Annotated in this window: 50 protein-coding genes and 1 riboswitch; of the genes, 24 read left to right on the top strand and 26 right to left on the bottom strand. The window is 57.9% G+C overall.

Features of this window, described 5'->3' with window-relative positions; genetic code table 11:
- Positions 1-406: TolC family protein (locus tag GHO41_RS11310; RefSeq protein WP_178126498.1), on the top strand; the 406-nt coding region annotated here is incomplete at its 5' end.
- Positions 407-481: 75 nt separating this feature from the next.
- Here GHO41_RS11310 and GHO41_RS11315 read toward each other — a convergent pair.
- Positions 482-1,219 carry a CbtA family protein gene (locus GHO41_RS11315; protein ID WP_153433613.1) on the bottom strand — a complete coding sequence of 246 codons (738 nt, stop codon included), beginning with the start codon at positions 1,217-1,219 and terminating at the stop codon, positions 482-484.
- Between the two features lie 15 nt (positions 1,220-1,234).
- Positions 1,235-1,447 carry a CbtB-domain containing protein gene (locus GHO41_RS11320; protein WP_153433614.1) on the bottom strand — a complete coding sequence of 71 codons (213 nt, stop codon included), beginning with the start codon at positions 1,445-1,447 and terminating at the stop codon, positions 1,235-1,237.
- Between the two features lie 27 nt (positions 1,448-1,474).
- Positions 1,475-1,582: riboswitch (cobalamin riboswitch) on the bottom strand.
- 242 nt (positions 1,583-1,824) lie between these two features.
- Between GHO41_RS11320 and GHO41_RS11325 the strand changes: the two genes are divergently transcribed.
- Complete coding sequence (locus tag GHO41_RS11325) at positions 1,825-2,283, top strand: transposase (RefSeq protein WP_153433615.1); 459 nt, start codon at positions 1,825-1,827, stop codon at positions 2,281-2,283.
- A 33-nt stretch (positions 2,284-2,316) separates the two neighbouring features.
- On the opposite strand, the gene GHO41_RS11330 is transcribed toward GHO41_RS11325, so the two are convergent.
- The 7 genes from GHO41_RS11330 to GHO41_RS11360 all read right to left on the bottom strand — a co-directional run bounded on the left by GHO41_RS11330 (position 2,317) and on the right by GHO41_RS11360 (position 9,704).
- Complete coding sequence (locus tag GHO41_RS11330; RefSeq protein ID WP_153433616.1) at positions 2,317-3,633, bottom strand: MFS transporter; 1,317 nt, start codon at positions 3,631-3,633, stop codon at positions 2,317-2,319.
- A 49-nt stretch (positions 3,634-3,682) separates the two neighbouring features.
- Positions 3,683-4,909: an L-fucose:H+ symporter permease gene (gene fucP, locus GHO41_RS11335; protein ID WP_123749881.1), complete on the bottom strand. Its 1,227-nt coding sequence runs from the start codon at positions 4,907-4,909 to the stop codon at positions 3,683-3,685.
- A gap of 111 nt (positions 4,910-5,020) precedes the next feature.
- Positions 5,021-5,797: an SDR family oxidoreductase gene (locus GHO41_RS11340; protein ID WP_153433617.1), complete on the bottom strand. Its 777-nt coding sequence runs from the start codon at positions 5,795-5,797 to the stop codon at positions 5,021-5,023.
- Complete coding sequence (locus GHO41_RS11345) at positions 5,794-6,657, bottom strand: amidohydrolase (RefSeq protein ID WP_048370686.1); 864 nt, start codon at positions 6,655-6,657, stop codon at positions 5,794-5,796. Before GHO41_RS11345 ends, GHO41_RS11340 begins: the two co-directional genes overlap by 4 nt.
- Positions 6,658-6,690: 33 nt before the next feature.
- Positions 6,691-7,968, bottom strand: coding sequence for an L-fuconate dehydratase (locus GHO41_RS11350; protein ID WP_048370685.1), 1,278 nt, complete (start codon positions 7,966-7,968; stop codon positions 6,691-6,693).
- 13 nt (positions 7,969-7,981) lie between these two features.
- Positions 7,982-8,830, bottom strand: a complete 849-nt coding sequence (locus GHO41_RS11355; RefSeq protein ID WP_048370683.1) for a fumarylacetoacetate hydrolase family protein — start codon at positions 8,828-8,830, stop codon at positions 7,982-7,984.
- Between the two features lie 133 nt (positions 8,831-8,963).
- On the bottom strand, positions 8,964-9,704 hold the full coding sequence (locus GHO41_RS11360) for an SDR family oxidoreductase (protein WP_048370679.1): 741 nt from the start codon (positions 9,702-9,704) through the stop codon (positions 8,964-8,966).
- 268 nt (positions 9,705-9,972) lie between these two features.
- On the opposite strand from GHO41_RS11360, the gene GHO41_RS11365 reads away from it, so the two are divergent.
- Positions 9,973-10,734 (top strand): FadR/GntR family transcriptional regulator, encoded by a 762-nt coding sequence (locus tag GHO41_RS11365; RefSeq protein WP_153433618.1) that lies wholly within the window; start codon positions 9,973-9,975, stop codon positions 10,732-10,734.
- Here GHO41_RS11365 and GHO41_RS11370 read toward each other — a convergent pair.
- Positions 10,728-10,994, bottom strand: coding sequence for a hypothetical protein (locus GHO41_RS11370; RefSeq protein WP_153330121.1), 267 nt, complete (start codon positions 10,992-10,994; stop codon positions 10,728-10,730). The two genes, GHO41_RS11365 and GHO41_RS11370, sit on opposite strands and share 7 nt — an antisense overlap.
- A gap of 272 nt (positions 10,995-11,266) precedes the next feature.
- Here GHO41_RS11370 and GHO41_RS11375 point away from each other — a divergent pair, with 272 nt between their 5' ends.
- Positions 11,267-12,610: an MFS transporter gene (locus tag GHO41_RS11375; RefSeq protein ID WP_153433619.1), complete on the top strand. Its 1,344-nt coding sequence runs from the start codon at positions 11,267-11,269 to the stop codon at positions 12,608-12,610.
- Between the two features lie 94 nt (positions 12,611-12,704).
- Here GHO41_RS11375 and GHO41_RS11380 read toward each other — a convergent pair whose 3' ends face one another.
- The 4 genes from GHO41_RS11380 to flgA form a co-directional block, all read right to left on the bottom strand.
- The gene (locus GHO41_RS11380; protein WP_153330132.1) at positions 12,705-13,397 is read right to left on the bottom strand and encodes a flagellar brake protein; all 693 of its coding nucleotides are present in this window, start codon (positions 13,395-13,397) and stop codon (positions 12,705-12,707) included.
- A gap of 135 nt (positions 13,398-13,532) precedes the next feature.
- A complete protein-coding gene (locus GHO41_RS11385; RefSeq protein WP_048370672.1) occupies positions 13,533-14,000 on the bottom strand; it encodes a flagella synthesis protein FlgN in 468 nt (155 codons plus the stop codon).
- A 49-nt stretch (positions 14,001-14,049) separates the two neighbouring features.
- Positions 14,050-14,379 (bottom strand): flagellar biosynthesis anti-sigma factor FlgM, encoded by a 330-nt coding sequence (gene flgM, locus GHO41_RS11390; RefSeq protein ID WP_048389533.1) that lies wholly within the window; start codon positions 14,377-14,379, stop codon positions 14,050-14,052.
- Positions 14,380-14,520: 141 nt separating this feature from the next.
- On the bottom strand, positions 14,521-15,291 hold the full coding sequence (gene flgA / locus GHO41_RS11395; RefSeq protein ID WP_178126499.1) for a flagellar basal body P-ring formation chaperone FlgA: 771 nt from the start codon (positions 15,289-15,291) through the stop codon (positions 14,521-14,523).
- A 75-nt stretch (positions 15,292-15,366) separates the two neighbouring features.
- Between flgA and GHO41_RS11400 the strand changes: the two genes are divergently transcribed.
- The 6 genes from GHO41_RS11400 (at position 15,367) to flgE (ending at position 20,384) form a co-directional block, all read left to right on the top strand.
- Positions 15,367-16,299: a chemotaxis protein CheV gene (locus GHO41_RS11400; protein WP_153433620.1), complete on the top strand. Its 933-nt coding sequence runs from the start codon at positions 15,367-15,369 to the stop codon at positions 16,297-16,299.
- Between the two features lie 45 nt (positions 16,300-16,344).
- Entirely contained in the window at positions 16,345-17,172 is an 828-nt protein-coding gene (gene cheR, locus GHO41_RS11405) for a protein-glutamate O-methyltransferase CheR (protein ID WP_048370666.1), read from the top strand.
- A 277-nt stretch (positions 17,173-17,449) separates the two neighbouring features.
- Positions 17,450-17,857: a flagellar basal body rod protein FlgB gene (flgB, locus tag GHO41_RS11410; protein ID WP_048370664.1), complete on the top strand. Its 408-nt coding sequence runs from the start codon at positions 17,450-17,452 to the stop codon at positions 17,855-17,857.
- A 3-nt stretch (positions 17,858-17,860) separates the two neighbouring features.
- The gene (flgC, locus tag GHO41_RS11415; protein ID WP_048370663.1) at positions 17,861-18,304 is read left to right on the top strand and encodes a flagellar basal body rod protein FlgC; all 444 of its coding nucleotides are present in this window, start codon (positions 17,861-17,863) and stop codon (positions 18,302-18,304) included.
- A gap of 15 nt (positions 18,305-18,319) precedes the next feature.
- Positions 18,320-19,045 (top strand): flagellar hook assembly protein FlgD, encoded by a 726-nt coding sequence (flgD, locus tag GHO41_RS11420; RefSeq protein WP_123749889.1) that lies wholly within the window; start codon positions 18,320-18,322, stop codon positions 19,043-19,045.
- Between the two features lie 10 nt (positions 19,046-19,055).
- A complete protein-coding gene (flgE, locus tag GHO41_RS11425; RefSeq protein WP_153433621.1) occupies positions 19,056-20,384 on the top strand; it encodes a flagellar hook protein FlgE in 1,329 nt (442 codons plus the stop codon).
- 72 nt (positions 20,385-20,456) lie between these two features.
- Here the strand turns inward: flgE and GHO41_RS11430 are convergent, their stop codons facing one another.
- The 4 genes from GHO41_RS11430 to codB all read right to left on the bottom strand — a co-directional run bounded on the left by GHO41_RS11430 (position 20,457) and on the right by codB (position 25,318).
- Positions 20,457-21,482: a hypothetical protein gene (locus tag GHO41_RS11430; protein ID WP_153433622.1), complete on the bottom strand. Its 1,026-nt coding sequence runs from the start codon at positions 21,480-21,482 to the stop codon at positions 20,457-20,459.
- A 127-nt stretch (positions 21,483-21,609) separates the two neighbouring features.
- Positions 21,610-22,851: a cytosine deaminase gene (codA, locus tag GHO41_RS11435; protein WP_153391093.1), complete on the bottom strand. Its 1,242-nt coding sequence runs from the start codon at positions 22,849-22,851 to the stop codon at positions 21,610-21,612.
- Positions 22,848-24,071, bottom strand: a complete 1,224-nt coding sequence (locus tag GHO41_RS11440; RefSeq protein ID WP_153433623.1) for a PucR family transcriptional regulator — start codon at positions 24,069-24,071, stop codon at positions 22,848-22,850. The genes codA and GHO41_RS11440 overlap by 4 nt, the downstream gene beginning before the upstream one ends.
- Positions 24,068-25,318: a cytosine permease gene (gene codB, locus GHO41_RS11445; RefSeq protein WP_048370653.1), complete on the bottom strand. Its 1,251-nt coding sequence runs from the start codon at positions 25,316-25,318 to the stop codon at positions 24,068-24,070. Before codB ends, GHO41_RS11440 begins: the two co-directional genes overlap by 4 nt.
- 636 nt (positions 25,319-25,954) lie before the next feature.
- Between codB and GHO41_RS11450 the strand changes: the two genes are divergently transcribed.
- The 6 genes from GHO41_RS11450 to GHO41_RS11475 all read left to right on the top strand — a co-directional run bounded on the left by GHO41_RS11450 (position 25,955) and on the right by GHO41_RS11475 (position 31,122).
- The gene (locus GHO41_RS11450) at positions 25,955-26,224 is read left to right on the top strand and encodes a hypothetical protein (protein ID WP_048370650.1); all 270 of its coding nucleotides are present in this window, start codon (positions 25,955-25,957) and stop codon (positions 26,222-26,224) included.
- 502 nt (positions 26,225-26,726) lie between these two features.
- Positions 26,727-27,626 (top strand): FkbM family methyltransferase, encoded by a 900-nt coding sequence (locus tag GHO41_RS11455; protein ID WP_178126500.1) that lies wholly within the window; start codon positions 26,727-26,729, stop codon positions 27,624-27,626.
- Positions 27,627-27,654: 28 nt separating this feature from the next.
- Positions 27,655-28,254: an ATP-dependent Clp protease proteolytic subunit gene (locus tag GHO41_RS11460; RefSeq protein WP_153391096.1), complete on the top strand. Its 600-nt coding sequence runs from the start codon at positions 27,655-27,657 to the stop codon at positions 28,252-28,254.
- Entirely contained in the window at positions 28,238-29,164 is a 927-nt protein-coding gene (locus GHO41_RS11465; protein ID WP_153329516.1) for an acetamidase/formamidase family protein, read from the top strand. The genes GHO41_RS11460 and GHO41_RS11465 overlap by 17 nt, the downstream gene beginning before the upstream one ends.
- 13 nt (positions 29,165-29,177) lie before the next feature.
- Positions 29,178-30,188, top strand: coding sequence for an HEXXH motif-containing putative peptide modification protein (locus GHO41_RS11470; RefSeq protein WP_153433625.1), 1,011 nt, complete (start codon positions 29,178-29,180; stop codon positions 30,186-30,188).
- Positions 30,178-31,122, top strand: a complete 945-nt coding sequence (locus GHO41_RS11475; protein WP_153433626.1) for a hypothetical protein — start codon at positions 30,178-30,180, stop codon at positions 31,120-31,122. Before GHO41_RS11470 ends, GHO41_RS11475 begins: the two co-directional genes overlap by 11 nt.
- Positions 31,123-31,228: 106 nt before the next feature.
- Here GHO41_RS11475 and GHO41_RS11480 read toward each other — a convergent pair whose 3' ends face one another.
- A complete protein-coding gene (locus GHO41_RS11480; RefSeq protein ID WP_048370638.1) occupies positions 31,229-34,102 on the bottom strand; it encodes a ribonucleoside-diphosphate reductase subunit alpha in 2,874 nt (957 codons plus the stop codon).
- A 697-nt stretch (positions 34,103-34,799) separates the two neighbouring features.
- Complete coding sequence (gene bglX, locus GHO41_RS11485) at positions 34,800-37,091, bottom strand: beta-glucosidase BglX (RefSeq protein ID WP_153433627.1); 2,292 nt, start codon at positions 37,089-37,091, stop codon at positions 34,800-34,802.
- Positions 37,092-37,355: 264 nt separating this feature from the next.
- On the opposite strand from bglX, the gene GHO41_RS11490 reads away from it, so the two are divergent.
- From GHO41_RS11490 to GHO41_RS11500, 3 genes are all read left to right on the top strand, one after another.
- Entirely contained in the window at positions 37,356-37,964 is a 609-nt protein-coding gene (locus GHO41_RS11490) for a LemA family protein (RefSeq protein WP_048370634.1), read from the top strand.
- Positions 37,965-38,077: 113 nt separating this feature from the next.
- Complete coding sequence (locus GHO41_RS30555; RefSeq protein WP_048370632.1) at positions 38,078-38,821, top strand: YgcG family protein; 744 nt, start codon at positions 38,078-38,080, stop codon at positions 38,819-38,821.
- Positions 38,822-38,848: 27 nt separating this feature from the next.
- A complete protein-coding gene (locus GHO41_RS11500; RefSeq protein WP_048370631.1) occupies positions 38,849-39,463 on the top strand; it encodes a TPM domain-containing protein in 615 nt (204 codons plus the stop codon).
- A gap of 30 nt (positions 39,464-39,493) precedes the next feature.
- Here GHO41_RS11500 and GHO41_RS11505 read toward each other — a convergent pair whose 3' ends face one another.
- A complete protein-coding gene (locus tag GHO41_RS11505) occupies positions 39,494-44,245 on the bottom strand; it encodes a dermonecrotic toxin domain-containing protein (protein WP_153433628.1) in 4,752 nt (1,583 codons plus the stop codon).
- A gap of 221 nt (positions 44,246-44,466) precedes the next feature.
- Between GHO41_RS11505 and GHO41_RS11510 the strand changes: the two genes are divergently transcribed.
- The 3 genes from GHO41_RS11510 (at position 44,467) to GHO41_RS11520 (ending at position 46,710) form a co-directional block, all read left to right on the top strand.
- The gene (locus GHO41_RS11510) at positions 44,467-45,684 is read left to right on the top strand and encodes an SAM-dependent methyltransferase (protein ID WP_153329526.1); all 1,218 of its coding nucleotides are present in this window, start codon (positions 44,467-44,469) and stop codon (positions 45,682-45,684) included.
- Positions 45,685-45,801: 117 nt separating this feature from the next.
- Complete coding sequence (locus GHO41_RS11515; RefSeq protein ID WP_048370625.1) at positions 45,802-46,383, top strand: DJ-1/PfpI family protein; 582 nt, start codon at positions 45,802-45,804, stop codon at positions 46,381-46,383.
- Between the two features lie 15 nt (positions 46,384-46,398).
- The gene (locus GHO41_RS11520) at positions 46,399-46,710 is read left to right on the top strand and encodes a ribbon-helix-helix domain-containing protein (protein ID WP_048370622.1); all 312 of its coding nucleotides are present in this window, start codon (positions 46,399-46,401) and stop codon (positions 46,708-46,710) included.
- A gap of 136 nt (positions 46,711-46,846) precedes the next feature.
- Here the strand turns inward: GHO41_RS11520 and GHO41_RS11525 are convergent, their stop codons facing one another.
- From GHO41_RS11525 to GHO41_RS11540, 4 genes are all read right to left on the bottom strand, one after another.
- The gene (locus tag GHO41_RS11525; RefSeq protein WP_153329528.1) at positions 46,847-49,399 is read right to left on the bottom strand and encodes a TonB-dependent receptor; all 2,553 of its coding nucleotides are present in this window, start codon (positions 49,397-49,399) and stop codon (positions 46,847-46,849) included.
- 120 nt (positions 49,400-49,519) lie between these two features.
- Positions 49,520-50,470 carry a FecR domain-containing protein gene (locus tag GHO41_RS11530; protein ID WP_153329530.1) on the bottom strand — a complete coding sequence of 317 codons (951 nt, stop codon included), beginning with the start codon at positions 50,468-50,470 and terminating at the stop codon, positions 49,520-49,522.
- A complete protein-coding gene (locus GHO41_RS11535; RefSeq protein ID WP_048370618.1) occupies positions 50,467-51,006 on the bottom strand; it encodes an RNA polymerase sigma factor in 540 nt (179 codons plus the stop codon). The genes GHO41_RS11530 and GHO41_RS11535 overlap by 4 nt, the downstream gene beginning before the upstream one ends.
- Before the next feature lie 175 nt (positions 51,007-51,181).
- A complete protein-coding gene (locus tag GHO41_RS11540) occupies positions 51,182-52,207 on the bottom strand; it encodes a DUF4917 family protein (protein ID WP_153329532.1) in 1,026 nt (341 codons plus the stop codon).
- Positions 52,208-52,356: 149 nt separating this feature from the next.
- On the opposite strand from GHO41_RS11540, the gene yiaY reads away from it, so the two are divergent.
- Entirely contained in the window at positions 52,357-53,505 is a 1,149-nt protein-coding gene (yiaY, locus tag GHO41_RS11545; RefSeq protein ID WP_048391502.1) for an L-threonine dehydrogenase, read from the top strand.
- Positions 53,506-53,690: 185 nt separating this feature from the next.
- On the opposite strand, the gene GHO41_RS11550 is transcribed toward yiaY, so the two are convergent.
- On the bottom strand, positions 53,691-55,214 hold the full coding sequence (locus GHO41_RS11550) for a fumarate hydratase (RefSeq protein ID WP_048391500.1): 1,524 nt from the start codon (positions 55,212-55,214) through the stop codon (positions 53,691-53,693).
- A 305-nt stretch (positions 55,215-55,519) separates the two neighbouring features.
- Between GHO41_RS11550 and GHO41_RS11555 the strand changes: the two genes are divergently transcribed.
- Positions 55,520-55,746, top strand: a 227-nt coding sequence (locus GHO41_RS11555) for a 2Fe-2S iron-sulfur cluster-binding protein (protein ID WP_371928900.1), incomplete at its 3' end; no start/stop codon positions are given.

The raw sequence follows: 55,746 nt of genomic DNA on the forward strand, positions 1-55,746 counted from the left end.
GAACCGCATCTGGACCCTGGGCCCGGCATTGGCCGCGACCCTGTTTGACGGCGGCGCCCGCGAAGCGGCAGTGCAACAGGCGCAAGCCAGCTACGACCAGGACGCGGCGACCTACCGGGGCACCGTGTTGTCGGCCTTGCAGAACGTCGAAGACAACCTGTCGGCGATCAACCATTTGCACGTGCAGGCGGATACCTACCAGCAGATCTACACGCGCAATCAGCAACTGTTCGGCAGCCAGCAGGCGCAGCTAAAAGCCGGCACCGTCAGCCAGCAGAACGTCCTGACCCAGCAATTGATCTTGTTGCAGACCGAACAGAACCTGCGCGACACCCAGGGGCAATTGAGCCAGGGCAGCGTGGCGTTGATCCAGAGTTTGGGCGGGGGGTGGGCAATAACCCCGTAGGAGCTGCCGCAGGCTGCGATCTTTTGATCTTTTAAAAGATCGCAGCCGTCGTTCCTCGGCAGCTCCTACAGGGCGTTACGCTTTGTAAGGCTTGTTGGGCAGCAGCAAACGTTCGGCGACGACGCCGAAGATCAGGCCCAGTGCGGTCCACAGTACCGCCTGGATGCCCAACGAGGCGACGCGGAACTTCCACAGCAGCAGGGCCGAGAAACCTTCCGGTGCTTCATTGAACGTCGGGAACAAAAAGCCCGCGATCGAGACAATCACCAGGTACAGCACCACGCCTTTGATCACGCCGTTCCACAGACCGGAGCTGGCGATGAATTTACGGCCTGCACTGACGGCAATGATCGCGGCGGCCAGCGACACCAGCAGCATCAGGAAGAACAACTGCGTGCGCTTGCCGATGGTGTCCGGGTTGCCCACCGCTGGCGGGTTGGCCGGATACACCAGCCCCGGCACCAGATACAGCACCACAAAGGCGGCCAGCGCCAGCAAAGCGGCCAGACCACGCGGGCCGACGTTACCGACACGGCCCAGTGAATAGGCGAACACCAGGGCAAAAATGCCGCCCAGCGACACGCTGTACACCAGCACTCCGGTCAACAGACCGAAGGTGCTTTGCACTTCGCGGCTGACCAGCTCGGGTTCTTCTTCCTCGGCGTCACCGTGGGAGTGGGAATGGGACATGCCTTCTTCGAAGGCGATAGCGCGATCAATCTCGGGTTCGCCGAACACCTTGGCAAAGCTGAAGGCCAGCAGGCCGGCCAACAGACCGACAAGCATGCCCCTGACGAGTAAACGACCAGTCATGTGAAACCCCTCGGATCAGTGGCAGGGAAAGCCCAGCAGGTGGCGACCGTCGTGTACGAACTCGTGCACGTACATGCCCTTGAAGACGGCGGTGGCGCCTTGTTCAGCGCCGACGAAATAAATCGCCAGCAACAGCAACAGGCCACTGAAAATCGCCCACGGCAGTACATCGCGCAGGGGAATGGCAGGAATGGAGAGGTCAGAGTGAGTAGCAGCGTTAGAAACCATGATTACCTCTGGGATTACGCGTCCCGGCAAGAGTGCAAAGGCAAAGGAAGATCTGGCTCTCGGCAAGGTGCCGACTACAGTGGCGCGACCGCGTCGGATTCGGACCGACTTCTTTCCTTCGTAACATACTGAAACAACGCTGGCAGTGTACGCGCTTGGCCCGGGAAATACCCAGAGGAACCTTGTAACTCTAGTGGGAGCGGGCTTGCTCGCGATTCAGGCGACGCGGTGAACCTGCACTACCGCGTTGCTGCCATCGCGAGCAAGCCCGCTCCCACAGGGTGTTCGCAATACTGACATATGCGGTTAAACGATGACGGAAGGTGCTGTGCATTCAGTGACTAGCCTTTGGGTCTGCCGACTCATCGAGACGTTCTATGCCCTCGTTTCCTGCTTCCCACCGCCTGCGTCATGGTCGGTTCAGCGAGCCAAACCGCATCTACCTGCTGACGGCCAATACGCTCAATCGGGAACCTGTTTTCCTTGACTGGCGCGTCGGCAGGCTGGTTGTAGAGCAGTTGCGGAGCGCGCAAGAGCAAGGTTTCGTTGATTCGCTGGCATGGGTGGTAATGCCAGATCATTTTCACTGGCTGGTAGTGCTTCAGCGCAGCTCACTTGACCAATTGATGTGCCGTACCAAGTCGTTGAGTACAAGAGCTATCAATCAGGCCACCGGTCGAACAGGCAGTCGATGGCAGCAGGGCTACCATGACCATGCTTTACGCAATGAAGAGGACTTGAAGCGTGTGGCCCGTTATGTCATTGCCAACCCCTTGCGTGCAGGGCTGGTCAAGAGAGTGGGAGATTACCCTTTATGGGATGCCATATGGCTATGACCCCGTTCAAGCGTGCTCCCACCTCAGTGGTTGTCAGGCGGATGGTGCCACTCGGGCTGGGTCAATGCGTTTACCCGGCTCACGGCCTTTTCTGGCTGAGCGCAACAACATCAAGGTACCCAGCAACGCCATGGCCGCGAGGAAGTACATGCCGGCATGGGTGCTGTCGAATTGCTGTTCGGCCCAGGTTTTAACCGTGGGTGCCAGGAAGCCGCCGAGGTTGCCCAGAGCGCCAATCACGGCGATCCCGCTGGCCGCGGCGGCGCCACTCAGAAAGCGCGTCGGCAAGGTCCAGAACAGCGGTTGCACGGTGATGAAACCGGCGGCCGCCAGGCAGAACGCGAGGATGACCAGCGGCAGGCTGGCGCTCAAGGTCGAACCGACCATGCCGACCGCAGCCAAGGCCAGCATCAGCGCGGCAAAGCGGGTTTGCAGGCCTTTGCGGTCGGCGTAGCGGGTGACCGCGTAGAGCACGATCACGGTGGCGATCCACGGGATGGACGTCAGCAGGCCGACTTTCAAACCGATGCCAGTGCCAAGCAGTTCAGCGATGCGCGTCGGCAGGTAAAACAGCACGCCGTACACGCTGACCTGGATGGTGAAGTAGATCAGGGTGAAGTACAGCACCGTCGGGTTGATCAGCGCCGAGCGCCAGGACGACGGCCCTGTATCGGCTTTGAGCAGATGTTCTTTTTCCAGTTCGTGCTCGACTGCGGCTTTTTCTTGCTCGGTCAGCCATTTGGCGGTGCGCGGTTTGTCCGTGAGGTAGAACAGCGCAAACACGCCGATGACCGAGGCGGCGAGGCCTTCGGTGACGAACATCCATTGCCAGCCGGTCAGGCCAAATTGCGCGCTTTCCAGCAGCCAGCCCGACACCGGGCCGCCGACCATCAACGACACCGGCACGCCGAAGTAGTAAATGCCGTAGGCGGCGCCGCGCTTGTTCTGCGGGAACCAGTAGGTCAGGTACAGCACCACGCCCGGCGACAGGCCCGCTTCGGCCACGCCGAGCAAAAAGCGCAGGATGTAGAAGCTGGTTTCGTTGTGGGCAAACATCATGGCGGCCGACACCAGGCCCCAGGTGATCATGATCCGGCTTAGCCAGATGCGTGCGCCGACTTTGTGCAGCATGAGGTTGCTGGGCACTTCGAACACGGCGTAGCCGATAAAGAAAATCCCCGCGCCCAAGGCAAACGCGGCGTTGCTCAGGCCGGTGTCTGCCTGCAGGGCATGTTTGGCAAAGCCAATGTTGGAACGGTCAATAATCGCCATGGCGAACATCAAGGCGACAAAGGGCAGGATGCGCCAGCGAATCTTGCTGAGCGCCTGATTCAACACAGGATTGGACATGGGTGGCTCCGATTATTTTTTTTGTGGAGTTCAACAACAGGGACAGCGATTAACGGGCTCTCAAGGCGGAGCGGGCATAGGCCGCAACGATGACAAAACAGCCCATTGGCAACAGGTACGCCACGGCGGTGGAGGAGTGGTCAGCGACCAGGCCCATCACGTAGGGCAGCAGGGCCCCGCCAACAATGGCCATGATCATGAACGAGCTGCCGCGCTTGGTATGCGCGCCGAGGTTTTTCACGCCCATGGCGAACAGGGTCGGGAACATGATCGACATAAAGAAGAAGGTCGCCACCAGCGCTACCACCGACACGCCTTCAATTCCCAGCACCACCACCGCGCACAGCGCCACGTTGATCAGTGCGTAAATCATTAACAGGCGCTGGGCATTGACGCGGCCCATCAGCCAGGTGCTGAAGAAGCGCCCAAACATGAAGCTGAGCATGGCCACCGAAAGCAGATACGCCGCTTGCTGGCTGCCCATCTGCGCCCAGTGCTCGGTAACGTAGTTGATAAAAAACGCCCCGACGCCGACTTGCGCGCCGACGTAAAAGAACTGGGTGATGACCCCGGTGACAAACTCGCGGTGTTGCCACAGGCCTTTATCACTCAGTTGCTGGGCCTGAACTTCTTGCTCGCGCAGGTCCGGCAGCGGGGTGCGGGCGATCAGCACGGCGACCAGCAGCACCAGCGAGGCAATCACCAGATACGTCATTTGCAGCGACTGGGTGGTGTCAGTGCTGTTGGCACCACTGAAGAACAGCGCACCGCCAATCAAGGGGCCAAAAAACTGCCCGAGGCCATTGAACGACTGCGCCAGGTTCAAGCGCCGCTCAGCCCCTGCGGGTGAGCCAAGCACCGTGGCATACGGGTTGGCAGCGGTTTCGAGGCAGCCCAGGCCGCAGGCAATCACAAACAGCGCGAACAAAAAGAACTGAAAGCTTTGCGCGGCCGCGGCGGGCATGAACAGCAGGGCGCCGCAGGCATACAGGCACAGGCCGAGCAGAATGCCCGCCTTGTAGCCGTACTTGTCCATCAAGAAGCCGGCGGGCAGGGCGATCAGAAAATACGCGCCGAAGTACGCGCTTTGCAGCAAGCCGGACTGGGCCTTGCTGACGTGCAGGGTTTCCTGGAAGTGCTTGTTGAGCACATCCAGCAAGCCATACGACAACCCCCAGAGAAAGAACAGGCAGGTCACCAGAATCAGTGCCCAGCGGTAAGACGTCACCGCTTTGGTAAAGGGCGGCGCGGCGACGTTCGAGTGCTTGAGTGACATGACGCATCTCCTTCTTATTGTTGTTAAAACCCTGTAGGAGCGAGCTTTTAGACGATCAAAAGATCGCGAGACAAGCTCGCTCCTACAGGGGGCAGGTGAGGCGGATACGGCTCATGTCAGTGCCCGGTCCAGGTGGGTGTAGCCGCCGTCGACCACCAGCCATTGCCCGGTGGTGTGGGAGGCGCGGGGGGATAACAGGAACAGCACGCTGTCGGCGATTTCTTCTGAAGTAGTCATGCGCTGGCCGAGGGGGATTTTCTCGACGATGCTCGCCAGCTTGGCGTGCGGGTCGTCGAAGCTGTTGATCCAGCGCTCGTACAGCGGGGTCATGACTTCGGCCGGGATGACCGCGTTAACCCGTACGCCATCGGCCAGCAACGAGGTGGCCCACTCGCGGGTCAGCGACAGTTGCGCGCCTTTGGCGGCGGTGTAGCCGCTGGTGCCGCCCTGGCCGGTGAGGGCGGTTTTGGAGCTGATATTGACGATGGACCCACGGCTGGCCTTGAGCGCGTCGACGCACAGGTGGGTCATGAGGTAGGAGTGGATGAGGTTTTTTTCCAGCGACTCGACAAAGGCCGAGCGCCCGGCGTCCAGGCCCACGCTGTCATTGACACCGGCATTGTTGACCAGCCCGTCGATGCGCCCGAAGCGGTGCAGTACGCTGGCGACGGCGGCGCGGCAGGCGTCTTCGTCGCGCAGTTCGACCTGTATAAACAGGCTTTGTGCGCCGCGTTGATCCAGTTGTCGGGCCAGTTCATCTGACAGCGGGCTGTGGCCGAAAATCACCGGGATCGCGCCTTCATCGGCCAGCCCCAGAGAAATCGCGGCACCAATGCCGGAGCCGCCGCCGGTGACGATAAAGACCTTGTCTTGCAGATGCAGATTCATCGTGTCACTCCTTCAAGCCCGTAGATGGAGCAGGCGTTGGCGCCCCAAATCGCCGCTTGTTCAGCGGCGCTCAAGTGCTGCAACACGCTGTCGACCAGGGTGTGGGTGGTGCGGTAATCGCTGGCCAGCAGGCACACCGGCCAGTCGGAACCGAACATCAAGCGTTCAGGGCCAAACAGGTGCAGTGCGGTGTCCAGGTACGGGGTCAGTTGCTCGGGCTGCCAGTGCTGCCAATCGGCCTCGGTCGCCAGCCCCGACAATTTGCAACTGACATGCGCCAATGCGGCCAGCGGCGCCAGTTGCTCGGCCCATTGGCGCAGGTTGTTGGCCTGCACGTTTGGCTTGGCGAGGTGGTCGAGCACCAGGTGATGCTGGTCATGGCGCTGGCACAACTGCGTTGCGGCGCTCAGGTCGCAGGCCTTGATCAGCACTTCATAGACCTTGCCTTGGCGCTGTAACGTCGCCAGGCCACGGTTGAAATCGGCCCGTTGCATGAACTCGGCAGGCGCGGGTTCGTCTTGCAACTGATGACGAAACCCGCGCAGCACCGAGGCCTGCGCCCAGCGTTCCAGCGAGTGTTCAAGGTCGGCGGCGCACAGGTCGACCCAGCCCACCACGGCGCGAATCCACGGGTATTGCCCGGCCAACTGCAACAGCCAGTCCGTCTCGCTTTCGCAGGCGCGGGCTTGCACGGCAATGCAGCCGTCGAGCCCGGCCTGATCGAGCAAGGGGCGCAGGTCGTCGGGCATAAAGTCGCGGCGCAGGCCGGGCATGTCGTGGCTGATCCACGGGTAACCGGCTGCGTCATATCGCCAGAAGTGCTGATGCGCATCCAGGCGTGGTGGCTGTGTGGACGACATTGTTGTTGTACTCCGTCCCTTCAAAACGCTGGTTTAGCCCCGGTAGCGGTACTGCTCGCGGGAGGCGGCTTTCATCTGGATCGAGAAGCCCGGCGCCTGTGGCGGCATGTAGGCGGCGTCGCGGATCACGCAGGGGTCTTCGAAGTGTTCGTGCAGGTGGTCAACAAACTCCACCACGCGGCCTTCATGGGTGGCGGCGATGCACAGGTAGTCGATCATCGACAGGTGCTGCACGTACTCGCACAGGCCCACGCCACCGGCATGCGGGCAGACCGGCAAGTTGTATTTGGCGGCCATCAGCATGACGGCCAGCACTTCGTTGACCCCGCCCAGGCGGCAGGCGTCGATCTGCACCACGTCGATCGCTTCGCGCATGATCAGTTGCTTGAAGACGATGCGGTTCTGGCACATTTCGCCGGTGGCGACCTTGACCGGGCTGACGCCCAGGCGGATTTTGCGGTGGCCTTCGACGTCGTCCGGGCTGGTCGGTTCTTCGATAAACCACGGCTGGGCGAACGACAGTTCACGTACCCAGTCAATGGCCGCGTCGACTTCCCAGACCTGGTTGGCGTCGATCATCAGCTTGCGGTCCGGACCGATCACTTCGCGGGCAATGCGCACGCGGCGGATATCGTCTTGCAGGTCGTGGCCGACTTTTAATTTGATGTGCGAGAAGCCCGCGTCGACGGCTTCCTGGCACAAGCGGCGCAGCTTCTCGTCGGCGTACCCCAGCCAACCGGCCGAGGTGGTGTAGCACGGGTAACCTTTAGCTTCGAGCAGGGCCAAACGCTCGGCTTTGCCGTGGGCGCGTTCGCGCAGCAGGGTCAGGGCTTCGTCGGGGGTGATGCAGTCGGTGATGTAACGAAAATCAATGCAACGCACCAGTTGCTCGGGGCTCATGTCGGCCACCAGACGCCACACCGGCTTGCCTTCGGCCTTGGCCCAGAGGTCCCAGGCGGCATTGACCACCGCGCCGGTGGCCAAGTGGATGGCGCCCTTGTCCGGGCCGATCCAGCGCAGCTGGCTGTCGCTGGTCACGTAGCGCCAGAAGCGGCCCATGTCTTCGGCGATCCACTCAAGCTTGAGGCCGACCATCAGGCCCGCGAGGGCCTTGATCGAGGCGCAGCAGATCTCGTTGCCACGGCCGATGGTGAAGGTCAGGCCGTGGCCTTCGAGGTTCGGGGTGTCGGTTTCGAGGATGACGTAGGCCGCGGAGTAATCCGGGTCCGGGTTCATCGCGTCCGAGCCGTCCAGCGATTGCGAAGTGGGGAAGCGAATGTCTTCAACCCGTACAGCAGTAATGGTAGTCATGGCGTTCTCCGGCTTATTCGGCGTCGACGGTGCGTTGGTTTTGTTCACCCAGGCCGCTGATGCCCAGGCGGATGTGCTGGCCCGCACGCAGGTACACAGGGTCTGGTTTGATGCCCAGGCCAACGCCGGGCGGGGTGCCGGTAGATATCACGTCGCCGGGTTGCAGGCTCATGAACTGGCTGAGGTAGCTGACGATTTTAGGGATCTGGAAAATCATCGTGCGCGTGTTGCCGTTCTGGTAGCGCTTGCCGTCGACTTCCAGCCACAGGTCGAGCTGGTGCGGGTCGGCGATTTCATCGCGGGTCACCAGCCATGGGCCGAGCGGGCCGAAGGTGTCGCAGCCTTTGCCTTTGTCCCAGGTGCCGCCCAGTTCCAGCTGGAACTCGCGCTCGGACACATCGTTGATCACGCAATAGCCGGCCACGTGTTCCAGCGCGTCGCTTTCGCTGATGTAGCGGCCGCCTTTGCCGATGACCACACCCAGCTCGACCTCCCAGTCGGTCTTGCGGGAATTACGCGGGATTTCGACGTTGTCGTTCGGGCCGACGATGGCGCTGGTCCACTTGTTGAACACCACCGGCTCAGCGGGAATGGCCGCACCGGTTTCAGCGGCGTGGTCGGCGTAGTTGAGGCCGATGCAGATGAACTTGCCGACCTGGCCGACGCATGCGCCGATCCGTGGCGAGCCTTGGACGAGCGGCAGGGTGGCCGGATCGATGTCTTGCAGGCGGGCAATGCTTTGCGGGCTGAGGGTGTCGCCTGCGATATCCGTGACCACTGCGGACAAGTCACGCAGGTCACCGTTGTTATCGAGCAGAGCGGGACGTTCCTGGCCTTTTTCGCCGTAGCGCAGCAGTTTCATAAAGAGTCCTCGAAATAGGTAATCACATGTGTGGGAGCGGGCTTGCTCGCGATTGCCTCAGCGCAATGCTTCAGACAAACCGAGTCGCCAGCATCGCGAGCAAGCCCGCTCCCACACAGTCAAAAAAGGGCTGTCAGTTGCTCCAGCCGCCATCAATGATTTGTGCAGTGCCGGTGGTGAAGCCGCTGGCGCTTGAGCCCAGGTACAGGGCCAATTGGGCGATTTCTTCGGCGGTGCCGATGCGGCCCATGGGTTGGCGCGCGGCGAAGGCGGCATACACCTCGTCCACGCTGCGGCCTTCGCGTTCCGCTTGCTCGCGGATGCGCTGGCGCAGGGAAGGGGAGTCAACGGTGCCGGGGCAGATGGCGTTGCAGCGGATGTTCTGGCTGACAAAGTCCGCGGCGACAGAACGGGTCAGGCCGATGACCGCACCTTTGCTGGCGCAGTAAGCAAAGCGGTTTGGCACGCCTTTTACGCTGGAGGCCACTGAGGCCATGTTGATGATCGAGCCGCCGCCGTTGCTGAGCATGCCCGGCAAAAAGGCGCGGATCATGCGGTACATGGCGGTGACGTTGAGGTCGAGGGCGAAGTTCCAGTCTTTTTCGCTGCACTCTAGGATGTTGCCGCTGTGCACCACGCCTGCGCAGTTGAACAGCACATCCAGCGGGCCAAGCTCGTTGGCCAGGCGCTCAATGGCGGCGGCATCGGTGACGTCCAGAACAATTTTGTGAGCGCCTGTAAGAGCCTCAAGGGCGCCAGCATTGATGTCGGCGGCGAAGACTTCGGCGCCAGCGGCGAGGTATGCCTGGACACTGGCGTGGCCAATACCTTGGGCTGCGGCCGTGATCAGCACGCGTTTGCCGGAAAGATCCATGGGTACTCCGTAACGATGTGATTGTTTTTATTGTTGGCCTGAACCCTTCGCCATTGTCTCTTTTGGACTAATGGTCAGGCCATTGCGGGCGTAGCAACTGGCAAAACGACGCAGCGGCGGGATACGTTTTTAGCTATGATCGCTGTACGTTATCCATCCAATGGTCAGGCCATTGAACCTTTTTTAGCATGCACCTCACGCTTCAACAAGTGACTTTTTTTTCAAAAAGCGCTCGCGAGCCGTTGCACAGACCAGAGCCAATTTCACGATGCCATTCCAAGTTATTGATAACCAAAGACTTTATCGGCAGATCGCCGATCAGTTGCGGGCCTTGATCGACAGCGGTGAATTCCCGCCGGGCAGTCGGCTACCCGCCGAACGCGAATTGGCCAAGTTATTGGGCGTGAGCCGGGCATCGGTGCGTGAAGCAATGATTGCCCTGGAAGTGATCGGCCTGGTGGACGTGCGCGTCGGCAACGGTGTGTTGGTGTGTGAGCCGCCGGTGCAGGCGGTGTCCAATGAGCCGGTGATGGCCCAAGCTACCCGCGACCAATGGCGCGAGCTGGACCCGGAGCTGGGCATTGCCGTGGATTTCAGTGCCGAGATCCCGCCGTTCGCCTTGCTCCAGGCGCGGCGCTTGATCGAGCCTGAAGCGGCGGCGTTGGCGGCCGTGAACGCCAGCGATGAAGAACTCGCCGGGATCCGCGAAGCGTTTGAGCGCAATGTGCAAGACAACCGCGAGGGTTCGCACACGCACCCCGGCGACCGCTTGTTTCATATCCGCATTGCCCAGGCGTCGGACAACCCGGCCTACGCATTGATGATTCAGCACTTGCTGGGGCACAGCTACGGCAGCATGTTCCAGCGCCTGCAAAGTCACTACACCTCAGATGACATGCCGCACCGCTCGGAGGACGAGCACCGGCGCGTGCTTCAGGCACTGGAGCAACATGACCCGGATGCGGCGCGTCAGGCCATGGCTGAGCATCTGAATGAAGTGATCCGCATCTTTAGCCGCAACGCTCAGTAAGGCTCAACTTCCAGCCAGGACTCGGTGACGCGGCGGTCGAGCTCTTCAAAATCGGCCATGCCGATCACGCGGGTGGTGTTGAGGCCGCGCAGGTAGCCTTTAAGCTCATGGGCCATGGCATGCAACTTCTCGGCGTCGGCAGGTTCAGCATGCAACGCGTGTTCGTACAAGGTCAGGTAGTCGTCTACACGGTCGCGGTACTCAGGCAGTACCGCTTCACGGATCAGGTCGAAGGTTCGCAATTTTTGATTTTTATTCAAGTGGCACCCTTTGTCGGTTGAGGGGCTGCTGTTTTGGTAGATCGCGCCTTGAATGTATCTCACGTCCGGGGGTGGTATCCAGAGGTGGGTAACGGGGAGGTGCTGGAGGGTTTGAGAAACGGGTTGCGCTGCAACCCTTCTTAGCCTGCGGCAGCGACTACTTGTTTTTTTGAAGGTGTACTGCGTATTTTGGTGGCTTGGGCTTAGTCGTTCAGGTCGCCACTGCCTGTTTGAATCCATGGACCATGCACAAGGAGCCGTACGGAAAGCCAATGCGCCAAATCTGGAAGTCGTTTCGAGCGTTGTATTTTGCCTCGCTGATGATGTTGATCGGCTCAGGTTTGTTGAGCACCTACCTGGCGTTGCGCCTGGCTGCCGATGACGTCGACGGTTTATGGGTCGGTGCCTTGATGGCGGCCAACTATTTTGGTCTGGTGCTGGGCGGCAAGCTTGGGCACCGGCTGATTGCCCGCGTGGGGCATATCCGGGCGTACGCCACCTGTGCCGGGATCGTCGGTGCGGCGGTGTTGTGTCACGGTTTGACCGACTGGCTGCCGATCTGGCTGCTGCTGCGTCTGATCGTCGGCCTGGGCATGATGTGCCAGTACATGGTCATCGAGAGTTGGCTTAACGAGCAGGCCGACGCCAAACAGCGCGGCGTGGTGTTCAGCCTGTACATGATCGCCTCGTACCTGGGGCTGGTGCTCGGGCAACTGATTCTGGTGGTTCACCCGCAACTGGGCCTTGAACTGCTGATGCTCGTAGCCATGTGTTTTGCCTTGTGTCTGGTGCCGGTGGCCATGACCCGTCGCATCCACCCGGCGCCGTTGCGGCCCGCGCCCATGGACCCTAAATTCTTTATCAAGCGGGTGCCGCAATCGCTGATCGCAGTGATGGGCGCAGGCCTGTTGATTGGTGCGTTCTACGGTTTGGCGCCGCTTTACGCCTCGCAGCAAGGGTTGTCTACCGAGCTGGTCGGTTGGTACATGGGCTGCTGTATTTTTGCCGGGTTGCTGGCGCAATGGCCGCTGGGCTGGTTGTCGGACCGCTATGACCGGCCACTGCTGATTCGCGTGTTTGCGCTGTTGCTGTGTGCGGCGGCGTTGCCGCTGGCGATCTTCCCGCAGGTGCCTGTCGAGGTGCTGTTCGTGGCGGGGTTCTTGAGCGCATTGCTGCAGTTTTGCATTTACCCGCTGGCCGTGGCCTTCGCCAACGACCACATCGAAAGCGAGCGCCGGGTGTCGCTGACCGCGATGCTTCTGGTCACCTACGGCATTGGCGCCAGCGTCGGCCCGCTGGTAGCCGGTGTGCTGATGAAAGTGCTGGGCAGCCATATGCTGTATGCGTTTTTCAGCTTCACCAGCTTGATTCTGGTGTGGCGCATTCGCCCGAACGCGGTCACCAATTTGCACCAGGTCGACGACGCACCGCTGCAACACGTTGCCATGCCTGACAGCATGTCCACCTCGCCCTTGGCCGCAGCGCTTGACCCGCGGGTCGATGAGCAGGTGGTGCAGGAGCAAATGGTGGACGGGGTCGAGCCTGAGAGTGAGCCAGAAATTGAGCCTGAAGTAGCCCCGGAATTTGGCGGCCCCGAGGCTGACCCAAAACCGTAAACACCCGTAGGAGCTGCCGCAGGCTGCGATCTTTTGATGTTAAAGATCAAAAGATCGCAGCCTGCGGCAGCTCCTACGCGGTTAATCTCGACACTCAGTAAAAATCGTCATCCTTGTCGAACCGGCGGGCATCGCGCTGCAACTGGTAAACAAAACGCTCGACCTGGCGCTGAACCGCGCCGCTGATGTTGTGAAAGCGCATGCCGGCAAAGGTGATGTTCAGGCGCTCTTCGAAGTACAGATGGCGCAACTCGACCGGGGTGGTCATGTGGCCAAAGGGCAGGGCGGCGCTGAAGCGTTCGTACACCTGGCCCAGCTGGATGAGCTCGCTGATATCGCCCTCAAAACGCAATTTGCAGCCGGTGGCTGACACGTCCAGCAATTTGCCCTTGATCGCTTTGCCGAGCTTGTCGCCCGCCACGTTGACGTCCACCAGGTGCGCCAGTTTCAGGGCGGCGCGGAACGCATTACGGCGCTGGTGGTAGATCACTTCTTTGGGCAACGCGCCGTGATAGCAACGGTGCGGGCCGCTGTCGTCGATGCTCAGCGGGGTGTTGCATTCCCAGGCAATGCGCACGCCGTCGTGGAAACCTTCGACCCGAAAAGGAATGCCCGCCGCCAGAAAACGCTCGCCGTCCCGTGGGACCATTTCGTCCAGGGTCATGAGCTGGTTGTCACGGTCTACGTCCACCATGTAGCTCTGAAAACGTTGGGTACGGTCGTTGAAGGTGATGATCAGCGGGTCATGGCTCTCTTGCAGCATCCGCAAATTTGAGGCGATCTCCATCGGCGTCGTCAGCACCTTGGGCGGTTGCGGAGCATCTTGGGCATCTAGCACGGGTCGTCAATCTCCAGACAAAAAACGGCAACACGCAAAAAAAGGGCATTCTGCCATCATGCTGCGGGTGTAGATAGTGCAGGCTCAGGCCTGGCTGTAAGCGCGGTGTTTGTTGAGGAGCGAGGTGGTGCCGCGCGCGTCATACAGCGAGGGCGTTTCGCCGCCGTGGAGGATGCGCAGTTGGTTGGCGGTGATCGCCTGTTGGGTCTGGATCGACTGGCCATTCGCCTGGTTGGCGGCGTGGCACTGAGCCAGCAACTGGTTCAGCAACTCGCTTTGGCTGAGCAATTGATCGCCTACGCTGGAGTGGCTGGCAAGGCTTTCGAGGCCGCTGCGATTGGTCGGCAAGCCGAGGCTGGCAAGGATTTCGCTGCGTTTGCGGCCATGCTGCTCAAGCAAGATAACCAATGAATGCTTGCGCGCCAGAATGTTTTCCAGCAGCACCATGTCGCGCCCCTTGAGGGCGACCGATTCGTCCTGCAACAGGCCCAGCAGTTGCTCGGCAGGTGCCAGGTCGTCATTGATCAGTTGCAGCAGATTCTCGTCGTGCATGTCGGGCTCTAGGAATTAGGCGTCCAAAAGCCTGGCACCGGCCCTGGGCCTAGCGCTCGGCTTCGATATTCAGCAGTTTGCTGGCGACCTTGTTGCTGTCGACGGTGTAACTGCCCTCGGCAATGGCTTGTTTCAACGCGGCCACACGTTCTTTGTTGACCACTGGCTGATCGCGCAGCGAGTCGCTGACTTTCTGCAGCTGTTGAGCTTGCGGGCTCAGGTGCACAGATTCACCGCTCGCGGCTTCGGTGCCGGTGTTTTCAGCGGTTTTGGCTGCAGGGGCCGCTTGCGTGGCGCTGCCTGCTTCCTGGTTGGCGTTGCTGCGCGTGCTGCCGGGCAGGGGCGGGGCGCTGTTGAGACGACTAAAGTCGATAACCATAACGAAAAAACCTCTGGGTATTTGGACGCTTGCCTTGTTTTCGGCCAAACCCGAGAAAACTTTAGGCCCGATTAATCATAGCTTCACACAACGCTGTACTGATCTGCGTCAACGCCGGCTGAGAGAAACACGCCAAACGCTCTACAACGCAACTTCAACCTGACCAGGCGCCGTCACGCGGGCCTTGATGATCCGGTTTGAATTCAGGTTTTTAACCCGGATCTGCTCGCTGAGGCCACCATCGGACAGCGCTTCGCCGGGCATTTTGACACTTAATGTGCCACTGCGGGCACTGATAATCACGTGGTCACCCTTGCGCACTGTCGCGGCCTGCTCCAGGTGCGTGAGTGTCAGCACCTGGTCGGAGACCACCGGGCGCAGCAGTTTTTGCCCCACCGCCAACTCCACGGCGGTGAGATACCCCTGGCTGATCAGGCCGACATCGCGCTCGCGCAAGGTCACATCACCATAGTCGATAATCGCCCCGCGCTTGAGTGGATGCGTGACCGTGACCACATCTCGGAATAACTTGACCTGTGCCGGTACAAAGATGGTCCACGGCGAGCTACCTTCACAACGTACCCTGACCGTCACGCGGCCCATGGGCTGGGCAGGGCTTTCGAGGGTGGCTGTCAAATCCTTGTCGCAATGCGCCAGGCGCACGCGCGGGTCCAATTGATTGACCTGGATCTCGTAGCGGCCCTCAATTTGCCCCGTGGCCAAATAGTCTTCGACGGTAAACTCAAGAAACCCCTGGGTCACGCCGATAAGCTGGTCAGGTGAGGTAAACGTGTCGGCACCGGCTGGTGTGCCTACACTCAGCAGGCACCCGGCCGCGAGCAGGCGCAGTGCGCAGCGACGCAAGGGCTGAAAGCGTGATCGGTGGCAGGTTTTTGTCGTTTTCGGCTTCATGGCGGATAAATAGCAAAGCCCGTGCCGTTTACCGGGCAGCGTGTCGCAACTTAACGATTTTTAAAGGAGCTGAGTATGGCTGGGGTGATGGATGCGGTTAACCAGCGCACTCAACTGGTCGGGCAAAACCGCCTGGAGCTGTTGCTGTTTCGTCTGGGTGGGCCGCAGCTCTACGGGATCAACGTGTTCAAAGTCCGCGAGGTGCTGCAATGCCCCAAGCTGACGGTGATGCCCAAATCCCACCCGGTGGTGTGCGGCGTGGCCAGCATTCGCGGCGCAACCATCCCGATTCTCGATCTGGCGATGGCCACCGGTGCGGGGGCTCTGAGAGACCATAGCAATCCGTTTGTGATCATCACCGAATACAACACCAAGACTCAGGGGTTTTTGGTGGGTGCAGTGGAACGCATCGTCAACATGAACTGGGAGGCCATACATCCGCCACCCAAGGGCACCGGGCGTGACCATTATTTGACAGCTGTGACTCAACTGGACGATCAGTTAGTCGAAATCATCGACGTTGAAAAAGTGCTGGCTGAAGTGTCGCCCTCACCGGAAACCATCTCTCACGGTGTGGTGGACGTCGAGACCCAGGAAAAAGCCCTGTCGCTGCGGGTGCTGACCGTGGATGATTCGTCGGTGGCGCGCAAACAGGTTGCCCGTTGCCTGCAATCGGTCGGAGTTGAGGTGGTTTCACTCAATGACGGGCGCCAGGCGCTGGAGTACCTGCGCGCGATGGTCGAGCAAGGCAAAGACCCGGCGCACGAGTTTTTAATGATGATTTCGGACATCGAAATGCCCGAAATGGACGGCTACACCCTGACCGCCGAGATCCGTAACGATCCGCGGATGAAAGACTTGCACATCATTCTGCATACGTCGTTGTCCGGTGTTTTCAATCAGGCGATGGTCAAGAAAGTCGGCGCGGATGACTTTTTGGCCAAGTTCCGCCCTGATGACCTGGCATCCCGGGTTGTCGACCGGATCAAGGCAGCAGATCACAGCTAGGGGCGATGCCCGTGGCGATCAATAGGTTTTTAGAGGCACGATCACTTGTCGACGGCTAATTTGGATTTTGAACAATTCCGGGTCTTCCTGGAAAAAGCCTGTGGCATTTTGCTCGGTGAAAACAAGCAATACCTGGTCTCCAGCCGTCTTAACAAACTGATGGAGCAGCAGGGGATCAAAACCCTGGGCGAGCTGATTCAGCGCATCCAGAGCCAGCCACGCAGCGGCTTGCGCGAGCAGGTGGTCGATGCCATGACCACCAACGAAACCCTGTGGTTTCGCGACACCTACCCCTTTGAAGTGCTGAAAAACAAAGTCCTGCCCGAGCTGATCAAGGCCCATACGGGCCAGCGCCTGCGCATCTGGTCGGCGGCATGCTCGTCGGGGCAGGAGCCGTACTCGCTGTCGATGGCGATTGATGAGTTCGAGCGCAGCAACCTGGGGCAACTGAAGGCGGGTGTGCAGATCGTCGCCACCGAGCTGTCCAGTTCTATGCTCAACATCTGCAAAAGCGGCGAATACGACAGCTTGGCCATCGGCCGCGGCTTGTCGCAAGAGCGTTTGCAGCGTTACTTCGAGCCTAAAGGCCCGGGCCGCTGGGTGATCAAGGCGCCGATCAAAAGTCGGGTCGAGTTCCGCCCTTTCAACCTGCTGGACAGCTACGCCGGATTCGGCAAATTCGACGTCGTGTTCTGCCGCAACGTATTGATCTACTTCTCGGCCGACGTGAAAAAAGACATCCTGCTGCGCATCCACAGCACCCTGAAACCGGGTGGTTACCTGTTTTTAGGTGCCTCCGAAGCGCTGAACGGCTTGCCGGACCACTACCAGATGGTCCAGTGCAGCCCAGGCATCATCTACCAGGCGAAATAAACGCTGCCCCTGTAGGAGCGAGCTTGCCTCGCGATCTTTTGATCTTTTAAAAGATCGCGAGGCAAGCTCGCTCCTACAGGGTGTTGTGCCGTTCTCTGGACGGCAGAAAAGCGGCAGGCAGCGGAAATCCGTTGCCGCTTTTGGGCCGTTGCCGCTTTCCATCCCCCCCGCAAACCCTTGAAACACGGCCCTGCGCAAACTGGCACGGGGTTTGCTGTGTTCATGTCATGCAATGCCTGAAGTACACGCTCAGGCCAGTCCACACAGGTTTCCCGACATGAGCATCAGCTTCGATAAAGCGCTCGGTATCCATGAGCAAGCCCTGGGCTTTCGCGCCAAGCGCGCGGAAGTGCTGGCGAACAACATCGCCAACGCCGACACCCCGAACTACAAGGCTCGGGATCTGGATTTCGCGTCTGTGCTCGCCGCACAAAACGATAAAAACCAGAACGGCACCTTTGCCTTGAACATGACCAACAGCCGTCATATCGAAGCGCAAGGCCTGAGCAGTGGCGACGAATCGCTGCAGTACCGCACGCCGATGCAGCCTTCCATCGACCAGAACACCGTGGACGCTCAGCTCGAACAGTCGAATTACGCCGAAAACGCGGTCAACTTTCAGGCCAGCTTTACGCTGCTCAACAGCAAATTCAAAGGGCTGATGTCGGCCCTGCGTGGAGAGTAAGTCATGTCCCTAGCCAGTGTTTTCAACATTGCCGGCAGCGGCATGAGCGCTCAGACCACCCGCCTGAACACCGTCGCCAGTAACATCGCCAACGCCGAAACCGTGTCGTCGAGCATCGATCAGACCTACCGCGCCCGGCACCCGGTGTTCGCCACCATGTTCCAGGGCGCGCAGGGCGGTAACGGCGACTCGCTATTCAACAATCAGGACGCTGCCGGTCAGGGCGTGCAGGTGTTGGGCGTGGTCGAAGACCAGAGCGAACTGCAAGCACGTTATGAACCCAACCATCCGGCTGCCGACGCCAAAGGGTACGTGTACTACCCCAATGTCAACGTGGTTGAAGAAATGGCCGACATGATTTCTGCCAGCCGTTCGTTCCAGACCAACGCAGAAATGATGAACACCGCCAAAACCATGATGCAGAAGGTCCTGACCCTCGGTCAGTGATAAGGGGCGACACTCATGAGCGTGACCGATAGCACCAGTGGTTTGACCCTCAATCAGATCCTCGCCAACTCTGCCCGGACCACCACCACCGACACCAGCGTGGGCGCGGCATCCCGGGCGGTAACCGGCAACCAGTCGCTGGGCAAGGACGCGTTCTTGCAACTGCTGGTAACCCAACTGAAAAACCAGAACCCGCTCGACCCGCAGGACAACACCGCGTTCGTCGCGCAGTTGGCCCAGTTCAGCAGCCTGGAAGGCATCACCACCCTCAACGATACCGTGACCTCGTTGTCGGGCGGCTTGCAGTCTTCGCAAGCGTTGCAAGCGTCGTCGCTGGTGGGTCGCTCGGTGATCGTGCAAACCGGAGAAGCCTATGTCGACCCGTCGAGCGGCAAGCCGTTCAACGGCACTGTGGTGGTCAAAGACGCGGACTCGCGGCCGACCATCACCATCAAGGATGCCGACGGCGAAGTGGTCAGAACCATCGACATGGGTGTGCAGAAGGCCGGCAATGTCGACTTCACCTGGGACGGCAAAGACGCCAACGGCGAGCTGCTGGAGAAGGGCTCTTACACCTTCAGCGCCTCGACCAAAACTGACGCCGGTACAACGGCGTTGACCACCTACCTGCCAGCCACGGTCAACAGCGTGACCCTGAGCAAGACCGGTGGCGAAATCATGCTCAACCTCGCCGGGCTGGGCAGCATTGGTATATCAAAAGTCCAGACGATAGGCCTTTAAGGAGAGACATATGTCATTCAATATCGGCCTTAGCGGCCTGTATGCAGCCAACAAACAACTCGACGTGACCGGCAACAACATTGCCAACGTTGCCACCACGGGCTTCAAGTCTTCGCGTGCCGAATTCGCGGACGTGTACTCGGCCAGCAAGCTGGGCGTGGGCAGCAAGACCATCGGCAGCGGCGTCAACCTGGCCAACGTGTCGCAAAACTTTGGCCAGGGTGCGGTCAACAACACCGGCAACCTGCTGGACATGGGCATTGAAGGCAGCGGCTTCTTCGTGCTGAGCGACAACGGCGCTCTGAGCTACACCCGTGCCGGTACGTTCAAGGCCGACAAAGACGGCTACGTGACCAACACCAATGGCACGGCGCGCCTGCAGGGCTACGGCGTTGACGCTAACGGTGTGATCAACACCAGCGTGTTGACCGACCTGCGCATCGACACCTCGAACCTGGCGCCTAAAGCCAGCAGCAAAGTGGAATCGACGATCAACCTGAACTCCACGTCGGACGTGATCAATCAGACCACCACGCCGTTCGACCCGAATGAAACGTCGTCCTACAGCAAAAAATTCAGCACCACCATTTACGATACCCAGGGCAACCCGCACCCGATGGATCAGTACATGGTCAAGACCGGTTCCAACACCTGGAACACCTACACCCTGATTGACGGCCGCAACCCCGATGGCAGCGTGGCCACCGGCGAAAACGCCAAAGCGCCCGTGCCCTCGACTATGAGCTTTGATTCCAGCGGCGGCTTGGTCAGTGTGACCACGCCTAATCCGGTGGCCGGTGGGGACCCGATCGTCAGCAGCACGCTGACCATCAGTAACTGGATGCCGGGCGCGACCGTGAACGGTGCGTGGGTGTCCAATGGCGCGGGGGCCAACGAGAAGGGGATTGCCATCAACATGGCCAATACCACTCAGTACAATACCGACACCGCCCGCAACCCGCCTACCCAGGACGGCTACGCGACCGGCCACATCAACAACCTGACCATTGATGGTTCGGGCGTGATGTTCGCCAACTTCAGCAACAACCAGAGCCGTGCCATTGGCCAGATCTCCTTGGCCAGTTTTACCAACGAGCAGGGCTTGCAACCGGTAGGCGGCACCGCCTGGAAAGAAACCTACGCCTCGGGACAGGCCGGTTTTGACGTGCCGAAAACCGGCACGTTGGGCGCCATTGCCTCTAACTCGCTGGAAGACTCCAACGTCAACCTGACCAACGAGCTGGTCGACTTGATCAAGGCGCAGAGCAACTACCAGGCCAACGCCAAAACCATCTCGACCCAAAGCACCATCATGCAGACCATCATCCAGATGACCTGATAACCGCCGAACCTGTAGGAGCGAGCTTGCCTCGCAATCTTTTAAAAGATCAAAAGATCGCGAGGCAAGGTTTTAGTTAAGCAACGCCCTGAACTCGGCCTGCTGCGCCGGGGCGATGCAGATCTTGATCAAATGCTCGATTTTCCGGGCGGTTGCGTGCTTTTGCCGCAGCAACTCAATCGCCCTGACCCACAGGGCTTTGCGGCAATAAGGTTGCAGATACTCCGCGGTAGCTACTTTTTGCCCCTGAATCATCAATTTGGCCGCTGGCCTGAACGCCTTGCTGACGGCGATCAGGCGCGGTTGCGCCTTGACCTTGGCAAGCAAGGACGGCTTGGGGAAGTGCACCGGCACCGTGGCTGCCAGGGTCGGCAGGTCGGCGTGGTAGCGTTCACCGTGATGGTCGAAGAACCCTTGGTTCATCGTGTGGTGATAGCGTTTTTTGGAGTAGTAGTGGTGGATGCAATCATTGGCGGTCACCACGTTCGTGCCGGCCATGGCAAAGGACACGGCGATCTGCTCGATGGTGTGCAGCTTGGCGTAATGCCCGTTCCATTCATCAATCAGCGCGATGGCCTTGTCCAGCAGCCCGGCATTGGCGCGGGTCATGCCGCAAATGCCGCTGTTATACAGCTTGAGGCTGTCGGCAGGGGCTTTGCCGTTGGCGATCAGTTCATCTGAAAACGCCACGTAATCGGCGCGCAACTTGGCTTCGGCCCACTCCCATTCAAATTCATCCATTAAGTACTGCTGATCGCTGATGCGTTCAAACAGCAGGGCCGGGTCTTTGAAAAACACCGTGTCGGTGTCGACGAAGATGGTTTTGTCCGCGAGTTTGGCCCCAGCGGCGATAGCGCAGGCTTTGCGGCGATGGGTGTAGCCGTAGGCGCCTTTCCACTGTGCCAGTGTCTCGGTGCTCAGGGCGATGACTGTGACGGGCCAGCCTTCAAAGGTCTGGGGCTCGTCGGTCATTAACGTGATGGTGAAACTGTCGGGCACGCGGCGTTCGCGCAGGGCCGACAGAATGCTGAGTTTGGCTTCTTGGCGGTAAACGGCATTACCGCCGTACAGCAGATACAAAAGGTGGGAGGAATCCATACATCCATGCTTTTAAGTGTGCGTTAGCCCAAGGTCGGGTTGTCCAGCGGTGCACATTATGCCGTAAACGTGCAGGGCTCGATAACCCGCCAGCCGCTGCCCCGAGGCGGCGGCTGGCGGGGCTTGATCACGCGCCGATCAGCTCTACGCGCTCAGGAACGCGGTTCATCAGCACTTTACCGGCACGGATCGAGACGCGAGCCTTGGCCTGGCGGCGCAACACTTCGTAATCATTTTCTGCGTCGAGGATCACCAGGTTGGCCGGACGGCCGACGGCAATGCCATAGCCTTCGCCCAGGTTGAGGGTGCGGGCGCTGTTGTCGGTGACCAGGTCCAGGCAGCGTTTTAGGTCTTCAAAGCCCATCATGTGGCAGATGTGCAAACCGGCATCCAGCACACGCAAGATGTTGCCGTTGCCCAGCGGGTACCACGGGTCTTTGATCGAGTCCTGGCCCAGGCAGACGTTCATGCCGGCGCGGTCCAGTTCGGCCACGCGGGTCACGCCGCGGCGTTTGGGGAAGGTGTCGAAACGGCCTTGCAAGTGGATGCTTTCGGTCGGGCACGAGACAAAGTTGATGCCCGAGGCCTTGAGCAGGCGAAACAGCTTGGAGCAGTAAGCGTTGTCGTAAGAACCCATGGCGGTGGTGTGGCTGGCCGTGACCCGGCTGCCCATGCCGCGTACGCGGGCTTCTTCGGCCAGCACTTCAAGAAAGCGCGAGTGCGGGTCGTCGGTTTCGTCACAGTGCACGTCCACCAGGCAACCGGTGCGCTCGGCCAGGTCCATCAAAAACTTGATCGAGCTGACGCCTTGATCGCGGGTGTTTTCAAAGTGCGGGATCCCGCCCACCACGTCTGCGCCCATCTCCACGGCGCGGGTCATCAGTTCGCGACCATTGGCATACGACTCGATCCCCTCCTGAGGGAAGGCCACGATTTGCAGGTCGATCAGGTGGCGCGCTTCTTCACGCACTTCGAGCATGGCCTTGAGCGCTGCGAGTGTCGGGTCGGTGACGTCGACGTGGGTGCGCACGTGCTGAATGCCGTTTTCGGCCAGCATGCGAATGGTGGTGTGGGCGCGCTGCTTGGTGTCTTCGTGGGTGATGGTTTCTTTGCGCTGGGCCCAACGCTCGATGCCTTCGAACAGCGTACCGCTGAGGTTCCATTCGGGTTGGCCGGCGGTGAGCGCTGCATCCAGATGGATATGCGGCTCAACCAGCGGTGCGATCACCAATTGGCCTTGAGCGTCGATATCGCCGGGTTGTGCCGCGACGCTGCCGGTTTGCAGGGTGATGGCGCTGATGCGCTCGCCTTCACAGCTGACCGTGTACAGGCCTGTTGTTTTGCGCAAGGTGGCGTTGATGATGTTCATGGTCGGTCCTGTCGTTGGGCTTCGGTCATGCGCCATACCAGCAGGGCGACCGAAGCGTTCATTCTAAAAAGTGGATCATCGAGCGATTGCCCGCTGAGCTGCTCGATACGTTGAATCCGTTGGTTCAGGGTGTTGCGGTGGATGGTTAAACGCTGCGCGGCCTTGAGGGCGTTGCCGTTTTCCTGGAGCAGGGCGTCCAGGGTGTCGATCAAACTGTTGGGCTGTTTGCGGCGGCTTTCGATCATTCGCCCGAGGGTTTGCTTGACGAACAGGTCGATCACCGAGCGATCGCCAATGGCCTGCAGCAAGCGCAGCACGCCCAGTTCGTTGAAGTCGCACAGGCCGGTGGCCGGGCGCAGGTTCTCGGCAACGTCCAGCGCCTGACGGGCTTGGTTGAGGGCTTGAGGGTAGTGCTCACAGGCGTCGACCTTGCTTGCCAGCCCCATAAACAGCGCCAGGTCGCCGATCACCGGTTGCAACTGCTGAGAGAGGCGGGCCAGGTCGGCGCGAACGTTGTCGTGGTCTGCCAGCAGCAAGATAAACAGATCGCCTTGCACCACCACTGGCAGCGCATCCGGCAGGGCACGGCTCCAGGCGTCGAGGTGGTCCTGGACGGCCTGACGAATCAGTTGCAGCAAGCGCTCGGCTTCATCCGGGGCGTGGTTGTCAAACAGCGTTGCAACCGCCGACAGGCGCAGCGCTACCAGGCGTCGCGGGCTGTCCAGCGGCAGCTTTAAATGCGCGGCACGTTGGCGGGCGGTGGCGAGGCTCGGGTAATCGCCGCTGAGCAACTGCGCCAGAATGTCATGGCGCGAGCGCTTGGCCTGGGCCATTTGCACAAGCGCCGTGCCGATCAGGTGCGTGACGATGACCATCTTCAGCAGGTACGGCTGCTCAATCAGTGGCAAGCCATAGTGCTCGGCCAGTTCTACAACGGCCTGGGGGATGCGCCGGATAAACGCCTCGCCGGTCAGAATCACCAGCCCGGCGATGCCGCTGGCATCGCCTTCGTGCACCAAGCGCAGCAGGTTGGCTTCATCGCGGGGGTGGTTGATCCCCGTGACAAACACCAACTCGCCGCCCATCACCCATTCGCCAATGCCTTCGTTCTCGGCCACGTACGACCAGCGCACGGTGCGATGCAGGTTACGGGCGCCTGCCCGGACGGCCATTTCTTCAAGGCCGGGCAGCGCCAGAATTTCTTCAACGGTGAGGCTCAAACCGCCTCCTGCGTGCGGTGTTTGCCAATCTCAAGCAGCACCACGTAGCACAGGGCCGAGGCGGCAATGCCCACCAGCGGCGCGATCCAGGGTGATGAGTAGGCCAGCACGGCGCCCACGGCATACGACACCAGACCCCGCAGGTTGTAGCGTGGCAGGCTGACCGAGGCCAGTTGCGGGTACTTGCCGTGATGGCGATACCAGAAGTCGGCCATGATCACGCCGCCGATGGGCGGGATCACCGAGCCGAGCAGCACCAGAAACGGAATCAGCATTTCATACATGCCGCCGATGGCCAGCACCACGCCGATGGCGGCGGCAATCAGGGTCATGGTGCGGCGACGTTCAGTGCGCACCAAGTGGCAGGCAGCGGCCGACACGTTGTAGATGGTCGGGCCCTGAATGGTCCACAAATTAAGGCACAGCATAATCACCGCGGCGAACGACAAGCCTTGCAGCATCATCACTTCAACGATATCGGCCTGTTGGTAAACGATGGCGCACCAGGCACCGGCGACCACCATCAGGCCGTTGCCGAGCAGAAAGCTGACCACGCTGGCGATGACTGCAACCCGCCCGGTGCGCGACAGGCGCGTCCAGTTGGTGGCTTGCGTCGCGCCGCTGGCGAAGGTGCCGAAGACCATGGTGATCGCGGCCGAGAAGGTCATGGTTTCATGCGGGATCACCGCTGCCAGCGCCTTGAAGCCGCCGACGTGCTGGGTGGCGAGGGCCATCGAGACAATCATCAGCACCAGCATCAACGGCACTGAAATGCGCGACAGCACATCCAGGCCTTTAAAACCGATGATGGCGGTGATGCTGAAGCCAAAGCCAAACACGATCATCAGCGGGACGGTAAAGCCTTCGGCCAGGCCGAGCATTTTGACCAGCACAATCGCCACCGTCGCCGCGCCCCAGGCGTACCAGCCCAGTTCGGCGAACCCCAAGATAAAGTCCGAAAGACGGCTACCGGCCTCGCCAAAGCAAAAGCGCCCCATCAACACCGTATTCAGCCCGCTGCGCGATGCGATCAGCGCCAGCGCGGCGGCATACAGGGCTAGCAAACCATTGCCGATAGCGGCAATCCACAGCATGTCGACAAAATTGAACGCCATGCCCAACTTGCCGCCGGCGAACATGGTGCCGGTGAAAAAGGTAAAACTGAACAACACCATCGATATCGGTAGCAGGCCCTTGCGAGCAGTGCTGGGTGCTTCGCTCAACGCAAATTCACCGTGTGAACTCATGAGATTTTCTCCGCCTTTAGTGGGTTGGCCGTGGTCCGTGGCCTGGCTGGGCCAAAGCAATTACCGGGCCTATTTTACTAGGTGGCAACATGCTGAATAAAAGCGGGCAGAAGTAATAATGAAGGGTGTTCACTGTGCACATACCGAGTTGTATTTTTATAAGGATGGTGTGCATTTTGCTTTATTTTGAAGCGCGCGTGCACTGTTTTAGGCGGGGAGAAAGGTAACCCCTCGGTAGGAGCGAGCTTGCCTCGCGATCTTTTGATCCTTTTAAAAGATCGCGAGGCAAGCTCGCTCCTACAGGGGGTGACAGGGTCAAGTGGCTCACGATTTTCCCGGATGTTTCGCACAGGTTTGCCAATTGCCGGGCCAAGGGGGCGACGCCTATAGTCGTTGCTCGCCGTTTGGGCGACCGGGTTTGGCGACTTGGGCAACATTTAGCTGGCATGCGGTTGTTATATGCGGCGGAGCGTGTATTTTGCTTGCGTTGCTTTATGGCAGCTGTGCGTGGGAGATCTTCGGGTCTGCCGGGTTTTCCTAAATGTTACCGGTTCGCCAACCCGCGCACAGTGGCCACCTATTTTCGTTTGGCGACGAGAGTGGTTGGCTCAAATCTGACATTTAGGAGCTTTACTCATGACTGCATCCCCCTACATCCCGTTAACCGCGATCGACTGCACCATTCCCGCCTTACTGATTGACCGCAACGCGCCGCTGGATGTGTTGCATGCCAACGCCATGGCCCGTGTGCTGGCGGTTACCCAATTGATGGAAACCTTTTCCTGCCGCGAGATGGAGCAGGCCGACGCGGTCGACCTCAAACACCTGGCAACCACGGCCATGCTGTTGCTGCGTGATGGCTGCGACCTGATGAATGTGGTGAGCTGGCGTTTGCAGCCCGCCTGAACAAAAGGCTGTGTAAATACCATCGCAGTAGCTCGGCTCTTGTACGTTTAATAAAAGATTTCATAAAGAGTTGTATTAAAGGCAAGAGCTATAAGGGTTTAGGGTGATGGTTAACTATATTTCATGAGGGGGGTGAGATTTTTCTGTAAGAAATTTAACTTCTGTCTTGAAGTTTAGTGGGTAAGTGTGAGTGTAGGAAATGTCTGAAATTGATCGTGATATTTTGACCTTGCTTGCATAGTGAGTTATAGCTTTATTTGTAATTTGCGTAAATGTACCGCTGCATAACTAAAATTTATGAGGTGCGTTATGGCTAGCAAATGTAAAAGCAAAAAAGTACCCGCTGTTCAAGAAATTGACCTGAAAAAAATATTTGGGTTGAATGGGAAAAATGGAAAGGTCGTTCTGGCAGTGACAAATTAGGACAAGTCCTTCTCATGGTTTGCAGGCGTGTCTTTTATGAGGCAGGCACGCCTGCATGTTTCCGTATATGAGGCTCTTTATGAAATTTCCGTTTGACCTGTCCGCAAACAAGATAAAAATAATTGACGTAGGTGCCCGTGCTGTTCCGGAGGGGTTTCATTATGAGGCGTTAGTAGATAGTAATGCCTGTGTCGTAACGGCAGTGGAGCCGGATGCTAAGGCTAATAAGTGGTTGACGAATAGAGCAATCGATAAGATCCACAATGTGGCGATCGGCGATGGGGGTGTCCATGAGATGCATGTCTGTCAATTAGCCTCGTGTTCATCGATGTTGGCTCCCAATAAAGCATGTCTGGAGTTCTATTCCGGCATGGAGTTTTTTTATAGGGTTGAGAAGGTAAATGCTATTAAGACCTATGGGTTCGATGTTGTGTTCTCTGATGCACATTTCGATTATCTTGATATCGATGTGCAAGGGTATGAGTTGGAGGTCTTAAAGTCAGGAGGTAAAAATATAAAAAATCTCTTGGGTGTACACATAGAAGTTTCTTTTGTAGAAAAATATGTAGGGCAGCCTTTGTTTCGTGATGTAGATGTTTTTTTAGCTGAGCGCGACTTCACATTTCACTGTTTTACCGGCTACGGTACTCGATCACCTCGTGGCGTGAAAGTAGGCGGCAGTTCGGTAAATGGGATCAATCAATGGTTATGGGCTGATGCATTTTATTTTCATCGGTTCGATGATGATGAATTTTGGGGTGTTTCGAATCGTCTGGTTAAGTTGGCCTGTATTTTCCATTGTGTTTACAAGTCGTATGACTTTGCCGTGCATGCACTAAAGTGCTTCGATAAGTTGGGCGGGAGCGCTTATTGTCATGAGTATGTTCGTTACTTGCAGGAGAAGGGTGTTGATGTTGAGGAGGGGGAAGACAGTGAATGGATAATGGAAGGCATGATTAAAAAATTGAGTCTTATCTGACAGTGATTTTCCTGAGAGGTCATGTGTGATGCCCCATTTAAGTGAGAAGAAGGATCGTGAGTCGGGAGGGATGGATTCGTTAAGTTTCAAGTTGTTAGACAGCACGATTGCGGCAAGAAAAATATTTATTACAGGAGAGATCAATACAAAAATGGCCAAGGATGCCGTGCAGCAACTGCATGCGCTTGCCTATATGAGTGATGAGCCAATTATTGTTTTTATTAGCTCGCCTGGGGGGCATGTAGAGTCAGGGGATATGATATTTGATGCGATACGCTTTATTAAGCCGGTGGTCATCACCATTGGCTCGGGCTGGGTGGCAAGTGCGGGTGCACTTATCTATGTCGCTGCGGATAAAGAAAATCGTTATTCATTGCCCAATACCCGTTTTTTACTTCATCAACCCTCGGGTGGTTTTCAAGGTAAAGCGATGGATTTTGACGCGTATGCAAAAGAAATTATAGAGATGAAAGAAAGACTTAACAGGATTTTTTCTGATGCGACAGGGCAGCCTATTGAAAAAGTCAGAATCGATACGGATAAAGATTTTTGGCTGAGTGCAGAAGAGGCTGTTGAATATGGGCTCGTACACTCAATTGTCGTAAAGGAAAATGAAATTCATAAGTGAAGTAGAGGATCTGCCACGGCAGAAAAAATATTATCAGTCGTTTTCAGGGCGAGAGAGTGATTTCTATTCTTTGAAACCAGGCAGTGCGTACGCGACGAGAACGATTGATAACTTAGGGTTTGATGAGTGCCTGGATCGTGTCAGCACTTACTTTAATCCGTTGTCAGGTCCGTATTTCTTAGAGGGAAGCAAGTGTGGTGATGTGCTTGCCATAACAGTCTTGGATATCCGAATTACTCGGAATGTTGGGTTGTCTTCGCAAGGCATATTGCCAGAATTTATAAATGAAAAATACAGCCAGCCTGTGGTGGGAGAGGAGGTCGTTTGTTGGCAGATTACTGGAGATCGTGGCATTCCTGTGAGCCAAAGCGACACAGGGTTGAACCTGCTTTCAGTCAGGCAGGAGTTGATGATCGGGTGTATTCGTTGCTCTGACCCAGTGGGCAAGGGGGAGGGTTTGTCATCGATTGACGCTGATGAATATGGCGGCAACGTCGACTGCACCTTTTTTAAAAAGGGAGCCACCCTGTTTTTACCTGTTGCCCATGACAACGCGTTCTTTTATATGGGAGATATTCATTTTAATCAGTGTGTGGGTGAGGTGGGCGGCTCGGGTATTGAAGTGTCCGGTGAAATTGTATTTTCTGTAGATAAATGCAGTCAACCGCTGCACAGTTGCTTGCATATTAATGTGGGGGGCTTCGTTTATTTTATGGGCGTGAACGAAGATTTTAATGCCAGTGTTCGTCTTGCCTATGGATATGCATTTGAGGCGCTGCTCGGTAACGGTGTGGCAGAGTCTGTTGCCCGGCTGTTACTTGGGCATTGTGCTTCGCTGCACGTGATGAAATTGGGCGTCCCGAATGTTGTAGTGGTGGGTGTTGAATCGGCGTTTTTTATAAAAAAATAACGAGGTGTCCGCGATGTACACTATTAGTGCTGCTCCTTATGTGCTGGTGGCGACTACACTGTTCGAAAATGTTTCGGCGAGGTTGTGGGCAAGTTTTGAATATTTGTTGAGATCTATTGGTCAGGAAGACAGCCGTTTTTTTGGGTTGATTTCAGAGTATCGTAACTGCCCTAAAGCGCCTCCTTTCTTTTTTGCAGCCCATGAAACGTTGATAAGTTACTACGTGCGTGGAGAGGAGGTTAGCAAGAGTTTAAGTGAAAGGTTATTATGTTTTTCAAGTTGCGAGCGCCACTCTAATCTGGAGGTGCTTCCCTTTTTAATGTCGTCGGGGTTGCAAAATGAAATATGCAGTTCTGTCGTCTATTCAGATATTAGAAAGACTTATGAAGACGCGGATGCCAATGTTGCTTTGCCAAAGGAGATTGGTAGTGAGGGTGAATTTCTGGCATCCAGGCGTTTGATGATTCATGCGCTTGACATTATTAGGTGTGCGGACGATGCGTTGTATGCTGAAATGGCGCAGGTCGTGGATGAGATTAGAATTTTTCAGTCTGGATATTGTCGGGCGGGAACTAATTTTAATGCCTTGGGTATGATTTATGTCGGGTCGTGTTCAGTGCACGATACTGTCTCTAGGTACATAGAGCACGTTGTTCACGAGTCAGCACACAATTTATTATATGCGCATTGGGTGCATGATCCGCTCTTTGAAAATCATAATGACAGATTGTATCCAACTCCCTTTCGTAAGCAGGCTAGACCACTCAGCGCTATTTATCATGCTGCCTTTGTGCTGGCGCGAACTATTTATGTGTTTGAAAGAATATATAAAGCTGATCCGGGTGCTTTGGATTTTAGTAAGGTGAGAACTAATTATAATGAGCGTGGTAATGATGCTTCATTTAAGGATAAGTTTTTTCAGACGCTAGGGGTTGTCTATGAACATGCAGAGCTTACGGCTTATGGGAGGTCGTTAATTAAATCGTGTCAGGAAATGGTAGAAGGATGTGAAATTGCAATATAAAGGTGCCGCGGTGGGGGGCGTAGTCGCGTTGTTAGTGTTTTTGAGCGGCGATGCTTTTAGGATGATCTATTCGGCGTATTTCTTGTATCGTGAGATTGATCCGTTTGTCTTGATGTTTTGCTTCTCGTTGCTGTCATTGATTTCTTTGGCCGGTTTGATGCTGAGGGACTGGTTGCGCTCAGGCGTTAAATTCAGTTGTGTGGTGACTGATTTTAGACAGCGTGCAGGCTTTGTCCGTTGTGTCTATTTGTATGGATTAATAATTTTTTTTACGTTGCTAAGCTGGGCGTCTGGTTTTTGGGCTATTAAATATTTGCTTCCGGGGGCTTTTTCCTCAATTGCGGTCTCTGTGGGGGCGATAATATTGCCCTTTACGCAGGGTGTTCGGTTAAGTGTACTCAATATCTTGCTTTCGATTCTTGTCGTTTTAAGTGCCGTTTTTATAGCCAGTGCTGGAGGTGGTATTGCAGTCTCCGGAGCAAGTGGTTCCGGGGCTAGTATTAATGCTGGTGTTGTCTTGTCTATATTGTGCGGTATAGCTATTTATATAAACACGCGCGTGTCAGCGAGGCTCGGTGTTCTCAAGCAGTCTCCAATAAAGGTTAATGCTTTACGGAGTATTTTGGTGGTGTTCTGCTGTTTTGGTCTGTGTCTAAAATTTGATTTGTTTTCAACGATCGAGGTCGCTTGGGTTGATGTGGTGTTGCTGTCGTCTTTTATGTTCTTGATTCAGGTTTCCCTGCAGTTCGCAATTGCGTGGTTAGGTGCATCGCTCACTACAATAGGTTTATCTGCAGCACCCGCGTTTGCGGTGCTTATCCAAAGTGTTTTTTTTAAAATAACAGTCGATAGCATCGTCGCTTCGGTTATTTTTTTTAATGCCTGCGTGTTGATAGTTCTGACAGTTGAACAACGTAAGCGTGTAAGCCGTTAATAGCTTGGGTGATAGCCCCAAAAAACAAAACCCCCGCTAAACCCAACTGTATCCAGGGCTTAACGGGGGTTTTTAGTCAGGCGGTCAAGCCGCCTGGCCATTCAGCTTATTGGCAAGCTTCGCAATCCGGCTCGTCAATCGCGCAGGCTTTTGGCACGGGGGCCGGGCCAGCAGGCGCTGCTGCTACGTCTTCACTGTTTTTGCCGCTCGATACTGCGTTGAGCTTGCCCGTGTTAACGGTGGACTTCTCGGTGCTGGTCGCCGCCAGGGCACGGAGGTAGTAGGTGGTTTTCAAACCACGGTACCAGGCCATGCGGTAGGTGACGTCGAGCTTCTTGCCCGATGCGCCGGCGATGTACAGGTTCAGCGACTGAGCCTGGTCGATCCACTTCTGACGACGGCTGGCTGCGTCAACGATCCACTTGGTGTCAACTTCAAACGCAGTGGCATACAGCTCTTTGAGCTCTTGCGGGATACGTTCGATCTGCTGCACGGAACCGTCGTAGTATTTCAGGTCGTTGATCATGACCGAATCCCACAGACCGCGAGCCTTGAGGTCGCGAACCAGGTACGGGTTGATCACGGTGAATTCGCCCGACAGGTTGGATTTCACGTACAGGTTTTGATACGTCGGTTCGATCGACTGCGACACGCCAGTGATGTTGGCGATGGTGGCGGTCGGTGCGATGGCCATAATGTTGGAGTTACGAATGCCTTTTTGTACACGGGCGCGAACCGGTGCCCAGTCCAGGGATTCGTTCAGGTCAACGTCGATGTACTTCTGGCCACGCTGCTCGATCAGGATCTGTTGCGAATCCAGCGGCAACACGCCTTTGGACCACAGCGAACCCTGGAACGTCTCGTAAGCGCCACGCTCGTCAGCCAGGTCGCAGGACGCCTGGATCGCGTAGTAGCTGACCGCTTCCATCGACTTGTCGGCAAACTCGACAGCCGCTTGCGAGGCATAAGGGATGTGCTGCAGGTACAGCGCGTCCTGGAAGCCCATGATCCCCAGGCCGACCGGACGGTGCTTGAAGTTCGAGTTGCGCGCTTGCGGCACCGAGTAGTAGTTGATGTCGATCACGTTGTCGAGCATGCGCACGGCGACGTCGATGGTGCGCTTGAGCTTGGCGGTGTCCAGCTTGCCGTCCACGATGTGGTTAGGCAGGTTGATCGAACCCAGGTTACATACAGCGATCTCGTCCTTGTTGGTGTTCAAGGTGATCTCGGTGCACAGGTTCGAGCTGTGAACCACGCCCACGTGCTGCTGCGGGCTGCGCAGGTTGCACGGGTCTTTGAAGGTCAGCCATGGGTGGCCGGTTTCAAACAGCATGGACAGCATTTTGCGCCACAGGTCTTTGGCCTGGATGGTCTTGAACAGTTTGACCTTGCCCGGGTACTCGGTCAGGGCTTCGTAGTACTCGTAACGCTCTTCGAAGGCCTTGCCGGTCAGGTCGTGCAGGTCCGGTACTTCGGACGGCGAGAACAGGGTCCATTTGCCGTCATCGAAGACGCGCTTCATGAACAGGTCAGGGATCCAGTTGGCGGTGTTCATGTCGTGGGTACGACGACGGTCATCACCGGTGTTCTTACGCAGCTCGATGAACTCTTCGATGTCCATGTGCCAGGTTTCCAGGTAGGCACAGACAGCGCCTTTGCGCTTGCCACCCTGGTTTACGGCGACGGCGGTGTCGTTCACAACCTTGAGGAACGGAACCACGCCCTGGGACTTGCCGTTGGTGCCTTTGATCCACGAACCCAAAGCACGGACCGGGGTCCAGTCGTTGCCCAGGCCGCCCGCGAATTTGGACAACATGGCGTTGTCGTGGATCGCGTGGTAGATGCCCGACAGGTCGTCCGGCACGGTGGTCAGGTAGCAGCTGGACAGCTGAGGACGCTGAGTACCGGCGTTGAACAGGGTCGGGGTCGAGGCCATGTAGTCGAACGACGACAACAGGTTGTAGAACTCGATGGCGCGGTCTTCTTTTTGCTTCTCTTCGATCGCCAGGCCCATGGCCACGCGCATAAAGAAGATCTGCGGCAGTTCGAAACGCACGCCATCCTTGTGGATGAAGTAACGGTCGTACAGGGTTTGCAGGCCCAGGTAGGTGAACTGCTGATCGCGCTCGTGGTTGATCGCCTTGCCCAGTTTTTCCAGGTCAAAGGTGGCCAGCACCGGGTTCAGCAGGTCGAACTCAATACCTTTGGCGATGTAAGCCGGCAGTGCCTTGGCGTACAGGTCAGCCATTTCGTGGTGGGTGGCGCTTTCGGCAACGTTCAGGAAGCCCAGGCCTTCACCGCGCAGGGTGTCCATCAGCAGGCGGGCGGTCACGAACGAGTAGTTGGGCTCACGCTCAACCAGGGTACGGGCGGTCATCACCAGGGCGGTGTTGACGTCACTCAGGGCCACGCCGTCGTAGAGGTTTTTCAGGGTTTCGCGCTGGATCAGGTCGCCGTCGACTTCTGCCAGGCCTTCGCAGGCTTCGCTGACGATGGTGTTCAGGCGGGCCATGTCCAGCGGCGCGAACGTGCCGTCGGCGCGGGTGATGCGGATGGTCGGGTGAGCAACCACGGCGCTTTCGGCCGGGGCGCGAGTGGCGCGTTCTTTGGCGCGCGAGTCGCGGTAGATCACGTAGTCACGCGCGACTTTTTGCTCGCCGGCGCGCATCAGGGCCAGTTCAACCTGGTCCTGGATTTCTTCGATGTGGATGGTGCCACCCGATGGCATGCGACGCTTGAAGGTCGCGGTGACTTGTTCAGTCAGGCGCGCAACGGTGTCGTGGATTCGTGACGAGGCAGCAGCATTGCCACCTTCAACTGCGAGAAACGCTTTGGTGATGGCGACGGTGATCTTGTCGTCGGTGTAAGGAACCACGGTTCCGTTACGTTTGATCACGCGCAATTGGCCTGGCGCGGTCGCAGACAGATCCAGATTTGAATCGGAACCCTGCGAGTTCTCGCGAGCTGTGTCGGTTTGCATGGGGGGGTGTCTCCACATTCTCTATGTTTATTTGGGCTCCTTTTGGGGGCCCACCGTTCCGTCCTGAAGCACTACAACCGATCATGAACCGGGCATAACAACCTCGGGACGTACAGAAAGGGGGGGTTAAGCCGCTTCCGTGCCGAAGTCTTGGTCTGTGCGTGCAGCCTCAAACCGTATTCCTCGTGGGTGACAGTATTTTTACTGCAACACCCGGGCCGCTTTCCTGCTGTGGAGCCGGAAAACGGTTGCCATCCGCATGAGCGGTTTGGACTTTGAGAACTGCGTTTGGTTTAACCCGACAGGCGCGAGAAAAGGGCTTGAAATTCTCGTCTGAGTTGTGTTGGGTTATTGGCCTAAAACCCTATATGTAGGTGTTTTTGGCGCGACAGATACAAGATATGCGTTTTAGTGGCGCTGTGCAATGTACGGCCTGTGGATAACTCTGTGCGTAAAGTGTGTATGAAGGGTTGATAAACCATGTAGGCCGCATAGACGCTGGATTGAACCGCTTGTCACTGAATTTTTCAGCACCCAATCGAGCCGTCTGAATTTTGAGGGCGCGAACCCTACCACAAAAAACAGCCCTGTCCGAACGCATTTTCAGGCGGGCGCAAAGATCATAAAGGTCAAGCACAAAATGCTCGAAAGAGGGGCCGAAAAGGCCCTTGCAGACCTTTTCGGTTATTGCGCGTGGTTACAACAATTCGAAGCTGTTTTGCTGCACGTTGTGTGAATCGAGGCCGATTTGCACGTCGAACTCGCCCGGCTCGGCGGCGTACTTCAATTGCGCGTTGTAAAACTTCAGGTCGTCTTCGCTGAGGGTAAAGCGCACCACTTTCTGCTCGCCTGCCTTGAGCATGACTTTTTCGAAGTTCTTCAGCTCTTTGACCGGGCGGGCCATGGAGGCGGTGACGTCACGCAGGTACAACTGCACCACCGTCTCGCCATCGCGCTTGCCGGTGTTTTTGACGGTGACGCTGGCGGTGAGAGTGCCCCCGGGCTTCAACGTTTTCGACGACAGCGTAACCGGCGACAGGCTGAAGTCGGTATAGCTCAGGCCATAGCCGAACGGGTACAGCGGTGAGTTCTCGGCGTCGAAGTACTGCGAGGTGTAGTTGCCCGGCTTGCCCGGCGTAAAGGGCCGTCCAATGCTCAGGTGGCTGTAGTAGCTAGGAATCTGGCCAACAGAGCGTGGGAAGGTGATCGGCAGCTTGCCAGACGGGTTGTAGTCACCGAACAGCACGTCGGCAATGGCATTACCGCCTTCGGTGCCGCTGAACCAGGTTTCCAGCACCGCATCGGCGTGCGCCTGTTCCTGCTCGATCGACAGCGGGCGGCCGTTCATCAGCACCAGTACCAAAGGTTTGCCGGTGGCTTTAAGTGCGCTGATCAAGGCGCGTTGGCTATCGGGAATGTCCAGCGAGGTGCGGCTAGATGACTCGTGGGACATGCCGCGCGACTCACCCACCACGGCGACGACCACATCAGCGTGCTGCGCGGCTTTGACCGCTTCGTCGATCATTGTTTGGGCCGGGCGTGGGTCGTCTTTGACGTCGATCCCGCCGGTGTTGATGTGGTTCAGGTACTCGGCGATTTTCGGATCGTCGGAGATGTTCGCGCCCCGCGCATAGGTGACTGAACCTTGCTGGCCCATGGCCTTTTGCAGGCCCTCATACACGGTCACCGATTGTGCAGGCACCCCGGCGCCGGACCAACTGCCCAGCATGTCGACCTTGGAGTTGGCCAGCGGGCCGACCAGGGCAATGCGTGTCTGCTTGTTAAGCGGCAGGGTCTGGTTGTTGTTTTTCAGCAACACCAGGCTCTTGCGTGCCACGTCGCGGGCCTCCTGGCGGTGCAGGCGGTTTTCGGCGTTGGTGTCGGCCGGGTCATCTTCGGCCTTGCCGATGCGCAGGTACGGGTCGGCAAACAGGCCCATGTCGTATTTGGCCCCGAGCACTTCACGTACGGCATTGTCCAGATCGCTCTGCGGCACTTCGCCCGACTTCAGCAGGCCCGGCAACTCTTCGCCGTACGCCTTGTCGTTCATGCTCATGTCGATACCGGCCTTGATCGCCAGCTTGGCAGCTTCGCGGTTGTCTTTGGCCACGCCATGCTTGATCAGCTCGATAATCGCGCCGTGGTCGCTGATGGCCACGCCTTTAAAGCCCCAGTCCTTGCGCAGCAGGTCTTGCATCAGCCACATGTTGGAGGTGGCCGGCACGCCGTTGATCGAGTTGAGCGCCACCATCACCCCGCCAGCCCCGGCTTTTATCGCAGCATGGTAGGGCGGCAGGTAGTCCTGGAACATGCGTGTCGGGCTCATGTCGACGATGTTGTAGTCCCGTCCTCCTTCAACAGCGCCGTACAGTGCAAAGTGTTTAACGCTGGCCATGATGTTGCCGGGCAAGGCAGGGGAGAGGCCCTGATAAGCCTTGACCATGACGTCAGCGATGCGCGAGACCAGATAGGTGTCTTCGCCAAAACCTTCCGAGGTCCGGCCCCAGCGCGGGTCGCGGGCTATATCGACCATCGGCGCAAAGGTCATGTCGATGCCGTCTGCGCTGGCTTCCTGGGCAGAAACACGCCCGCTCTGGGCTATGGCGTCCATGTCCCAGCTGGCCGCCAGGCCCAGGCTGATCGGGAAAATCGTGCGATGGCCGTGAATCACGTCGTAGGCAAAAAACATCGGGATCTTCAGGCGGCTGCGCATGGCAGCGTCTTGCATAGGCCGGTTTTCGTCGCGGGTCACCGAGTTGAAAGTGCCGCCGATGTGCCCGGCCGCGATTTCCTTGCGGATCAGTTCGCGCGGCATGTCGGTGGCGATGCTGATGAGGCGCAACTGGCCGATTTTTTCGGCTTCAGTCATCTGCTTCATCAGGTCTGCGACAAAAACGTCTTTGGGCGGGAGCGGCGCTGTCGGGGTTTGGGCCCATACCGAAGGACTGGCCAGGCTGATGGCCAGGCCCAGCAAACACAGGTTTCTCATGAGATTCTTCTACGCGGCCGCTCGGTGAACGCGAAGGGAGGCCCGCGCTTTCGTAGCGATATTGTTCTGGGAAAGGCGCATGAGCTACTTAACTTAAGGAAATATCCTATCGTTAAAGTGAGTATTCCTGCGCAGGATGCAGTCTTTTAGCTGATTCGCCGTGCGCAATCCAGTGGTGCCGGGAGATATTGGCGCGCGGTCAGGGAGTTTTAAGCGGGTTGGCGGGTCAATGAACGCAATGGAATTAAAACGGAGTGTCGATGCATGCACATACAGAGCGTAAAACGGATGGGCTGGAAGGTTGTCGCATTGCTGGCCCTCAGCAGCGTGCTGGCGGGGTGCGGGATCAACACCATCCCGACGCTGGATGAGCAGGTCAAGGCGGCCTGGTCGCAAGTGCAGAACCAGTACCAGCGGCGTGCCGACTTGATCCCCAACCTGGTCGAGACGGTCAAGGGTGCGGCCAAGCAAGAACAGGCGACCCTCACGGCAGTGATTGAGGCGCGGGCCAAGGCCACCTCGATTCAGGTCGATGCCAGCACCCTGGACAACCCGGAAAAACTCAAGCAGTTCCAGGATGCGCAGAACCAGCTGACCGGGGCCTTGAGCCGTTTGATGGTGGTGTCTGAGCGTTACCCGGACCTCAAGTCCAACCAGAACTTCCTGTCGTTGCAGTCGCAACTTGAGGGCACCGAAAATCGCATCAGCGTGGCCCGTCGGGACTTTATTCTCGCGGTTGAACGCTACAACACTGAGATTCGCACCTTCCCCGGTCGCCTGTGGCATGCAGTGATGTACAGCGACTTGCCGGTGCGTGCGACCTTCGAAGCCACCACCCCGAATGCCGACAAAGCCCCCGAGGTGAAGTTCTAACAGCTTGCCCCCTACTGTAGGAGCGAGCTTGCCTCGCGATCTTTTGCTTTTAAAGATCAAAAGATCGCGAGGCAAGCTCGCTCCTACCGTATCAATAACCACACGAGGTGCTGATGCGCGTATCAAAACTGGGCGTGGGCCTGCTGCTTTGGCTATTTATAGCCAGCGCACAGGCGCTGACTTTTCCGACACTGAGTGGGCGGGTGGTGGACGATGGCCAAATGCTCGACCCCGCCACGCGTCAACACCTGACACAGACCCTCGAAGCCCACGAAAAAGCCACCGGCGAGCAAGTGGTGGTGGTCACAGTGCCGAACCTGCAAGGCGAACCCATTGAAGACTTCGGCTACCAATTGGGGCGCGCCTGGGGCATAGGCAAAAAGGATGAAAACAACGGCGCGTTGCTGATCGTCGCCCGGGATGACCGTAAACTGCGCATCGAAGTCGGCTACGGCCTGGAAGACCGCCTGACCGATGCGCAAGCGTCGGTCATCATCAACCAGGTGATCACCCCGGCGTTTAAAGCCGGACAGTTCAGCCAGGGCATCAGCGACGGCGTGGGGGCCATGCTTCAGGTGCTGGGCGGTGCGCCGCTGGCTGAGCCTGCCTACGCCAGCGGGCAGGGCGGTGGTGATGACTTTTTGGCTGAGCATCCAGGCGTGGTGCTGTTGTTGTTTTTAGCGTTTATCGTCGTGGTCGCGGCCTGCCAGTTCTATGGCATTTGCAACTCTGGGGGAGGCGGCGGCTCGCGTTCCGGCGGCTTTGGCGGCGGTGGCTTTGGACGTGGCGGTGGCGGCGGTGGTTTTCGAGGAGGCGGCGGCAGTTTTGGTGGCGGCGGCGCTTCTGGCGGCTGGTAATTCATTTTTAAACGGGCATCGACACTTATGGCTTTACTCACGCAAGAGCAAAAACGGCAGGTTGAAGAGGCCGTGACCCGCGCCGAACAGCGCACCGACGCCGAAATCGTCACCGTGCTTGCACCGCGCGCCGACGATTACAGCTACATCCCCTTACTCTGGGCCAGCTTGATCGCCCTGGTGGTACCGGCGCTGGTGCACTTTATAGACAGCGACATGACGATCTACACATTGCTCATGCTGCAATGGGCCACTTTTGTCTTTCTCAGTTTGATCTTCCGCATCCCGGTGCTGACCACGTTTATGATCCCGGCGCGGGTTCGCCACTGGCGGGCCAGCAACCTGGCGCGGCGCCAGTTTCTCGAACAAAAACTGCACCACACCCAAGACCGCACCGGAGTGCTGATTTTTGTCAGTGAAGCCGAGCGCTACGTCGAGATCATCGTTGACGAAGGCATCTCCCAGCGCCTGGACAACAGCGATTGGGGCAACATCGTCAGCGATTTTGTACGCCGCGTTGCACTGGGACACACCGCAGAAGGCTTTATCGCCTGCATCGACGCCAGTGCCGAACTGCTGGAAAAACACGTACCCAAAACCGCTACGCGTAATCAATTGCCGAATCGGTTGGTGGTGTTGTAACCGTTTGAAGGCGCCTGTATGGCGCCTTCATCACACTGACTGGACTGCCAGGAACAGTTTTTCTGCAAGCGCCAGGGTGATCTTGCTGCGGTAAATCTGAATCACATCGGAGGTTGAGCCCGCTTGGGCATACAAGGCCTGAGCACTCATGAACCGATGCGCCTCTGTTTTCAAGTGTGCGGCGGTAAAGGCTGCGGGTGCTGCATCCGGCGAGCTGTAATGAAAGTGCGCGTACCACAATGCTTTGCCATCGCGACTGCGGACCTCATATTCCTGCACGTAATCCTTTCTTGGCCCGCTCATTGGGCGACGTTTGCCCAGTCGCACAATCTCCACCTGGTCATGGGTCTTGAGGTAGTCGATATTCGCCGCGGTGGGGGGCAAGTCGGTAATCAGGCTGATTCGCAGGCGTTTACCTTCCGCGCGCAACCGCACTGAATTGAGCTCTAGCTGAGCGATCAACCCATTGGCGATGCCCCTTTGACTGCGTGTCAGAGGTTCGACGTCCGGGCCTTCAGCGGCGAGTAGAACTTGCATTTGCCTGGCCGTTTCGTCCAGGGACTGGCTTTTGAACTCCAGTATTTCTTCGATTTCTACCGGGATTTTCGACGTTTTGGCGAAGGCGCGTGTCTGTTGAATGCTGGCCTCGACCCTGCCCAGCAGTTTGACGGCATCGGCCTCCAGCCTGGCAAGGGATTTGGCATGGGATACCACAGTGGGGGTGGCGGGCCTGAGGTTTTCGATTTGCTCCCATTCATCGCTCGCACCACGCCGGTAAGAACTGACTTTCATCTGGCTGAAGGCATCCACCACATCGACAATTTCAGTGGGGTCGTCAGGGCTGCGATTACGGACCACGCCCACCAGAACTTGTTTGTCGGTGGTCTTGAAGACTTTTTGTCGGGGCGCGCCGGTCTTTGTCTTGGCGGGCGGCAGCGCTGTTTTCCAGCTGGGGCCGGGCTGCGGCTCATCAGACTCGGAGCTTGAGCTTTCTGACTCCCATATCACCTTCGACAATTGCATTTCGGCAAACGACTGCAACGGCTTGATGGCTGCCAGTAAAGAGGGCAGGTATTCATTGCGAAAATGTTCCGATTTGAGAGTGATCAAGTTTTCGCAGGTGGCTGTTAAACCCTGGTAGAGGGTGATGGCCGACTCGTAAAATTCAATGTGCTCGACACCGATCTGCCCTTCCTGGAGGCGCAGTCTTAACTGCGACCAGCCCATATTGACGAAGACATCGGTGTTGAGGTGGTTGAAAGCGTGCAGTTCTTCGGCGTTGAGGTCGCTGGCCGCCCGGTTCAAGACCAGTTCCTGCAGCGTTTCCATATAGATGACTGCCCAGTGGCGGTCGAAAAAATGTTTATCTTTTTTCAGGAACAGATCTGCCAGCGGTGAATCGCGCGGTATGGGCAACTTGCTGGTCTCCAAAATCCCTTCAGATTCCATTAATGCGATATCAAATGCTTTGCGTTCTAGCACCTCAGCTTTTTTAAGGTGTTCGACGAGTTCGAGGTAAGGCTGCTGATTGTCGGCACCCAATTGGTTTATGGCAACGCTCAGGCGGATTTTGAATTCTGCACTGAACGCTGTGAGGGGCAGGTCCTTGCGCTGCTCTTCAAGGTGGTTTTGCATTTTGAATAGTTTGAGGGTCAGTTCTGCCCACAACGCCTGCATTTTTGCCTCAAAGGAGGGAACGGGGGTTATATCGTTCATCTTTTGCACGGTTTTGATCAACGCGCGGGCACTGATGCTCCATTGAGTAAATTCTGTTTCATAACGCTCGAAGAAGGTTGCTTCGCGCCCGCTGGGCGCCGCCATGAGTGTTTCGGTGAGCGTCAGTACTCGATCACGGGCCAGCTTTTCAGTCATCAACCGTGCTTCTTCGGCGACTAACTGTGTCAGCGCCTGTTTTTTTTCTTCGCGCATCTGTGCAATGCGCTTTTTGGGTCCGCCACCGCGCAGCCTCAGACGCAGGTCGAAGTCCCAATGGCCGGTGTCATCGCTCATCAACCAGGGCCCCAAACGGGTCGGTTGTTTGGCGTCCTGAATGACTACACCATCATCCTGGCGACTGATGCGATAGGTTTTTTTATCGATGACGGCGTATGTGTTGCTTTGAAAGTTGATCAGGCCTTTTAACGGACCGACTTCAATGGTGGTGCCGCTGCTCACATCGAGATCGGTGATGAAGGTGTCCAGGGCTGCCCGCTGACGGGTTGATGGGCGGGGTTGGCCGTTGAACCACGAAAAATCCAGTGTTGAGTAGGTCCTGGCGGCCTGAGCATCCGGGTCCGGGCCGGTTTTACGGCTCACGGCCTGTGCTGGCGAACTGGCTGCCGGGAGTTTTGGGGCGTAATGAGTTGGCAGCTCCAGCGGTGCTGGCATGGGCAGGTCGGGAGGCGCCTGCAGGCGTGAGTGCACATTGAGGGCTGCGTGAAAACTCAGCCCCTCGTATAGCAGCGCCTGGCTCAGATTGAGCAGCAGGCTGATCACACTTTGTTTGGCCGCCTCGGGGTCGCTTTCGATTCGGGCTTGCAGCGTTTCGTCGATGCTGATCAGGGTCTGGAAAACCCAGGCGGCTTTTTGCAACGGCCCGCTGACAAAAAACGTCAGGCCGTTGAACAGCATCCAGGCGTAGCGCTTGAACAGAATCCAGCGCCGTTCGGAACTGGACACAGTCTGTTTATCCGACAGCGTGATCAGGGCCTCTACGTGGCTGTCGAAAGCATACGCCAGCGCATCGTCCTTGATGATCAGATCCGCCAGTTGGGCAGGGCTTATAGGCAGCAGCGCCAGCACCCCGGCATTGACCACGCTTTCGAGGTGCGGGCGTTCAAATCCACCCTCGGCGTAATAACTGCGCACCGAATCGGGCAGCCAGGCCACGACCAGGTCCTGAAGTTCGCCGGGTTGCTGGATGGCCTTCATCAGGGCCTTGCTGTCAGCAAATTCGAGCAGTGAATCAGTGGCGAAAGGGCGGTAGAGCACTAAAGGCCCGCTGCTCAGGTCTCTGGGGCCGAGCACAAACATGTTGCCGACGATATTGGCGGAAGCGCCGTCATATAAGGTGAAAGCCAGTGGCCGAATGCAGTCCTGATTATTCAGGGGCACGGCACTAGACCTCATCAGGCGTGCGACGAGCTGCCAGCCCGCCTCTGTGAAGCCGAACCTGTCGCGGATTTTATGCTCCAGCGCCAGCAGTGGCAGTTGCGCCTGCAACTGGGACTTGAACAGCGCCTTGCGCTTCGTCACTTGCTCGGCATCGTCCACCAGATTGGCTTTAAGCAGGCTGATGTACAGCGAGCCGATGTCGATTTCTTCCAGCAAATTTTTGATATAGCTGGCGTTCAGCCAAGTGGGCAGAGGCAGGCCGCTGCGCTCTTTAACCTGGATAAACGCCGCCGGTTTACCGCCTACGTAGGTCAGTGAAAACTCGGTCAGGGGCATGACGTCTTCTGTCAGCCAGGCCATTTGCAGGTCCTGGATGGCAATGTCATGGATGTCGATCCGGGCCGCGTCCACCGGGTCGTCCGGGTGATCTTGCTGCATTCGGGCATTGAGGGTTTGCAGAGCGAAATCCAGCAGCGTGGGAATGTCATCGAGGAAGGTTTTGCCCTCTGCACTCTGTTGTTGCGCCACTTGATTGGCCAGCAGGCGGCTATAGGCGCGAATGTCTGCGCGTGCAGCGGTGGTCAACCATTGAGGGAGTTTGCTGACCAGTTGCTCAAAATCTTTGGATTCCTGGGCGCTGAAAAAATGAAACATCAACGCCTCTTCATCCAGCGCCAATGCCAGCCGGCCAGCGCTCCAGCGTTCAGCCCGGGCGGTTTGGCCCAGTGCAGTGAGCGTGCGCAAGGTTTTGTCGAGCAGAGTTTGGGCCAATGCCTGAAAAAAATGGCCTTCGGGCTCATACGCGCTCCAGACCACCGGGCTGTCATCTGCCAGGCCCGGTATACGCCGGGGCAGTGACTGGGCGAAGTCTTGCAGTGAATCAAACAGCTCTATGCCGTCGGCCAGTGACCAAGCCATGACGATCAGGCGCTCACCGATGCTGCGGGTAATCAGAGCCAGCCCCGGGATCTGCAAGCGCCGCGGGCCTTGGGCATCGGTGGTGTCGATGTTGACCAGATAAGCGTGCAGTGGGGTTTCCCTGGTGAGCTTCAATCGCTGGTCTTTGTCCGCGAAGCCTGACAAGGCGCCCAGCCCGGCTGACTGTTCCTGAGTCAATGCGGGCTGGCGATGGGTGTCGTTGTGGGTGGCGCTCAAGCCCACTTGCAGCACCCGGCTCAACCATAGCCAGGGGCTGACACCGGCGGGTGAGGGGGTGCTCCAGAAATGGATCAAGGCTTGGGCGAAAACATCGATCACCTGAGGGGCCCACTCATTGAGCAGCTTCTCAAGGGTTGCCATGCTCACGCTCAAGGGCGCGGGATTTTCGACTTTCTGATCAATGGTGAGGCGGTGTCTGTCCGCTGACAGGTTGAGTGTGCGCTGATCGATAAAACCTTGAATCAGCAGGGTCGATGGCGCAATCAATCGCCAGGTGCTGGGTGGATCGGGTGCCGGGGCGGGTTGAGCATCGGCCGAGGGCAGTGACTCGCTAATGTGCGCGTGTGACACATCGGCCCTGAGCCCGGGGTATGCCTCCAGCATGGCCTGCTTGAAGGCTTCGGCGACCACGTTTTTAAAGGTTGGGCGCGGTAAAAACTGGTCTTGAGGGAAGCTGCCAAGGGCGACAAAACGCGCCAGGAAATCGGGTGTCGATGAGAGTGTTTTCATGAGGTGCCATTGCGTCAGGGATCAAAAAACAAGGCTTCTGCGCCGGGATTCATCCGGCGAAGATCGAGGCCTTGATTTAACGCAATGGCCGGTGCACAGACGCGGTACATAGCTATGCACGGCCCGGATTGCGAAATAACCCCGTGCCCCCGGCCGTCAACACGCCTAAAATGGCGGCCATTGCGAATTCCTCTTCTGCACCCCTCGAGGCACCTTTTTAAATGTCAGTGACTGCTACCACCGCCCCGTCTGTGCCGGATCATCGTGCGCAATTTTTGAACCTGCTGGAAACCGGTCTGGCGCAAAACTCGTTTATCAAGCTGGTGCTGGCCAAATATGTCGGCCCGGAGGCCGAGTTGCAGCGGGTCATCATCAAGCAGGTCACAGTCAAGGATCAGCCTTGCCTGTCGTTTGTGTACCGCTACAAAACCCGTGACATCACCAAGAACTTTGCACTCGGCGAGGCTGTTGCAACGATTGCCGGTCTGTTGCCCGAAGCGTTCAAAAACGCGCATTTGTTGACGCTGACCGACGAAGTGCAGCTGGAATACAGCAAAAAAGGCAAAAGCTCGCTGTTTAAAGGCAAAAGCCAGCAAGCGCGAGAAGTGCCCTCGGCTGAGCATAACCGTGAGAAAAATCGCTTTCTGGACCTGACGCGGCCTTTTTTGGCGGACCTTGGCGTCACCAACAAGCAGCAAGAGCTGATCCCGGCGATGTCGCGCAAGTGGAAGCAGATCAACAAATTTATTGAGGTGTTTTCCCACGCCTTGAGCAGCTCGCCGCTCAAGCTCGATCAGCCGGTCAAGGTGGTGGATTTCGGTTCAGGCAAGGGTTACCTGACGTTTGCCATCCACGACTACCTGCGTCACAGCCTGCACGCTGAGGGCCTTGTCACCGGCGTTGAGTTGCGCGAAGACATGGTCACGCTGTGCAACAACGCTGCCCAGCGTCTGGAGCATCCGGGCCTGAGCTTCCAGCACGGCGACGTGCGCAGTTTTGCGCCGACCCCGATTGACGTGATGATCGCCCTGCATGCCTGTGACATTGCCACCGACTATGCGATTCACATGGGCATCCGTTCCGGGGCCGCGATCATCATGTGTTCGCCGTGCTGCCACAAGCAGATTCGCCTGCAAATCCAGAGCCCGGCACTGCTCAAGCCGATGCTGCAATACGGCTTGCACCTGGGCCAACAGGCCGAAATGGTCACCGACAGCCTGCGTGCGTTGTTCCTCGAAGCCTGCGGCTATGAAACCAAGGTGTTTGAGTTCATCTCGCTGGAACACACCAACAAAAACAAAATGATCCTCGCGGTCAAACGTGCCGAACCTCAAGACCCGGCGCAGTTGTTGGTGAAAATTCAGGAACTCAAGGCGTTCTACCACATTCAAGAGCACTGCCTTGAAACCTTGCTTCAGGCTGATGGCTTGTTGAAGTAAGCGTGCGCGAAGCGCCCGCTCGGGTACGTAGTAGTTGGCTATTACCCGTGCAGGCGCATAGGGTTTACCTTGGCTACTCTTATTGGCCCAAGGTCTTACCTGTAAGGAGCACGCACCATGGCGGCAAAGAAAATTCTGATTCTGGCTGGCGATTACGTCGAAGACTACGAAGTCATGGTGCCGTTTCAGGCGCTGTTGATGGTCGGTCACCAGGTGCATGCCGTATGCCCCGGTAAAACAGCTGGCCAAACCGTGCGCACCGCAATCCATGATTTCGAGGGCGACCAGACTTACAGCGAAAAGCCCGGCCATCTGTTTGCCCTGAATTTTGATTTCGACAAGGTCAAGGCCAGCGACTATGACGCGCTGGTGATACCGGGCGGCCGTGCGCCGGAGTATCTGCGCTTGAACGAAAAGGTTCTGGAGCTGGTGCGCGATTTCGACAAGGCGGGCAAACCGATTGCTGCGGTCTGCCATGGTGCGCAATTGCTCGCTGCCGCAGGCACGCTCAAAGACCGTGAATGCAGCGCCTACCCGGCCTGCGCGCCAGAAGTGCGTCTGGCGGGCGGGACTTACATTGATATCGACGTGACCAAGGCCCATGTGCAGGGCAATCTGGCCACGGCACCGGCCTGGCCTGCGCATCCGACCTGGCTGGCGGCTTTCCTGGGGTTGTTGGGAACCCGGATCACTTTGTAAGAAGAGGGCGTGACCATGTGTGAGCTCTATGTAAAAGCCGACCCGATCTTGTATGAATCGCGCTCGCGCTCATTGCGTATCTGTGGCGTGGTCACCACCTTGCGCCTGGAAAACCAGTTTTGGGACATCCTCACCGAAATCGCAGAAGCGGATGGCCTGACCACCAACCAATTGGTGGCCAAGCTGTATGAAGAAGTGATGGATTATCGCGGCGAGGTGGTCAATTTCGCCTCGTTCTTGCGGGTCAGTTGCACACGTTATTTGAGCCAGCGCCGGGTGCAAGCCCCGGAATTGACGGTGGTGCCGCGTAGCAGCGGGCATGCGTAGAAAGTCGGGGTGGTTGGTTTTGACGTAGCCTCGCAGGCTCGTCAACGACTACAGGTTGGGGGACATCGACAGGTCTGTAGGAGCGAGCTTGCCTCGCGATCTTTTAACGATCAAAAGATCGCGAGGTCGGGATGGCTCAGAAGAACCGCGTGATGCTGATTTTGGCGTTGCGGCCCTGGCTGTAGGCGTTGGCGCCGCTGAGCATCGGGCGATAGCTTTTGTTGAACATGTTGTCCAGGGTGAAGTTGACTTCGGTGCCTTTGAGGTACGGTTGCTGGGGTTTCCACTCAGCGAACAGGCCCTGCACGTTGTAGTCGTCGTTGGCGTATTGGTTGTAGTAGCTGTCCCCCAGAGCGGTCAACGGGCCAGGGCCGTATTTGTCGCTTGGCAGGCGGTCGGTCTTGCGCACGAATTCACCCTTCCAGCCCACGCGAGCATCGAGGCTCGGGATTTTGGTGCCTAGCACGGCAATCCATTTGGGTGCCGGAATGTCGCGCGCCCACACATCAGGCCCCCACGGGTTGGTGTAAGCACCTTCGTGTTTGCCGGTCATCCAGGCGTATGACAGCGAACCAAAAACGTAGGTCGAGTCGTAAAAGCTCTCAACTTCAAAGCCCTTGATGGTCACGCTGCCGATGTTGCGGTAGTTGGACATGGGCAGCATGCCTGCACATTCCTTGGACATGCCGCCTGCGGTGGTTTGTTGGGCACAACCGACGCCAGTGGCCTTGAAGATTTCGTTGTCGATTTTGTTGCGGAACAACGTGGTGCGGATCAGCGCATGGTCGCTGTCGCTAAAAATATGATCGAAGTTGGTGATGTTGCCTGCACGCCAGCCGGTGATGCGCTCCGGGTCCAAGTCCAGGCTGGTGGTGGTGCGGTTGCCCGTGCCTTGAACTTCATACTGCTCATCAATCACCGGCGCACGCCAGGTTTTGCTGTAGTCGACAAACAAGGCGGTATTGGGGGTGACTTTCCAGAAGGCTGACAGCCGCGGCGACCAACCGGTGTAGGTCTGGTTGCTGTAGTCGTGGCCCAGTTCGGCCTGGTTATACAGGGGCGCGTCGTTTTCCTGGCCACGGTTGCGTACATGGTCGTAACGCAATGACGGGGTCAGGGTGAAGTCGCCCCAGGTAATGGCGTCCTGAACATAGAAACTGTTGGTGTCGACTTTGCCCTTGGGCATAAAGCCCGGCTGGTAGTGGCCGTAGTTGTATTTCTCGGATTCGTAAATCCCGTCCGGCATCCACATGTCGACGTCGCGTTGGTGCTTGCGCACTTGCACGCCGGTGGTCACCGCATGGTTGAGCGGGCCGGTGGGGATCAGGCTGACGTTTTCGATCTGAAGCATGTTGTCGGTGTAGGCAGTGTCCATCTTGCGACCGCCGCTGGCGGGCTGGAAGAAGGCGTTTTCGCCGCGCTTGTCGGTCTGCTCGGTTTTGGAGTGCGAGAGCTTCACCTCCAGATCAATCAGCGGGTTGTTGACGGGCTGGTACTTATATTGGCTCGTCCAGGTGTTGTCGATGGTCGAGCGGTTAGACAAGAACCTGCGGGTGGCGCCGTCATAGCCGTATTTGTCGATGTTGGCCTGGCTGGGCGGAGCCGGGTAGCTGATCGCCGAAAAGGGCACCCACAGCGCGTTGTTCACGTGGGAGTAGGTCATTCCCAGGCTGTGTTCTTCGTTGAAGTGCAGGTTGACCTTGAGCAGTTGCGCGTCCAGGTCCTGAGCGGTATTGGGCAAGCGCTTGGGGTTGACCGGGTAGTTGTTGTTCGGGTCGGGCATGCGGCCTGCCAGCTTCATGTCGTCGCCGTCGCGCTTGGTGTAATACACCAGCGCATCGGCGCGGCCATCGTCGGTACGCCCGTACACGGCGCCGCTGTACACCTGTTGATGGTCGTTGCTGCTGTAGCCGTACTTGAGCATGCCGCCAGTGTTTTTGCCGTCTTCGAGCAGGTCCGGGGCATCTTTGGTGATCATGCGCACCGCACCGGCAAAGCCGCCATTGCCTGTGCGTACGTCGTGGGGGCCTTTTTCGACTTCGAGGCGCTTGATCAGCTCGGGCTCGACAAAAATTGTGCCTTGCATGTAGCGCTCAAAGCCGCTTTTGGTCGCGCCGTCGACGGTCAGTTGAACGTCTTCGGCTTCGCCCAGGCCCCAGATATTGATGGTCTGGCCGCCGGGTTTGAGCGAGCCGCCGAGGTAGATGCCAGGCAACGTGGACAGCAGGCTCGGGATGTTATTGGCCTGGTAGCGGTTGATTTCGGTCTGGGTCATGGTCGACTTGCCGACGTTGCTGGAGTCGACTTCGTTACCGCTGCCCACCACGCTGAGCGCGCCGAGTTCGAGGCTGTTGCTGGTGGTGGTGCCTTGCTCTTTGGGCTGCACCACGTAGGTTTTGTCGACCAGGATCAGGTTGAAATCGGTGTCTTTGAGCAGTCGCTGGATGGCGTCTTGCGGGCTGTAGTCGCCGCTCAGTGCCGGGGCTTTGATGTTGCGCAGCAGCGCTTCGTCGAACAGTAAGGCGATGTTCGCTTGTTGCGCGATGTCACTCAACGAACTGGCCAGCGATTGTGCAGGCAGTTGTAGCTGGATCGAGTCGGCTTGGGCATACAGGCTGAACGTCATGCACGCGGCGAGCAAGGTCGGGCGGGTGCACAAATACGAGAAGTGATGTGGTGCGCGAAACATGAAATCCCCCAGAGCGGCAACAAAGGCCAAAAAAGGCGTGCGTTAGCAACGCAGACCGGAGGAAGACGCGGCAGGCATGAAAAACCACATATGCGAATGCAAAATATTCGCAGTTGTTTTTTAGCGCGGTTCAATGCGGATTTTTCCGCTGTCCAGCAACACGGTTTTCACCGGGATCAGGGCGGGCAGGGCTTTGACCAGCGCCAGTGGGTCGGCGGTATTGAGGTTGCCCGAGACTTTGTAGTGTTCGAGCGGCCCGCTCGCCAATTCAATAACCCCGGGGCGATACAGATCCAGTTCATCCACCAGGCTGGCCAGCTCGCGATTGCGAAAGGACAAGTGGCCACTGCGCCAATTGCCCACTTCATTGGCATTCAACGTGTGCGTTTGCAGGGTGCCTTTGGCGTAGTCATAGGTGGCTTGTTGTTGGGCGCCGAGCAAGGTCGAGGTGTTGGCATCGGGCATAAATGCCACCTGGCCATGGGCGACGCTGACTTCCAGTTGGCGCTGGCTGCGACGCACATCAAAGCCGGTGCCCACCACTTTGATCTGCGCGTCACCGGCATGCACCACCAGCGGATGCTCTTTGTTGGGCGCCACGTCGATGTAGAGCTGGCCTTGTTCCAGGTAAATGTTGCGCACCTGAGCGGTGAAATCGATTCGCAGCTGGGTATTGGCGTTGACGGTCAGCGTGCTTCCGTCGGGCAGCTGCAGGGTTTTTGCCCCTTCGCGGTACGTGGCCACTGGCTGCTGATAAAGCGCCACCGGCGTGCCTAGGTTGAGGGCGAAGAGGGCGCATACAATCGCGGCCGCCGTGGCCACGGCGAAGCCGTAACCGGTGCGTGAAGGTTTTTTGACGGGCAACGGCACGGGCTTGTTCAGGTGTTCAAGTTCACCCAGGTCGGCCCACAAGGCTTCGAATTCGGCGTAGGCCCGGGCATGCGCCGGGACCGCGTGCCAAGTGCTGAACGCAGGGTCTGCGGGGGCGTTGTGCGCGTCACGGTTACGGGTAAACCACAGGGCGGCTTGCGCGTCGATGCTGTCGGTGTCGCTTGTGTGAAAAGGGCTCATTTTGGCTGTTCCTTGCCGCTATCCCGGTGTAAATGCTGCTTGCAATGCAACAAGGCAAAGGCAATGTGTTTTTCCACCATGCTGACGGAGATCCCCATGCGTTCGGCTATCTGTGCCTGACTCAAGCCTTCAAAGCGGTGCAGCATAAGGGCTTCGCGGCGTCTGGGCGAGAGTTCGGCGAGTACGCTTTTGAGTTGCTCAAGGCGTTGCAGGCGCTGGGCAGCGGCCATGGGCTCATCCCTCTCGTCGCTTAAAGGCTCGGTTGCCGGTTGCAGGTGCTCGCTGTGTGCCTCATGGCGTACCTGCTGCCGACGCCAGTGATCGCGCAGCAGATTGCGCGCCACCTGGAACAGAAACGCCCGCGGTTGCTCGACGTTGGCCCGGTCCTGATAACCCAGCCATTGCGTGAACACATCTTGAGTCATGTCAGCGGCATCGCTGGCGTTGTCAGTACGCTTGCGCAGGAAGTGCAGAATTTGCGTATAGAACTCGCGAAAGGATTCGGCCGCCAGCGGGTCGGGTTTGAGGCGAGACATGTACATCCCTGTAGGAAAACGGAGCAATAAGACGCGAATGGTATCGAGAATTATTGCTATTTGTCTCGTTTTATTACCGATGTCTCTGAATCCTGTAGTCGCTGCCGAGGTACGAAGGCTGCGAAAGATCAAAAGATCGCGAGGCAAGCTCGCTCCTACCGTTGTGATGGGGGGGTTACACCTCTACCGGGACTGAATGTTTGCTGGAGCCGAGCGGGTGAGTTTTTGAATTATAGAAACGCAATGTCAGCTTTTTGTCGGCAAATAGCGCCGCGTAGTGGTTTTTCTGGAAGCGGATAAACGCTTCGCTGCGCGGGTAGATCGAGATGCACAGGGTTTTCAGCGGTGCCTGGCGCAGGGCGTTGATCAGGTGCTGGTCTTGCTCGCTCAAGCTGTGGCCAAAGAGGCACAGCGCGTCTTTGTGGGTCATCAGTTGTTCGTGGCAAAAGCTCAGGTAGTCGCAGTAGCGAATGGATTTGCGCTTGTCATCACTGCTGCCTTCGCTGACAAACAGCGGCACATCATCCAGGGCGCTGATCGAATGGTTGACCGCAAAGCTGCTGAGCAAGGTGGCTTCGTCTGCGTTGAGTTTGCGTGCCTTGCCTTCCTGGTTTTTTACCAGGTGCATGGCGCCGTGCAGGTACAGCACCCGCGTGGCTTTGCCTTTGCCCAGGGCGTAGCCCAACTCAAAGGTGGCGCTTGGGGTGTCGAACAGGTCATTGAACTGCTTGGGCGCCTGCATCACCGCCCATGGGGTGAGCAGGTCGTAGTTGGAGCAGTACACGGTGGCGTAGCGAGCCAGTTCCTGCTGCCAGCAGCGCAAGGTGTCGGCCTGCATCAAGCGCCACGGGATGTGCACATCCTGGGTGCAGTTGATCATGGCTTCTTTGATCGCGTAATAGCGTTTGCGCGGCGAGGCCGAGCTGATCGCCAGCGCTTTGTTGACCTTGCTCGCGGTTTTCAGGGCGCTGAGCACGTGTTCGAAGTTGCGCGTGCCCAAGGCGTCAAACACGCTGAGTTCGGTCTGGCTCAGGGGCTTTTCGCTGACGCTTTTGGCTTTCTCAAACAATGAGTCGTAATAAAAGTCATGCCACACGGCCATGCTCGCGCCGTTACCCAGCAGCAATCCGCTGCAAGGCTGGCTGGCGCTGAGCGTGTTCCAGTCTTCTAGTTCGGCATCAAATTCCTGGAAGGGGGTCATGTCTATTGGTGTCTCGATACTGGGGCGGTGCGGGACTTTATCACGCCCAACCGTTGAGCCAAGTCAACATCTGCGCCATTTGATTGGAGGAAGCTACCCCCCACCGACACAACAAGCGTTGCGGGCAGTGCCCGCGCTGAGGACTCTCGATGACCAGCACCTTTTTCATCCCTGCGGTAAATATCATGGGCAACGGCTGTCTGGACGAAGCCATGGCCGCGATTCGCAATTATGGCTTTCGCAAGGCGTTGATCGTTACGGACGCAGGGTTGGCCAAGGCCGGGGTGGCGACGTTGATTGCTGAAAAGCTGGCGTTGCAGGACGTGCAATCGGTAATTTTTGACGGGGCCAAGCCCAACCCGAGCATTGCCAACGTCGAAGCCGGTTTGAAAGTTCTCAAGGAGCACGCGTGTGATTTCGTGGTGTCACTGGGCGGCGGCTCGCCCCATGACTGCGCCAAGGGCATTGCCCTGTGCGCCACCAACGGTGGGCATATCCGTGACTATGAGGGCGTCGATCAGTCGGCCAAGCCGCAACTGCCGCTGGTGTCGATCAACACCACGGCCGGCACGGCCAGTGAGATGACGCGTTTTTGCATCATTACCGATGAAGAGCGCCACGTAAAAATGGCCATCGTCGACCGTAACGTGACCCCGCTGTTGTCGGTCAATGACCCTGAATTGATGGTGGCGATGCCTAAAGGCCTGACCGCCGCCACTGGCATGGACGCCTTGACCCACGCCATTGAAGCCTATGTGTCGACGGCGGCCACGCCGATTACCGATGCCTGTGCGATCAAGGCCATGGAGCTGATCAGCCAGAACCTGCGTCAGGCGGTGCGTGACGGCAAAGACCTGGTCGCGCGTGAAAACATGGCGTATGCGCAGTTCCTGGCGGGCATGGCGTTCAACAACGCGTCGTTGGGTTTTGTGCATGCCATGGCGCACCAGTTGGGCGGTTACTACGACCTGCCGCACGGTGTGTGCAACGCCGTGTTGCTGCCCCACGTGCAAACCTTTAACGCCAATGTCTGTGCGCAGCGCCTGACGGATGTGGCCCACGCGCTGGGCGCCGACGTGCGCGGCCTGAGCCCGGAAGAGGGCGCGCAGGCGGCTATTGCGGCGATTCGTACCTTGGCCAAGGACGTAGAAATCCCGGCGGGCCTTCGTGATCTGGGCGCCAAACTGGATGACATCCCGGTCCTGGCCACCAATGCGCTGAAAGATGCGTGCGGCTTCACTAACCCGCGCAAGGCTGATCAGGCGCAGATTGAAGAGATCTTCCGTAACGCGTTCTAAGCGCAGGGCAGGTTTGGACTGTTGAAAACCTGTGGGAGCGGGCTTGCTCGCGATGGCATCGCCGCAGTTCATCAGGCAAGCCGTATCGCTTGAATCGCGAGCAAGCCCGCTCCCACAAGGAGGCCGCGCATAAAAAAACGGCCGGGTTATTCACCCGGCCGTTTTTGTGTCTGGCGTGGATGTGCTTATTGCACTTCTACGGCCAGGCTGTCGTGGATCTTTTGTTGCCAGATCGCCGGGCCGGTGATGTGCACCGACTCGCCTTTGCTGTCGACTGCCACGGTCACTGGCATGTCTTTAACGTCGAACTCGTAGATCGCTTCCATGCCCAGTTCGGCAAACGCCACCACGCGCGATTTTTTGATCGCCTGGGCAACCAGGTAGGCTGCACCGCCCACGGCCATCAGGTACACGGCTTTGTGTTCCTTGATCGCTTCGATGGCAGTCGGGCCGCGCTCGGATTTACCGATCATGCCCAGCAGGCCGGTTTGATCGAGGATCTGGCGGGTGAATTTGTCCATCCGCGTAGCGGTGGTCGGGCCTGCCGGGCCAACCACTTCGTCGCCTACCGGATCAACCGGGCCAACGTAGTAGATGAAGCGGCCTTTGAGGTCGACCGGCAAGGTTTCACCCTTGTTGAGCATTTCGACCATGCGCTTGTGCGCCGCGTCGCGACCGGTGAGCATTTTGCCGTTGAGCAATACGGTTTCGCCCGGCTTCCAGCTTTGTACGTCTTCCGGGGTCAGGGTGTCGAGGTTGACACGGCGGGCCGATGGGCCGGCTTCCCAGACGATTTCCGGGTAGGCGTCGAGCGGCGGCGCTTCGAGTTCGGCAGGGCCGGAACCGTCGAGCACGAAGTGCGCGTGGCGGGTGGCCGCGCAGTTCGGGATCATGCACACCGGCAGGGAAGCGGCGTGGGTCGGGTAGTCCATGATTTTAACGTCGAGCACGGTGGTCAGACCGCCCAGGCCCTGGGCGCCGATGCCCAGTTGGTTGACCTTCTCGAACAGCTCGATACGCATCTCTTCGATACGGTTGCTCGGGCCGCGCTTGATCAGGTCGTGAATGTCGATGGACTCCATCAACACTTCTTTGGCCATCACTGCCGCCTTTTCAGCCGTGCCGCCGATACCGATGCCGAGCATGCCCGGTGGGCACCAGCCCGCGCCCATGGTCGGAACGGTCTTGAGCACCCAGTCAACGATCGAGTCGGACGGGTTGAGCATGGCCATTTTCGACTTGTTCTCGGAACCGCCGCCCTTGGCCGCCACGTCCACTTCCACGGTGTTGCCCGGGACGATGGAGTAGTGGATGACTGCCGGGGTGTTGTCCTTGGTGTTGCGGCGAGCACCGGCCGGGTCGGCCAGGATGGATGCACGCAGGACGTTTTCTGGCAGGTTGTAAGCGCGACGCACGCCTTCGTTGATCATGTCGTCCAGGCTCATGGTGGCGCCGGTCCAGCGCACATCCATGCCCACACGCACGAACACGGTGACGATGCCGGTGTCCTGGCAAATCGGGCGGTGGCCGGTGGCACACATGCGCGAGTTGATCAGGATTTGCGCCATCGAGTCACGGGCCGCTGGCGATTCTTCGCGCAGGTAGGCTTCGTGCATGGACTGAATGAAGTCAACGGGGTGGTAGTAAGAAATGAATTGCAGGGCGTCAGCAACGCTCTGGATCAGATCGTCTTGCTTGATCACGGTCATGGGTCGCGCTCCTCTATAAGACGGGAACATTCAATCAATAAGGTGTTTGCGACCTGGGTGTTTCGGTCTGTCGTAAACAACTTGAGAGATGTACCGGGCACGCATGACCGGTACAAAAAAGGCGCGGCAGTATAACCCGCCCCTGTCTTTGTTACACCTGAACAGGCAAAACTTGTAGCCGCTGCCGAAGGCTGCGATAAGGGCCGCAGGACCTTCGCTTTTCGGGGGCTAGACGCACTGAGGTGGGTCAAGCGACTCGCCCGGCCCTAGCGTCTATAAGACTAATTACCCACAGGAGGCCAGAAGTGCCCGAGTTACACGTCGCTGACAAACGCTGGTCAGTTGCTGATGGCTGCAATTTGCTGGATGCCTTGAATCAGGCGGGCGTGTCTGTGCCTTACAGTTGCCGCGCGGGCAGTTGCCATGCTTGCCTGGTGCGTTGTGTGCAGGGCGAGCCGCATGACCTCAAGCCCGAGGCGCTGAGCCGTGCGCAGCGCGAGCAAGGCTGGCGCCTGGCGTGCCAGTGCCAGGT

This window comes from Pseudomonas sp. FSL R10-0399 (assembly GCF_009600165.1).
Classification (GTDB): Bacteria; Pseudomonadota; Gammaproteobacteria; order Pseudomonadales; family Pseudomonadaceae; genus Aquipseudomonas; species Aquipseudomonas helleri.

Coding starts and splice junctions, on each gene's coding strand:
- GHO41_RS11315 (WP_153433613.1), bottom strand. CDS start 1,219: ATGACTGGTCGTTTACTCGTCAGGGGCATGCTTGTCGGTCTGTTGGCC.
- GHO41_RS11320 (WP_153433614.1), bottom strand. CDS start 1,447: ATGGTTTCTAACGCTGCTACTCACTCTGACCTCTCCATTCCTGCCATT.
- GHO41_RS11325 (WP_153433615.1), top strand. CDS start 1,825: ATGCCCTCGTTTCCTGCTTCCCACCGCCTGCGTCATGGTCGGTTCAGC.
- GHO41_RS11330 (WP_153433616.1), bottom strand. CDS start 3,633: ATGTCCAATCCTGTGTTGAATCAGGCGCTCAGCAAGATTCGCTGGCGC.
- fucP (WP_123749881.1), bottom strand. CDS start 4,909: ATGTCACTCAAGCACTCGAACGTCGCCGCGCCGCCCTTTACCAAAGCG.
- GHO41_RS11340 (WP_153433617.1), bottom strand. CDS start 5,797: ATGAATCTGCATCTGCAAGACAAGGTCTTTATCGTCACCGGCGGCGGC.
- GHO41_RS11345 (WP_048370686.1), bottom strand. CDS start 6,657: ATGTCGTCCACACAGCCACCACGCCTGGATGCGCATCAGCACTTCTGG.
- GHO41_RS11350 (WP_048370685.1), bottom strand. CDS start 7,968: ATGACTACCATTACTGCTGTACGGGTTGAAGACATTCGCTTCCCCACT.
- GHO41_RS11355 (WP_048370683.1), bottom strand. CDS start 8,830: ATGAAACTGCTGCGCTACGGCGAAAAAGGCCAGGAACGTCCCGCTCTG.
- GHO41_RS11360 (WP_048370679.1), bottom strand. CDS start 9,704: ATGGATCTTTCCGGCAAACGCGTGCTGATCACGGCCGCAGCCCAAGGT.
- GHO41_RS11365 (WP_153433618.1), top strand. CDS start 9,973: ATGCCATTCCAAGTTATTGATAACCAAAGACTTTATCGGCAGATCGCC.
- GHO41_RS11375 (WP_153433619.1), top strand. CDS start 11,267: ATGCGCCAAATCTGGAAGTCGTTTCGAGCGTTGTATTTTGCCTCGCTG.
- GHO41_RS11380 (WP_153330132.1), bottom strand. CDS start 13,397: ATGGAGATCGCCTCAAATTTGCGGATGCTGCAAGAGAGCCATGACCCG.
- GHO41_RS11385 (WP_048370672.1), bottom strand. CDS start 14,000: ATGCACGACGAGAATCTGCTGCAACTGATCAATGACGACCTGGCACCT.
- flgM (WP_048389533.1), bottom strand. CDS start 14,379: ATGGTTATCGACTTTAGTCGTCTCAACAGCGCCCCGCCCCTGCCCGGC.
- flgA (WP_178126499.1), bottom strand. CDS start 15,291: ATGAAGCCGAAAACGACAAAAACCTGCCACCGATCACGCTTTCAGCCC.
- GHO41_RS11400 (WP_153433620.1), top strand. CDS start 15,367: ATGGCTGGGGTGATGGATGCGGTTAACCAGCGCACTCAACTGGTCGGG.
- flgB (WP_048370664.1), top strand. CDS start 17,450: ATGAGCATCAGCTTCGATAAAGCGCTCGGTATCCATGAGCAAGCCCTG.
- flgC (WP_048370663.1), top strand. CDS start 17,861: ATGTCCCTAGCCAGTGTTTTCAACATTGCCGGCAGCGGCATGAGCGCT.
- flgD (WP_123749889.1), top strand. CDS start 18,320: ATGAGCGTGACCGATAGCACCAGTGGTTTGACCCTCAATCAGATCCTC.
- flgE (WP_153433621.1), top strand. CDS start 19,056: ATGTCATTCAATATCGGCCTTAGCGGCCTGTATGCAGCCAACAAACAA.
- GHO41_RS11430 (WP_153433622.1), bottom strand. CDS start 21,482: ATGGATTCCTCCCACCTTTTGTATCTGCTGTACGGCGGTAATGCCGTT.
- codA (WP_153391093.1), bottom strand. CDS start 22,851: ATGAACATCATCAACGCCACCTTGCGCAAAACAACAGGCCTGTACACG.
- codB (WP_048370653.1), bottom strand. CDS start 25,318: ATGAGTTCACACGGTGAATTTGCGTTGAGCGAAGCACCCAGCACTGCT.
- GHO41_RS11450 (WP_048370650.1), top strand. CDS start 25,955: ATGACTGCATCCCCCTACATCCCGTTAACCGCGATCGACTGCACCATT.
- GHO41_RS11455 (WP_178126500.1), top strand. CDS start 26,727: ATGAAATTTCCGTTTGACCTGTCCGCAAACAAGATAAAAATAATTGAC.
- GHO41_RS11460 (WP_153391096.1), top strand. CDS start 27,655: ATGCCCCATTTAAGTGAGAAGAAGGATCGTGAGTCGGGAGGGATGGAT.
- GHO41_RS11465 (WP_153329516.1), top strand. CDS start 28,238: ATGAAATTCATAAGTGAAGTAGAGGATCTGCCACGGCAGAAAAAATAT.
- GHO41_RS11470 (WP_153433625.1), top strand. CDS start 29,178: ATGTACACTATTAGTGCTGCTCCTTATGTGCTGGTGGCGACTACACTG.
- GHO41_RS11480 (WP_048370638.1), bottom strand. CDS start 34,102: ATGCAAACCGACACAGCTCGCGAGAACTCGCAGGGTTCCGATTCAAAT.
- bglX (WP_153433627.1), bottom strand. CDS start 37,091: ATGAGAAACCTGTGTTTGCTGGGCCTGGCCATCAGCCTGGCCAGTCCT.
- GHO41_RS11490 (WP_048370634.1), top strand. CDS start 37,356: ATGCACATACAGAGCGTAAAACGGATGGGCTGGAAGGTTGTCGCATTG.
- GHO41_RS30555 (WP_048370632.1), top strand. CDS start 38,078: ATGCGCGTATCAAAACTGGGCGTGGGCCTGCTGCTTTGGCTATTTATA.
- GHO41_RS11500 (WP_048370631.1), top strand. CDS start 38,849: ATGGCTTTACTCACGCAAGAGCAAAAACGGCAGGTTGAAGAGGCCGTG.
- GHO41_RS11505 (WP_153433628.1), bottom strand. CDS start 44,245: ATGAAAACACTCTCATCGACACCCGATTTCCTGGCGCGTTTTGTCGCC.
- GHO41_RS11510 (WP_153329526.1), top strand. CDS start 44,467: ATGTCAGTGACTGCTACCACCGCCCCGTCTGTGCCGGATCATCGTGCG.
- GHO41_RS11515 (WP_048370625.1), top strand. CDS start 45,802: ATGGCGGCAAAGAAAATTCTGATTCTGGCTGGCGATTACGTCGAAGAC.
- GHO41_RS11520 (WP_048370622.1), top strand. CDS start 46,399: ATGTGTGAGCTCTATGTAAAAGCCGACCCGATCTTGTATGAATCGCGC.
- GHO41_RS11525 (WP_153329528.1), bottom strand. CDS start 49,399: ATGTTTCGCGCACCACATCACTTCTCGTATTTGTGCACCCGCCCGACC.
- GHO41_RS11530 (WP_153329530.1), bottom strand. CDS start 50,470: ATGAGCCCTTTTCACACAAGCGACACCGACAGCATCGACGCGCAAGCC.
- GHO41_RS11535 (WP_048370618.1), bottom strand. CDS start 51,006: ATGTCTCGCCTCAAACCCGACCCGCTGGCGGCCGAATCCTTTCGCGAG.
- GHO41_RS11540 (WP_153329532.1), bottom strand. CDS start 52,207: ATGACCCCCTTCCAGGAATTTGATGCCGAACTAGAAGACTGGAACACG.
- yiaY (WP_048391502.1), top strand. CDS start 52,357: ATGACCAGCACCTTTTTCATCCCTGCGGTAAATATCATGGGCAACGGC.
- GHO41_RS11550 (WP_048391500.1), bottom strand. CDS start 55,214: ATGACCGTGATCAAGCAAGACGATCTGATCCAGAGCGTTGCTGACGCC.